This is a genomic window from Erythrobacter dokdonensis DSW-74, assembly GCF_001677335.1.
GTDB lineage: Bacteria > Pseudomonadota > Alphaproteobacteria > Sphingomonadales > Sphingomonadaceae > Erythrobacter > Erythrobacter dokdonensis.
In genome coordinates this window covers 287,724-336,930 of the sequence record NZ_LZYB01000006.1, presented here as the reverse complement: position 1 = coordinate 336,930, position 49,207 = coordinate 287,724, and the positions used below count along the sequence as shown (strand labels likewise).

Here is a 49,207-nt window from a genome sequence, read left to right as displayed (position 1 = left end):
GCCGCCGCCGCCGCCGCCACCGCCGCCGCCGCCGCCGCCACCGCCACCGCCGCCGCCTTCCTCGGGCGGCAAGGCGCTGGCATCAATATCGGCGAAGATCTCCATGCCGGTGGCCGAAGCCTCAGCCTCGCGGCTGCTCAGCGCATCGGCATTGACGGTAAAGGTCCCGCTATTGACCACCGTCAGCGCCAACGGCTCGGCAGCCACATCATAGCCCACAGCCTCTGCTTTCGCCTCGGCTCCATCGGTTCCGGTCGCAATCGAGGATGCCACGACGGTGAAGCGGCCGCTGTTGGCAAATCCGGCGTTCGCACCACCGATCGCGATCATGGCCTGCCGCACGCCTTCGGCGGCGCTGGTCGCATTGGCTGACAGACCGCTTGCCTGGGCACTGGCGCCGCTGACGAAGGTGCCGGCATTGGCAAAGTCGAGCGTTGCCTCCCCGGAAATCTCGCCTTGCTGGTAGACCGATGCGCCGAGAATGGCAGAAGCCGTGCTCTCGCCTTCCGAGTTTGCGATGGCCGAAGCGCCGATCGCGATCAGCCCGCCGCTGGCGTTGGTGAGGCTGGCAATGCCGGTACGCCCGACAAAGTCAGACGGCCCGCCCGCTTCGATGATCATGTCGATCGCACCATTGCCGCCTGCCGTCGCCGTTGCGCCAAGGTCGAGCGCCTCGCCCTCTTCCGGCTGGCTCCCGGTCGAAAGGGCGTTGGCGAAGTAATCGAAGCGGATGTCCCCGCTATTGATGAGGGTGGATGTGATATCTCCGTCATCGGCACCGCTGGCCTGCGCCTTGAGCACAAGCCCGCCACCCTTGAGCGTTTCCTCGGGCGAGAAGGCGTCCCCGCCCGAAGCGGTTGCAGAAGCCAGACCGAATGCCGTCGCCTCTGCGTTGGCGATGATGCGGATATCGGCTCCCGCGGCATTCGTCATCGTGACATCGGCGGTATCGATACCTCGGCCATTGGCGCGGGCACGAACATGCACCAGGCCGTGCTCACCGCCGCCCGCTTCGGCAAAGGCGGTGGCATCACCGTCGGTCGAAACCCCGGTTGCTTCAGCGCTGAAATCGAACAGGCCATTATTGGTCAGGACGGCACTGGTCGCGGCATCACTCGCACCGTTCCCGGATGCGCGCATGTAGATCGATTCGACATTGGTCGCGATCGTTTCGACATCGGCCTCGGCTGTGGCCGCTGCACTGGAAGACACGGTCAGGGTCCCGTTATTGGTGCTGGTCACCGTGGCCGTGCCATCGGTGTTCTCTTCCAGACCCGCTTCCTGATGGAAACCGCCGAGCAGGTTGGAAACCGCCCGTGCGCCGAAGGTGTCACCTTCGCCAGGTGCCGTGGTGCCGGTGGCTACCGCCGACGAGATGACGGAAAGCGAGCCATTATTGATCGCCGTTGCCGAAACCTCGGGCAACGGAGCCGCGATATATTGCCCGACCGCGTTTTCGATATTGGCAAGAGCAACAGCCTGACCGGCATCATTGGTGGCCGTGGCGCTCGCCGTGATCGTGACATCACCCGAATTGACCAGCAGAACCTGTCCCGGCGCGATGACTTCGGCTTCCATGCTCTGGACGCCGAGATTGATGACCACTTCGTCTTCGTGCTCTTCGCCGGGTTCGCCCTGGAGAATGGCTCCGCTCGCGGGGTCGATCACACTGGCGACCGCCGATCCGGTGCCGCTCGTCACCACTCCGGACTCGAAGGTTTCGCCTTCGGGAAAGGTGAATTCATCGGGAAGCACGGCTCCCGGTACTGTCGTGCTTTCAACAGCTTGGGCCATGGCAGGCATAGTAACCGCCATGGCAACAGCAGACGCGCCAAGGACAAGCGCAGTGCGCTTTGCGTAAAAAATCATGATTTCTCTCCCATCCACGCCATTCGTAAACGAAAAGCGCTTCCCAACGATCCCTAATCTAGACCTACCCTTCGATTGGTTTCTTTTCAAGACCCAGCTTTACAGGTTTTTTCCGAGTTTTTGGCAAATTTGATGCAAATCAAATTTTCTTTGCAAGTAATCTGATAAGTTTTTGTTTTACCCAGTTTGGTAAAAAACCGCAGAAAACCTGATAACGATCACAAGAAGTTCCGCGGGACGGCGATCGAATCCGGATCGCGCGCAGCAGCAATGTCAGGACCCGTCACGCAGGCGCGACTCGGCCCTGTCGGGAGATTGCTGGCGGTCGGGTGTCAGCCGGGCATGAGCCCGAAAGCGCGGATCACTCGGCTTGCGGGAAGAAGAAGGTGCGCAGGTGTTCGCCAATGCGCGCGGGGCGCAGGGTTTCGGCATCGATGCAGCACCAGGATGACTGCACTTCGGCCAGCACATCCTCGCCGCGCTTGATCAGCGTCGAATAGAACGCGCGCGCGCCGTTGAAGCGTTCGAGCACGGTCTGCGCGATCACCTCGTCCTCAAGAAAGGCGGGCTTTCGGTAAGTGATCTCGTGCTTGAGCGCGACCCACGCCTTGGAGGCGATGTCTTCAGCCGGGGCAAGGTTGTTCCAGTGCGCCAGCACCGCGTCCTGCACCCAGTTCAGGTAGCGCGCATTGTTGACGTGCCCCATGAAGTCGATGTCGGCCGGTTCGACCCGGATCGGGTGGACAAAAGGTGCGGCAGGGGATTCGGTTGCTGACATATTTGTCAGTTATAGCCCATGAAGCTTGCAAATCCATGACGAATTTGACGCCGGTCAAGCACGCATCTTGCGCGATGGCGCGCGCCGCGTCTAATCGCCCCTCTCACCAAGGAGCCGAGACATCATGGCAAGCCGCCCGCGCACACTTTACGAGAAGATCTGGGACGCGCACGTGGTCGAGACGCGCGACGACGGCACGGCGCTGGTCTATATCGACCGGCACCTCGTCCACGAGGTTACCAGCCCGCAGGCGTTCGAGGCGCTGAAGGTCGCAGGGCGTCCGGTGCGGCGGCCCGAGCTGACCCTCGCCGTTCCCGACCACAACCTGCCGACCACGCCGCGGCTGGATGCGGCCGGTAAGCCCGTCCCCATCGCCGACCCCGAAAGCGCAGCCCAGCTCGCGGCGCTCGAAGTCAACGCCCCCGCCTTCGGCATCCGCTATATCCCTGCGACCGCCAAGGAACAGGGGATCGTCCATGTGGTCGGCCCCGAACAGGGCTTCTCGCTGCCCGGCACCACCATCGTCTGCGGGGATTCGCACACCGCATGTCACGGCGGCCTGGGCGCGCTCGCCTTCGGGATCGGCACCAGCGAAGTCGAGCATGTGCTGGCGACGCAAACCCTGCTGCTCCAGCAGTCGAAGCCGATGGAAGTGCAGGTCGAGGGCGATCTTGGCCCCGGCGTGAGCGCGAAGGATCTGATCCTGCACATCATCGGCACGATCGGCGCGGCTGGCGGCAGCGGCTATGTGATCGAATACCGGGGCAAGGTGTTCGAGGCGATGACCATCGAGGAACGCCTCACCGTCTGCAACATGAGCATCGAGGCGGGCGCACGCGCCGGCCTGATCGCTCCCGATGATGTGACCTTCGCCTATCTGAAGGGCCGCCCCATGGCTCCCAAGGGTGCGGAATGGGACGCGGCGGTGGCGTACTGGCGCACGCTTCGCACGGATGAAGGCGCGGTCTTCGCCAAGAGCGTGGTGATCGACGCGGCGCAAGTCGAACCCAGCGTCACCTGGGGCACCAGCCCGGAGGACGTGGTGCCGATCGGCGGGCGCGTACCCTCGCCCGAGGATTTTGCCGACGAGAGCAAGCGTGTCGCGGCGCAAAAATCGCTCGACTACATGGGCCTCACGCCGGGCACGCCGATGACCGAGGTTCCTATCGAAAACGTCTTCATCGGCAGCTGCACCAACAGCCGCATCGAGGATCTGCGCGCCGCCGCAGCGGTGCTGAAAGGGCGTCGCAAGGCCGATAATGTGCGCTGGGCGATTGTGGTGCCCGGATCGGGTCTCGTGAAGGCGCAGGCAGAAGAAGAAGGGCTCGACCGCATCTTCACCGAAGCGGGTTTCGAATGGCGCGAGCCGGGCTGTTCGGCCTGCCTCGGCATGAACCCCGACAAGGTCCCTGCGGGCGAACGCTGCGCCTCGACCAGCAACCGCAACTTTGTCGGCCGGCAGGGGCCGGGCGCGCGCACGCACCTTGTCTCCCCGGCGATGGCGGCGGCTGCCGCAGTTACCGGGCGGCTCGCCGATGTGCGCGAGCTGGTGTGAAGGTGGGGCGCAAAGGTCTGCTTGGCGGCGGCCTCGGCGGGCTATTGGGCCGGCTGTTTCGTTCCGGCAAGGCGCTGGACAGCGAACCGCCCAAGCCCGGCATGATCACCCTCGACGATCCGCGCTACGAACGCTTTTTCAATGCGCGTTTGCAGGTGTGGTCGGGCGCCGGGGCAGTGGACGACGATGTGATCGCCTATCTCGTCAGCCCGGAATTCCTGGGCTCGCCTGCATGGCCCACTAGCCGGCAGGCCTTCCGCGTGGTGCGTCCCGAGCGCAGCCTCATCATCGCCTCGGACGGCCTGAGCGACCTGTTCGTCGACAGCGACAGCCAGGAACCGGGATTCGGCTGCGAGGTCTTCATTGAGTGCCCGGATCTGGCAGGCGCAGCTTTCGAGGATATCCGTGGAAGCTGGCAATTCGACCTGATTGAGACACTTGCCCGAAACGTGGCCAATTTCGGCGGGATTCAGGCCCCGACCCGCCAGTACGGGATTTTCTCGATGGAGCTGCCTGCTCCCGCCTCCATGCCTGCGCATTGGCTGACGCAGCGCGGCACTGTCGGCGCGCTCATCAACGTCACGGTGCCGGGCCGGCCGTCATACTGCCAGTTCGACCAGGATGTGGAAATTCGCCTCGTCGCGCTCACCATCCTACTTCCGGACGAAACCGAATATGTCGTGGCGGGCGGGGCCGAGACGCGCGCCGAAATCGCGCAAAGACTCGTTTCAGCGGGAACCGGTCTGGCGTCGCCTGCAAATCGCCGCTCGGTGCTTGCGTAACGAAGCAGTTGGGACCATCTGACAAGCCATGACCGACAAGCCCAAGAACAACACCGCCCGCAACGCCGCGCTGGCCGCGGCTGGCGCCATTGGTTCCGCTGCGATTGCTGCCGCGCTGCTCTATACCAGCAAACGCAAGAAGAAGCAGAGCGAGGAGGCCCAGTCCGGCCCCATCCCCTCGGGCGAGCCGCCCGAAACCGACTGAGGAACGCCATGGAACCGCTCACCCGCGTCGAAGGCCGCGCCATCCCGCTCGGCCTCAAGAATGTCGATACCGACATCATCATCCCGGCCAAGTGGCTGAAGACCATCAGCCGCGAGGGCCTTGGCGCGGGCGCGTTCGAGGCGCTGCGGGCGGAACCGGGCAACGTCATCGACGATCCCGCCTATGCCGGGGCCACCCTGCTGATCGCGGGCGACAATTTCGGCTGCGGATCGAGCCGCGAACACGCCGCCTGGGCGCTGGGCGACATGGGCATCCGCGTGGTGATCGCGCCGAGTTTCTCCGACATTTTCTCGGGGAATGCCGTCAAGAACGGGATCCTGCCGGTCGTCCTGCCGCAGGAGGCGGTTGACCGGCTGCTGGCGGTCGCCCGCGAAGGGCAGCCGATCACGGTCGATCTCGAAAGCCAGACCGTCACCACCCCCTATCAGCACCGCTTCACCTTCAATCTCGACCCGTTCCGGCGGCACTGCCTGCTGAACGGGCTCGACGAGGTCGGGCTGACCATGGCGCGGGGCGAGGCCATCGGCGCTTTCGAAGCCACCCGCACCGCCGCCCAGCCGTGGCTGATGCGCGGCACCCAAGCCGCATAGATTTACCAATCCGGGAGAGGACATCATGAAAGCCATTCGCACCCACCAGACCGGCGGGCCGGAAACCCTGACGCTCGACGAGGTCGATACACCCACCCCCGGCAAGGGCGAGGTGCTGGTCGCGGTCAAGGCCTGCGCGATCAACTATCCCGACGGTCTCATCATCCGCGACATGTACCAGTTCAAGCCCGAGCGCCCCTTTTCGCCCGGCGGGGAAATCAGCGGAGTGATCGAAGCGGTCGGCGAAGGGGTCGAAGGCTACAAGGTCGGCGACAAGGTCATGGCCGGGATCGGCAATGGCGGGCTGGCTGAAAAGGTCGTGGTGCCTGCGGGACGCATGTTCCCGGTGCCGGACGGCGTGCCGTTCGAGAAAGCCGCTTCGCTGCTGATGACCTACGGCACCACCATCCACGGCCTCAAGGATCGCGGGCATATCAAGGCAGGCGATACGGTGCTGGTGTTGGGCGCAGCCGGGGGCGTCGGGCTTTCGGCGGTGGAACTCGCCAAGGCCTTCGGCGCGCGCGTGGTTGCCGCCGTCTCGTCCGAGGCGAAGGGCGAGGTGGCCCGCAAGGCGGGGGCCGACGAGGTTGTGATCTACCCGCGCGAAGCGATGGACAAGGATGCTTCCAAGGCGCTCGCCAACGCCTTCAAGGCCGCCTGCGGGCCGGACGGCGCGAACATCGTCTATGACATTGTCGGCGGGCAATATTCCGAACCCGCCCTGCGCGCCATCGCGTGGGAGGGCCGCTTCCTCGTGGTCGGCTTCCCGGCCGGGATCGCCAAGATGCCGCTCAATCTCACCCTGCTGAAGTCCTGCGACATCTGCGGCGTGTTCTGGGGCGCCTTCACTGCCCGCGAGCCGGCCGCGTTCCGGGCGCAGGTCGAGGAGCTGTTCGACCTGATGAAGGCCGGCAAGATCGATCCGCTGGTGAGCGAAACCTTCCCGCTCGAACGCGCGGGCGATGCCATCGCCAAGCTCGAAGCACGCGAGGCGGTCGGCAAGCTCGTCGTCACAATGGAATAAAGTCTCATCGGATCGCGGCTTCACGCTTGAAGCCACGCGCCGAGACCACTATCCCAATCCCCGGATCGTATCCGAAAGGACACATATTATATGACCGATTTCAAGGATCGCGAACGCGCCGAAGAGGCCCACTTCGCGCTCGAAGAGGAAACCGCCTTCCGCATCGCCGCGCGCCGCAACCGCCTGCTGGGCGAATGGGCTGCGGGCGCGATGAAGCTGACCCCGGAAGAAACCGACGCCTACAAGAAAGCGGTCGTGCAGGCGGATTTCGAGGAAGCCGGTGACGAGGACGTGATCCGCAAGCTGCTGGGCGATCTCACCGCTGCCGGAACCGACATCACCGAGGCCGACATTCGCGCCAAGCTCGAAGAGATGACGATCGAGGCGCGCCGCCAACTGCTCGGCGGAGTGTAGTCCATGCCGATGAGCGCCGCCGCCATCGAGGAAGCGATCCTTGCCGCCCTGCCCGGCGCGACGGTCGAACTGACCGATCTGGCCGGAGATGATGATCACTGGGCCGCCACCGTCACCGCACCGCAATTCGTCGGCAAAACCCGCGTGGCGCAGCACAAGATGGTCTATGCGGCCTTCGGCGGACGGATGGGCGGCGAACTGCACGCCTTGCAAGTCACGACCAAGGTTCCCACCTGAAACGCAACACTCCTTCAACCGCATCAGGGGCAAACCCGAACATGTCTGATACCAACGCCCGCATTTCCGATCTCGTCACCACCAATGACGTCGTGCTGTTTATGAAGGGCACGCCGCTGTTTCCGCAATGCGGCTTCTCCAGCCGGGCCGTCGCGATCCTGGATCATTGCGGGGTCGCCTATGAAAGCGTCGACGTGCTGCAGGACATGGAAATCCGCCAGGGCATCAAGAGCTTCTCCGACTGGCCGACCATCCCCCAGCTCTACGTGAAGGGCGAATTCGTCGGCGGCAGCGACATCATGATGGAGATGTTCGAGGCGGGCGAATTGCAGCAGCTGTTGAACGAAAGCGGCGTCAAGACCGTTTGAGTTTCGCACCCGCCTCGCGCTCGTCAATGCGACCGTTGGCATGACATTCGATTGATGCACTGTCCCGGCCCAAAGGGCCGCAAGGCCGCCGGCCGCCCGCAGGCGCCCGTAGCGAAGCGAAGGAACAGCGCCGAGGACGCACCCGCGGAGGTGGGTGCGAAAAACAAAAAAGCGCTCCGCAGGACCAGTGCGGAGCGCTTTTTCGTTTAAGGGGAGGCGCCGCCCGAAAACCAGGAAGGGCGCGCCTCGATAGGAAGACCATTGAGACCGCCTCACTTTATGCATGGTGCGTGCCAAATGAGGGAAAGCACGCAATTCTGGCATTTTTCCGCGATCCGCCGCCAATCGCGAGGCGGGAAGTGTAAACTCTCCCGACACCCCTGACGAAAGCGGCAGGATCGCGCCAAAGCGCTTGGCAAGCGCTTGCCGCCGCGCCATCCTGTTCGCCGATGACCAATGATTCCGCGCCCCACGGCATCCCTGCCGCCACCATCATCATCTTCCGCAATGCCCCCGCCGGTGGCCCGCCCGAGGTGCTGATGACCGTGCGTTCAAAGGGCATGACCTTTGCAGGCGGCATGGCGGTATTTCCCGGCGGAAGGGTCGATCCGGAAGACTTCGCGCTGGGCGAGGCGGTAGCCACGGGGCACGCAATGACCGCCGACGAGGCCGCGCACCAGATCGCGGCAGTGCGCGAAACGCTGGAGGAAACCGGCCTTGCGCTCGGTCTGGCGGGCGACATCGACGCCGCCCGCGCGGCTGAAGCCCGCGCAATGCTGGCCGAGACGGGCGCGCTTGCCCCGGTGCTGGAGGCCTTCGGATGGCGGCTCGACCTTGGCCAGATCACGCCCTTTGCACGCTGGTTTCCCAAGAACGAGCAGATCCCGCGGGTCTATGACACGCGCTTCTACCTCGCCAATCTCGGCACCGGCGCGGTCGAGGTGTCAATCGACCAGTCGGAGAATACGCACCTGTTCTGGACGAGCGCGCAAGGCGCACTCGATGCAGCGGAGCGCGGCGAGATCAAGCTGATCTTTCCCACCCGCCGCAATCTTGAACGCCTCGCGCTTTTCGCCAGCTACGAAGAGGCCCGCGCCCAGGCCGAGGCGATTCCGGTGCGCACGATCATGCCGCAGGTCGTCGAGCACAACGGCAAGCCGTGGCTGACGATTCTTGCCGATGCAGGCTATCCGGTAACAGCGGAACTGCTGGAAACGGTCGCGCGGGGGTGAATTTGCGGGAGCTGAAACAAAAACGGCGGCGCGGGTCTTCCCGTCGCCGCCGTGTCTGGCCTACCCGAGGGGCTCAGAACTTGTAGCCCAGCTCCACCCCGAAGCGTTGCAAGCCGCCGGGCGAGATGAACGAACCACCGAATTCCGCCGCGGTGATGACCTCGTTGAGATAGCGCTCGTCGAACAGGTTTTCGGCATAGGCGAAGATCGACCAGCGATCGCTTTCGAGACCGATGCGCATATCGACCACGCCGAAGGTATCGCGCTGGGTGACCGAGTAATCGGCATCACCGACGAAGGCCGGAAGCGCAAGCGCCGAACCGGGCAGCAGGCCGCTGAACAGGGTCGGATTGGTATCGTTCTGCAGCGTGTGGAACCATGTGGGCCCGGTGATGCGGTAGTCGGCACGGGTAACGAAATCCACCGTGCTGGAAACCGGAAGATCCAGCTGGGTGCCGATGTTGATGGTGTAATCCGCGGTATAGGGCGACTTGTTGCCGACCGTTTCGGGCCGCGAGGCATTGGCCTTGATCTCGCTGTCGGTGACGTTGGCCGACCCGAACACCGTCCAGCCGTCAAGGATTTCCGCCGTCAGGTTGAGCTCGGCACCGAAGATCTGCACCTCGTCGATGTTGGAGACCACGCGCAGCAGGCCGAAGCCGCCGACGAAGAACTCGAAGAACTGCATGTCCTCGATATTGGTGTGGTAGCCGGCGAGATCGAAGGTCACGCGGCCATCGAGCACGCTGCCCTTGACCCCGACCTCGAACGCGTTGGACACTTCCTTGCGATACTGGTCGTTGATCAGGATGTTGGTGCCGATGAACTGGTTGAAGGCTTGATCGACGATGGCGGCCGAGCCCTGGTTGTTGAACCCGCCCGATTTGAAGCCGACACCCCAGTTGGCATAGAGGTTGATATCGTCGGTTGCCTCGTACCGCAGCGAGACCTTGGGCTGGAACTGCTTGAAGGTCTGCGACTGGTCGGGGACTGACTGGACAACGCCCGCAACGACCTGCTGGCCGGGGTTGATCGGACCGCCGGTGAAGGGGTCGAACACGGTCGGGACAAGGCTGCTGACGCTGCGATCCTCGATATCGTACCGGCCCGCAAGACTGATGTTGAAGCGATCGGTCACGTCATAGTCGGCCGAAGCGAACACCGCATAGACATCGGTATCGAAGGAATCGTTGTAGAGCTGGGTTGTCGGGTTGGCCGTGTCCGGACCATTGTAGAGCTGGCGGATCACGCCCTGACCGAGATCCGCGCCGAGGCTGACGCCCACCTCGCGATCGATATGCAGGTAGTAGGCACCAAGCTGCCAGTTGAGCGGGCCGTCGCCATTCGAGGCAAGTCGGATTTCAGCGCTGAAATCGCTTTGCTCGCGGATCTGGAACTGGGTCCCGTCACAGGTGGTCGGGCTGTAGGGGCCGAAGGTCGAGCCGGTGACGGGATCGAAAATGAACGGGACCGGGGTCTGCCCGATGAAGGTCGGCGCATTGAGCGGGAAGCCGGTCAGCTGGGCGGTGCTGGCGAAGCAGGCATTGGAGGCAGCCACGGATGCCGGAGTCGCGCCGGGGAAGGTAAAGCGCGCGAAGTCGGCTGACGTGCCATCGGCGGTCAGCGATTGGTCGACGTCGCTGTATAGCGCCCATGCGGTCAGCGTCACGGCATCGAAATCATGCTCGATCTTGGCCGAAACTTCGAAAGTCTGCTGGTCGTTGGTGGGACGGATGTTCGAATAGAAGCCGAAGGGATGAGTGTTGACGTCCTCGAAGAACGCCGGGTCCACGCCGGCGAAATTGGGCAGGTGGAAGCTGGCGTTGAAATTGATCGAGGCACCGGTGAGGTCGGCATAACGGGCCTTGACGTCCAGCTCGGTCCGCGGACCAAGCTCGGCGACAAAGCGCCCGTCGACCGACCAGATCTCCTGGTCATCGATGGTCTTGGAATTGCCGAGGAACCGATTGCGGAAAAAGCCGTCGGTCGTCGAATAATTGCCCGACAGCACAAAGCCTGCCGTCTCGCCTACCGGGACAGAGACATAGCCGGTGGCGAGATAGGTGTTATCCTCGGCAGCGCGCACCGTGACCCCGCCCTCGAGACGGTCGCCGGGCTTGAGCGTCTGGATCACGATCGCGCCAGCCGCGGCATTGCGTCCATAGAGCGCGCCTTGCGGACCCTTGAGGATCTCGACCTGGCGCAGCGTTCCCTGGTTCTGGTTCAATTGCGCGGTGTTGGTCTTGAGGATCCCGTCAACCACCAACGCGACCGAGCTTTCGGCATCGCGCGCGCCGTTGATCCCGCGGATGTTGATCTGTGTGTCGCCCGCTTCTGCCGTGCCGGTGACGATGGTCACGCCCGGGGTCAGCTGGATGAAGTCGTCGGCGCGCTGCACACCGGTCTTGGCGAGAGTGTCGGCGCCGAACACGGTGATCGCCGCAGGCACGTCCGCCACCGATTCGGACTGACGCCGCGCGGTGACGATGATTGCGTTGTCCTCCTCCTCCTGCGCGGTGTCGGTGGCGGGGTCGGCCTGCTGGGCCAGAGCGGGCGAGGCCAGAGCAATGGCGCCAAAAGCCGCGCCAGAGGCAAGAACCAAACGGACATTCATGGGACGGCTCTCCTGAAAGGAATCGAAACGACGAAAAAAGATCAGACGAGGACGTTGGCCCCGCTCATGTAGACGTAGACTTCCTGGAACCTGGGACCGTCATCGCCGGGCCGCAGACGCCAGAAGTTGGTGTTCTCCAGCAAGGTCACCTGCCCGGACTCATCGTGCAGTTCGGCAGTAAAACACGCGGTGATGCGCCCGTTTGCCTCGTCCACGGTGCAGGTGAAATCGCGGTGAATAATGGTTTCGTAGGCGCCGAAGAAATCCTCGAACATCCGCCGGATCTCGGCCTTTCCGCTGTGACGCGTGAAGGCGGTCTGGACACAGAAAAGCGCGGTATCGTGGAAGCAATCGAGCACCGCCTCCATGTCCTTGGCATCGACCCGGGCGAAATACTTGTTGAGGGCAAAGTCGATCAGCGCTTCGCGCGACAAGGTGGGTTCGTACTGCATCAGGCGTCTCCTTCCTTCAGCAGGTTGTCGCCGGACATGTAGACATACACGCGATGGAACAGCCGGTCCTTGAGGTAGAAGCGGTTGCAGTTCTCGTAGCGCAGCTCCTCGCCTCCGTTGGGAGTGATGAGAACGGTGAACTGGCTGCAGATCGCGTTGGTTTGCGGATCGGCCGTGTGCACGAAATTGCCGTGCCAGATATTCTCGAAATCGGCGAACAGCTTGACGAACATGGCACGGATCGCTTCGCGTCCGTCATGCACCGTGTTGCTCGTCACCTCGGTCAGCACCGCGTCGGGGGTGAAGCAGTTCAGCACCTTGTCGAGGTTCTTGTTGTCGACCCCGTCGAAATACCGCTTGGTGACGATATCGACATAGAAGGGATAGGGCAGCGGCGCCTGGCCGGGACCGCCTTCAGTCCATTCGCTCATCAGTACCAGCCCTTTCGGATATTGGCGTGCATGGGGACTTCGGGTGAGGGGAAAGCCTTCTTCGAGTGGCTGAGACCGAGTTCGATCAGCGTTTCCAGCTGCTTGTAGGCAACCTGGCCGGGGTTCAGCACGGGCACCGGCAATTCGCCCTGAAGGTAGGCCGCCGACTGGTGCATCGTGGTCGATCCGAGCACGATCACGTCGGCCCCGTCTTCCTCGATTGCCCTCAACGCCTCTGCCTTCAGCTTGGCGAAGACCACTTCCTCCTTGCCCTCAAGCAGTTCGGTAACGTCGGGCCGCGTGTCGATCGAGCGGACGCTCGCGCAACGATGCTCCCAGCCGTGCTGGTTGAGCACCTTCTCGTAGAGCGGGAACCATTGCGGCCACATGGTAAGGACGGAGAACTTCTTGCCGAGCGTCATGGCGGCGGCGAAACTCGCCTCGCCCGGCCCGACCACGGGAATCGAGAGCACCGAACGCAGCGGCCACAGGCCGGAATCACTGACGGTGTCGATCAGGACTCCGGCATAGCCTTCCTCCTCGGCAACGACACCAGCCTGAAACACGGTCCAGTCCATCAACAGGGTGTCGTGATAGGAATCGCCAAGGGCCGCGCCCCAGCGCACCGCCTCGAAGGTCGGCGCGAAGTCGGGACGCACGAAATCGGACGGAAGCTGCTGGGCGCGGTTGGCAACCCCTGCCTCGTCCATGGCGATCGGCACGATAACCTTGATACGGTTCACGGCAAACTCCCCTGTTGCCTGTGCTGGCGTGATTATTGTATACAAATATCACCCGTCAAGTGCTTTCCCGAAAAGTGTCAGGATGGGCTCGCAAGGTGTGTTTTTACTGCCGCAGGGCTTTGAGATGGCAAACTGCTGGCATAGATTGGGAGAGCAATGATGCCCCCCTGCTCTCCCCTTGTTCCGGAAGAATGCTTGCCATGAGCCGCGCTTCGGAACAGGCCTACCAGCAGATCCGCACCCACATCCTGAGCGGTGCGGTGGGGCCTGGCGAACAGTTGACCGAGGACCGGTTGGCGCAGATCGCAGGCGTGAGCCGCACACCCGTGCGTGAAGCGGTCCGGCGGCTGGAGGACGAATTGCTGCTGGTGCGCAGCGAATCGAAACGCCTGTTCGTGGCAGACTGGAGTCGCGACGACATCGAGGAAATGTTCGCGCTGCGACAGATGCTCGAATGTCACGCGGCCGAACGCGCAGCGAACCGCCTCACCAAGGGGAAGCTGGCCAGTCTCGAGGCAGTCAACCGGACCTTGCGCGACGCGATCGAACAGCCCTCGCCCGACGTCAGGCGTTTCCTTGAGGCAAACCGGGCGTTCCACGAAGCGATCATAGATGCTGCGGAATCCCCGCGACTCGGGCAAATGCTGGCCAAGCTGGTGGAGGCGCCGGTAGTGCTGCGGACAGCACGCAATTACACCGCCGAAGATTTGCGCCAGTCAGCCCGCGACCATGACGAACTGATCGCCGCCTTTGCCGCGCGAGACCCGGAATGGGCGCGCGCGGTGATGGGCAGCCACCTGCGTCGAGCATTCCACAGCTTTACCAACGCGGCAGGCCCGGGAGGGGAATAAAGCGCGCACGGCGCCGCGTAACAACGCATCGGCAGCAAGACGGTTCCAGTCCACCTCACATACCGCAGCGCGATTGCAATTGTATACAAATTGGGTAAGCACCTTGCAGGCCCCTTTATCATTTCAGGCGATTCACCATGGTGTTCGAACAAATCGAACTGGTCGAAGTCGGCCCGCGGGACGGGTTGCAGAACGAGCCGGACATCATTGCCACAGACACCAAGCTGGCGCTGATCGGGCGGATGATCGATTACGGCGCACGGCGGCTGGAGGTAGCGAGCTTCGTCCACCCGCAGCGGGTGCCGCAGATGGCGGATGCCGAAGCCGTGATCGCCGGCCTGCCCGATCGCACAGACTGCACCTATATCGGCCTCGTGCTCAACAAGCGCGGTGTCCTGCGTGCGCTCGCCACCCGTGAAGGCGGTGCGCGCGGGATCGATCAGGTCGGCTGCGTGGTGGTCGCCAGCGATACTTTCGGCCAGAAGAACCAGGGCCAGACCATCGAGCAGGGCATCGCCGAAACCCGCGCCATGCTGCGCTTTGCCCGCGAGGAAGGAATGCGCGCGCAAGTCACCATCAGCGCCGCGTTCGGCTGTCCCTTCGAGGGCGAGGTGAAGCACGACACCGTCCTCGCCATCGCGGAAGATCTCGCCGCCGAAGCCCCTGAGGAAATCGCGCTGGCCGACACCATAGGCGTCGGCACGCCATGGGAAGCGGGGGAATTGTTCGGCAAACTGGGCGCATTACTCGGTGGCAAAATCCCGATGCGCGCACACTTCCACAACACCCGCGGCACCGGCATCGCCAATGCGTGGGAGGCCTACAAGGCGGGGGTGCGGGTGTTCGACGCCTCATTGGGCGGTCTCGGCGGATGCCCCTTCGCCCCGCGCGCAACCGGCAACATCGCCACCGAGGACCTTGTCTACATGATGGAACGTTCAGGCGTGGCAACGGGTATCGATCTCGAGGCCGCAATCGCGGCGAACAAGTGGTTTGCGGGGCAGCTGGGGCGCGAATTGCCCTCGGCAGTCGCCCGCGCGGCATAAGGAAAAGGACTGGGCATGACCTACAGGCTGGGTGTGGATGTGGGCGGGACGTTTACCGACCTGCTGCTGTTCGACGAGGCAAGCGGCGCCTTCTGGCGGCACAAGACGCCTTCGACCCCGCATGATTCTTCCGAAGGCATCTTGACCGGGGTCAAGGCGATCACCGAGAAGGCCGGGATCACGGCCGCCGACATTACTTACTTCCTGCACGGCACCACGGTGGCAACCAATGCGGTGCTGGAGGGCAAGGGTGCGAAGGTCGGCCTCGTGACCACCCAGGGGTATCGCGACATCATGCAGATCGCGCGCTCCTTTGTCCCCGGCGGCCTCGCGGCGTGGATCGTGTGGCCCAAGCCGCAGCCGCTCGCGCGGCTCGAGCACACGGTCGAAGTGCCGGGGCGGATGGACGCCCAGGGCCGCGAGGTTGCCCCGCTCGACGAAGATGCGGTGCGCATCGCCTTGCGCAAACTCAAGGGCGACGGGATCGAGGCACTGACCGTCAGCCTGATGAACGCCTATCTCAACGGCGCGCACGAGGCGCGGATCGGTGAAATTGCGGCAGAGGAACTGCCGGGCATTCCCGTCTCGCTCAGCCACGAAGTCCTGCCCGAGATGCAGGAATACGAGCGCACGCTTTCCACCGTTGCCAACGCCGCGGTGCGCCCTGTCGTGTCGAAATATGTCTCCAACCTGCGGACCAAGCTGGAGGCCGAAGGCCTCAAGGGCCGCCTCTCGCTTCTGCGTTCCGACGGCGGGCTGATGAGCAGCCAGAAGGCCGAGGAGCATCCCGTCAACATCCTCATGTCCGGCCCGGCAGGCGGGGTCACCGGCGCTTTGTGGGTGGCGAAGAATGCGGGCTTCGAGAATATCCTGACATTGGACGTCGGCGGCACCTCCACCGACGTGGCCCTGATCCAGGGCCTCGAACCGCGCCGCCAGCGCACCACAGAGGTCGGCCACCTTTCGGTGCGCGCCTCGGCGCTTGACGTGAAGACCGTGGGCGCGGGCGGCGGCTCCATCGCCCACGTCCCCGAACTCACCAAGGCGCTGCGCGTCGGCCCAGAAAGCGCGGGCGCGGTGCCGGGGCCGGTCGCCTACAACAAGGGCGGCACGCTCCCCACCGTGACCGACGCCAACGTGGTGCTGGGCTACCTCCCCGAAGACCTTCTCGGCGGCAGCTTCAAGCTCGATCGCGAAGGCGCGAAGGCGGCGGTGCAGACCATCGCCGATGCGCTGGGCGTGACGCTGATGGAAGCCGCGCGCGGGATCATCGATATCGTCAACGAAAACATGTTCGGCGCCTTGCGGATGATCTCGGTCCAGCAGGGCTACGACCCGCGCGAATTCGCCCTGATGGGCTTTGGCGGCGCAGGCCCGCTCCACGTCAACGCGGTTGCGCGGTTGATGGGAAGCTGGCCCGCAATCTCGCCCGTCTCGCCCGGCGTGCTGTGCGCACTCGGCGATGCAACCACCCGGATGCGTACCGAAACCGCGCGCAGCTTCTCGCGGCTCGCGCGCGACACCACCATCGCGGATCTGGTGGCGGTGCTCGACGAAATGGCGGCGCAGACCCGCAGCGAACTCCTCGCCGACGGCATCCCCGAAGACCAGATCACCTCGGAATTCGAAATCGACGTGCGCTATGCGGGGCAAGCCTTCGAGGTACCGCTGACGATCACGCAGGACGTGCTCGAAAAGGACGGTATCGAAGGCATCCTCGCCCGCTTTGACGAGGAACACCTCCGGCTGTTCACCTTCAACATGGATACCCCTCACGAAATCGTGAACCTGCGCGCGGTGGCGCTGGGTCAGGCTCCTGCCCTCCCCGCGGCGGAACTACCCAAGGGTGACGGCAACCCCGCCGCCGCCAAGATCCGCGACCACGTGTTGTGGATGGACGGGGAGGAACGCGCGGCGGTGATCTACGACCGCGCCAAGCTTAAACAGGGCGACGTGATCGAAGGCCCTGCCATCATCACCGAGATGGATTCGACCACGCTGGTCGAGCACGATTGCCGCGCGACTGTCGATGCTGTCGGCAACATCCTCATCACTCTCAAGGCGGAGGGCTAAGACCATGCCGGCACGCATCATCGAACCCAACACCACCCCGTTCCAGAAGGTCGCAATCGACCCGGTGACGCTCGACATCATCGAGAACGCGCTGAGGAACGCCCGCATCGAAATGGATGCGACCCTCGTGCGCACCGCCATGTCGCCGGGCATCCGCGAACAAGGCGACGCCTTCCCGCTGATCTCCGATCCCGCCGGCAAGATGATCGTCGGCCAGTTCGGCAGCTTCATCGACGGCTTCCTAAAGAGCTTTGACGGGACGATCGAGGACGGGGACATGATCTTCCTCAGCGATCCCTATTCCTGTGCGGGTGCGATCAGCCATTCGAACGACTGGCTGGTGCTGCTGCCGGTGTTCAAGGACGGGCGCCTGATTGCCTACACCGCGATGTTCGGCCACCAGAGCGATATCGGCGGCTCGGTCCCCGGATCCATGCCGATCGGCGCGTCATCGATCTTCGAGGAAGGCGTGCGCATCCCGCCGGTGAAGATCTGGAAGCGCGGGGAATACAACGAAGACCTGATGAAGCTGGTGATGCACCAGACCCGCAAGCCCGACTGGTGCCAGGCCGACCTCAACGCCCTCATCGCCTCGTGCCGGGTCGCCGCCCGCCGCGTGATCGAGATGGCCGAACGCTTCGGCGACGACGTCTATGTCTCTGCCACGCAAGAGCTGCTGGCGCGCAACCACCGCGCGATGAAGGCGCTGATCGGCATGGCTGTGGCCGAGGAGCCGGTGAGCTTCGAGGACTACATCTGCGACGACGGCAAGGGCTACGGCCCTTACAAGATCCGCTGCACCATGTGGCGCGAGGGCGACAAGGTGATCCTCGATTTCGACGGCACCGATCCGCAGTCGGCCGCCTCGATCAACTTCTATCTCAATGAAAACATGTTCAAGATGTTCTTCGGCATCTACATGATCATGGTGTTCGATCCGCAGATCCTGTTCAATGACGGGTTCTACGATCTGATCGAGGTGCGCATCCCCGAAGGCTCGCTCCTGAAGCCCCGCTTCCCTGCCGCGCTGTCGGGCCGCACCCATGCGCTGGGCCGCATCTTCGACATTCTCGGCGGGCTGCTCGGACAGAAGACGCCGGAATTCCTCAACGCCGCCGGCTTCTCCTCCTCGCCGCACCTGTTCTACTCCGGATGGGACAGCCGCGAGGACGGCAGCCGCGACTGGTTCCAGCTGTTCCAGATCGGCTTCGGCGGCATTCCGGGCCGTCCGCTCGGCGACGGGCCGGACGGACACTCGCTGTGGCCGGGCTTCACCAATGTCCCCAACGAGTTCCTCGAACGCTATTTCCCGCTGCGGATCGAGCGCTATTCGACGGCGCCCGACAGCGGCGGGGCAGGCCTGCATCGCGGGGGCAATGGCATCCACATGACCTACCGCTTTCTCGCCGATGGCGAGATCGCGATCCATGACGACCGCTGGTTCGTGCCCCCGTGGGGCGTGAATGGCGGACATCCGGGCGCGCGGGCAAGGAAGGTCCTCGAACGCGCAGACGGCTCGACCGAAATCGTCGGTAACAAGGTTGAAAGCGTCGCGGTCAAGGCAGGCGATCTCCTCCACTTCATCACCTGGGGCGGCGGCGGCTGGGGCGATCCGCTGGCGCGCGATCCGGAAGCTGTCGGCCTCGAAATACGGCAGGGCCTTGTCACCCCCGAAGGCGCGCGCGCCTATGGCGTTGTCGTGGACGCTGAGGGCGTGGTGGACGCTGCCGCCACCGAAGCCCTGCGCGCGGAAATCTCGGCCAGCAGGGGCGAACTGCCGCTGTTCGATTACGGCCCCGGCATCGACGCGCTGAGAGCCAATTGCGAAGCCGAGACTGGCCTTCCCGCGCCGATCCAGCCGGTCTGGAACAATCTCCACGATCTCAGGGAGGCCGCCGAATGAGCGCGCTTCAGGGACTCAAGGTTGTCGAGATGGGACAATTGCTGGCAGGCCCGTTCTGCGGGCAATTGCTCGGCGACATGGGTGCGGATGTCGTCAAGATCGAGCCGCCGGGCGCCGGCGATCCGATGCGCAACTGGGGCCAGGGCCAAGAAAAGGTGCAGTGGGAGGTCATCGCCCGCAACAAGCGCTCGGTGACCTGCAACCTGCGCGTGCCCGAGGGGCAGGCGCTGGCCAAGCGGCTGATCGCCGAGGCGGACGTGCTGATCGAGAACTTCAAGCCCGGCACGCTCGAACGCTGGGGCATGAGCCCCGCTGAACTTCACGCCATCAACCCCGGTCTCATCATCGCGCGCATGTCGGGTTACGGACAGGACGGTCCCTATTCCGATCGCGCCGGCTTCGGCGGGATCGGCGAGGCGATGGGCGGCTGGCGCTATATTGTCGGCGAACCGGACCGCCCGCCGAGCCGCATGGGCATTTCCATCGGCGACACGCTGTGCGCGACCTATGGCTGCATGGGGGTGCTCGCGGCGCTCCACCACCGCGAGAAGACCGGCGAGGGCCAGGTGGTTGATTCCGCGCTTTACGAGGCCGTGTTGCAGGTGATGGAGGGGCTGGTCCCCGAATACGACCGCAACGGGGTGATCCGTGAACGCTCTGGCTCGGTACTCAAGGGCATCGCGCCTTCCAACGTCTATACCTGCAAGGACGGCAGCTACATGATCGGCGCCAATGGCGACGCGATATTCGCTCGGCTGTGCCAGGCAATGGGTCGTCCGGAGCTCGCCAGCGACGAACGCTATTCCACCCACATCGCGCGCGGACTCCATCAGGACGAACTTGACGCGCTGGTCAATGAATGGACCGGGACGCTGACGGTCGACGAGGTTGATGCGCTGATGACCGAATATTCGATCCCTGCAGGCCGGGTCTATCGCGCGCCCGAAATGCTTGCCGATCCGCACTTCAAGGCGCGCGAGGCGATCATCGAGGTCGAGACGCGCAATCGCGGCAAGATCAAGATGCAGAACGCCTTCCCCAAGCTCTCGAGAACCCCCTCGACCATCCGCCGCCCAGCGCCCGCGACGCCGGGGCAGGACAATGCCGAGGTCTTCGCCGAGCGTCTGGGGATGGACGATGCCGAACTCGCGCGTCTGGCAGAGGCCGGGGTGATCTGATGGCAGGCTCCTCGGCTGCCGACAATTACGCCGGGGTGTTCGCCGGAAGGCTCCAGCCGGGCACGCACCCCGCGCTGCTGATCGTCGATGTGGTGACAGCCTATCTGATGGAAGGCTCGCCGCTCTACATGGACACGGCCGCCGCCGCCCGCGACAGCAATGCAAGGCTCGCCGCGGCGGCACGCGCGGCGGGCGTGCCGGTGATATTCACCAATGTCAGCTACCAACCCGGCGGGGCGGATGGCGGGGTATTCTACCGCAAGGCCCCGGTGCTCAAGGTATTCGACGAGGGATCGCCGCTCGGCGCCTTTCCCGAAACCCTGCAACCGCAGCCGGGCGACCGCGTGTTTACCAAGCAATATCCCAGCGCCTTTTTCGGCACGGGTTTGGCCGAGGCCTTGCACGCCGAAGGGATCGATACCCTGCTGATCACCGGCTACTCGACGTCGGGCTGCGTCCGGGCGAGCGCCTTGGACGCCATGCAATACGGCTTTGTGCCCCTTGTGGTGCGCGATGCCTGCGCCGACCGCCACGAGGCCCCGCACGAGGCGAACCTGTTCGATCTTCAAGCCAAATATGCCGAGGTCATCTTCGAGGCCGAGGCGCTGGGGGTGATCGCCAGGGCCCGCGCCTGAGGCAGCGGAACATCTGGCGCGCCGGTCCGGCGAACCAAAGCGTCCATCATAAGCAGAGCGCCTACCAATCTTCGTGCCCTCGCATTTCGTGCAGGAGCACCAGAACGCGCATGGGGGGCCGATCGTGCGCAGCCGACTATGTGGTTGTCACGGCAAGCCGTCGTTTTTCCCGTTCGAGGTGGAGGCCTACGGGGACGCATATTGCAATCATCCCCGCCATGATTGCGCCGCTGATCGGCTCGGCAATCACGAAACCGATCAAAAGAGCAAGGTTGATTGTCAGAGCAAGGGCCGGAAGGATCGGGTGCCCCTTGGCGCGATAGGGCCTTGCGAGGTCGGGGCGGTGCTTTCTGAGTGCGAAATAGGACAGCACGAACAGGCACGATGCGAATAGGACCATCGCGCCCACCAGCCGGAACACGAAGACATAGCCGCCCGAAAAGATCAGCGGGATCGCGAGGACAAAGCCCATGGCAAGAGCAAAGGTCGGTGTCCCGCCGCGATTGACCTTCAAGGCGGATTTCACGAACAGGCCGTCCTGCGCCATCCCGTAAAGCGTGCGCGGGTTCGTCATGACGGCCGCATTGAGTGTTCCCAGCGCCATCAGCACCGCGACAAGACCCACGGCAATCTTGCCCCAACGCCCTGTGACCACTTCGATCACCTGCGCCATCGGCAGGGTCGATGCGCGCAAGGTCTCGAAATCGAGCGCCCTGATCAACGACCAGTTGATTGCAAGGTAGATGGCGGTGACCAACAGGGCCGACTGAAACAAAGATCGGGGAATGTTGCGGCCCGGATCCCTGTCCTCGCCGGCAAAGTAGATCGAGGCATACCAGCCGTCGTAGACTGTAACGATGAACTGCAGACCGGCCAGAATGGTCAGGATGGAAAGCGGTTCGGCGCTTGCAGGATCGGCGGCGGCTTCGCCTCCTGCCCTGCCTGCAGGCATAACCAGCGCCACGCAGACAACCGCGAGCAGCAAGGCGAGTTTCAGACCGGTGCTGACGATTTGCGCCCAGCACCCCTCTTCCACTCCGGCCCAGTTGAGCGCGGTCACGGAAAACAGGACAAGCAGCGCGACGATCTCAACCCGACCGGCCACGAATGGAACGACGAGGGCAAGGAAATCCGCTGCAGCGAGCGCGAGAAAGGCTGTCGCGGCGACCCCGGCAATCCACATCGTCCACCCGACGAGCAGCCCCATCGCATCCCCCAGCGCTTCGTGCACCGGGATGTAATGCCCGCCTGATCGCGGGATCGCGCAAGAGACTTCGGCCGCGACATTGGCCATCAGCATCACGTAGAGGCCGCCAGCCAGCCACAGCAGCATGACGACCGTGGGATCGGGCACCATGTTGGCGATCTCGCCCGGCGTGCGCATGATACCGGTCCCGATAACCAGCCCGACACACACGGCGATCGCGAAAGGCAGGCCAAGGCGCTTCTGGAGCTGGCCGGGCTGCGAGTTCCCGCTCATTCGGCAGGCTCGGCGTCGACGATTTCCAGCTTTGCCTGTCGTCCGCCCGGATAGCCGCCGCGCCGGGCGCGGATCGTGACTACACGCGAGAGCGCCAGATGGACGGCGAACGCCGCCGCAATCGCGGGCAGGCTCGCCGAAAGATAGCGGAACGCCGGGTTCGGCGTCTGGCTGACCGGTTCGAGCAGCGTGATGTAAGCCGCAAAGCCCACCGCAAGCGCGATCAGCGCGGCCGGGTTGACGCCCAGCCAGAAGGCGTAGGGCCCGCCTGCGGTATCGTGCAGCCCTGCCAGATCGACCTTCGAGCGACGCAGCACCAGCCGGTCAGCCAGCAAGACCCCGATACAAGCGGCAAAGATCGCGCCGAAAGACGCGGTGATCGAATAGAACCTGGCATAAAGGGCGTCGGTCGCGAACCAGATGATCAGACAGGCAATCACGCACAGGATGCCCGTCATCCCCGCAAACCCGAGCTGGCGGATAGGCGCGCCGAAATTCTGGATGATCGTCGTGACATTCCCCTGAAGCAGCCCCACCGCGCTGCTGACATTGGCAAGGATCAGGATCAGCAGCATCGCCAGCCCCAGCACCGGCCCTACCAGCGGGGTCATCCATTGCACCGGATCAGGCGAACCCAGCGCGAGCGAGGAGGCAAGACCCGCGGTGGCTGGCAGCAAGGACACCGGCACCAGCCCGATCCATGTGCCCCATGTCGCCCCGCGCGCGCTCTGGCCATAGCGCATCAGGTTGCCCACAAGGCCGAACCACGAAATCGCCGCCACGATGTTGAGCTCCACCGCCAGCATCAGCCGGGTCGGGCGGTCCCAGCGCGTCTCGGGCGGTGCGGCAGCAAGGATTGTGTCCCAGCCCGCCTCGATGAACACCGCCGCCAGCAAGCCGCCCGACAGCAGGACCAGCAGCGGCACGGTGGCAAGGTTGAACAGGCGCAGAGTGTCGCTCCCGCGCGCCGCGAGAAGGAAGCTGACGCCCAGGACCGCGAACGACATGATAGCCGCCAGCGGCAGTCCGCTATCCGCGGGAAACAGGGACAGTCCGATCAGCACTTCCTCGGTTGCTGCGCCCGCCATGGTCGAAAGGATGGCGGCGGAGAACGGCACCATGCCGAGCACGAGCGGGACAGCCAGCAGACTTGCGCCAATCGGGCCGAAGGCGCTGCGCAGGAAGACAAAGCTCTCGCACCCGTTGCGATACACCGGCAGCAACAGCGCGAAGAACAGGATGCCAAGGCCTACGGCGGTGCCGAAGAACAGCGCAATAAAGCCATCGACAAAGCCCACCAGTTGCCCCGTCGCCCCGCCGAACAGGAACCCCCAGGTGGCAATCGAAAGCCCGCTCTTGACCGCCAGCATGTCGCGGAACGACCAGCTGCGTTCCTCGGGCAATAACGGCAGCGTTTCGGCCAGCGCGGCCTCGATCCGGTTGGCGCCCTTCGTCACCGGCTAGAGCGCCTGCGCAATCAGCACGATGGCAAAGCATCCGGCGGTGATCGCCGCCAGCGCGATTGTATCCGTGCGTGGCAGACGCCTGTCGGGTTCCTCACACCGTGCAAGGATCGCCAGACGCCGTTCAAGCTCCTCGTCAAACGAGGTGGGGCGCGGACGGCTCAATGCCCGGCCCCCTCAAGGACATGCAATCGCATATGTGCTGCATCCTCAAAGCCCATGCTGCGATAGAGCGGTCGGCCCATTGCGGTCGCGTGCAGCCATAGGGGCAAGGGCCCCGACGCGGCGTCTTGGGCGGCCTTGATCGCCCGCCGCATCGCTGCCTCGCCCAGACCTTGCCCGTGGCGATCGGGCAGGGTTGCAACCCAGCCGATATAGATCTGATCATCCTGAATATAGGCCAGCGCGCCGGTTACCGCTTCACCATCGGCATAGCCGACAACGCCGAAGTGCTCGCCCGACCACTGGTGGACAGTATCGGTGATCGCAAAGGTTTCAACCGGCATGGAATAGGCCGCCGCATTCACAAGGCCGATATCAATGGCGCTCTGACGGTCCCGGATGAGACGGTAATCGAGTTCCGGTTCGGGCCACCTCGCCAGAGCAAGCGTTGTTGCAGCCATGCCCCACAGATCCTGCGCATGCGCCAGCCCCGCCGAGGCAAACAGGGCGTCTGCGCCATCGGGATACCATTCCGGCACGCTCGCCAGCATGGCGGGATAGGGGCATCGCTCCATGATCCCGGCGGCTTGGGCGAGCGCATCGGCAAAGCCGCGCGGGCCGCCGGTTGGCTGTTCGATCACGACCATGTTCAAAAACGCATTGTCGACATTGGCGACAAGCGCGCGCACCGGCCCGGCGCTGGATATGGCGTGATCGGGATATTGACCGACCAGATAGGTCCAGCCGCTGGTCAGGCTCTGGACGCTGCCATGGGCATCAAGACCCAGGCGATGCGTATCCGCGGCAATCACTGGGCTGCTCCGGGCAGGGTCTGTTCATCGCCCAGCCTTCCATGCTCCAGCCAGCGTGCAAGATCGGCAGGAAGGCGCGCCTCCAGCGCCGCGCGGTAATCAGCCAGGTCCTGGTCGGTCAGAACCGCGCGCCAGCGTTCGTTCGTGCCCTTGTGGAGGAAGGAATCGGCCCCGCCCTTGAAGGCCACTTCGGCAAGGCCCAGAAGCTGCGCGCCATGGCGCTTCATGCTGGAAAAGCCCGCCGCTTCGACCATCTCGGCAAACAGCGGCTCGGGCGTCTCTATTCCGCAGAATTGGGCGATCCGGCGCATCTCGCCTTCGCGGTCGGCCTTGAGATCATTGTAGTGGACCAGCAGAACGTTGGGGCGCTCGCGCGCTTCCCAGAAGCTGTTCTCGATCTCGCAGAATTCGGCGATCGTGAAGTCGTCGAACGGCGCGTATGCGGGATCGCGCAGCCAGCGCCGGAAGAACGCCCGCGGGTCTTCGAGCGCGCGCGGGAACGGAGCGGCGATCAGGGGATCCTCGAGGCCGGTCTGATCCATGCCCGCCAGAAATTCGTCGGTGAAGTTCAGGTTGTGATTGTGGAACGACATCACCGCATCGCGCGGGTCGCGCGCGACATTGATGTAGAGCACATCATCGTGCAGCGGCAGGGCGCTGAGCGGGGAATGGCTCTTGAGCCCGCGCCGTCCTTCGAAGGCAGACAGTGCAGCGACCACCTCATTCGTCGGGATGAAGCGCGCATCGAGCCAGGGCTGCTCTTCCATGATCTGGCGCGGCTCGGCCGATTGCGCGAGCAGCATCCCGACGATCCGCTGCGTCCAGGTCGTGCCGGTCTTGGGCGGCGTGCAGACAATGATATCGCCTGCGCGCAGTTCGAAGTTGTCCCAGACGCGGCTGTCGGTGTGCCAGGTGCGGATGGTCTTTTCGGGCTTGCGGATCAGCATGGGGAGACCTCTTTCAAAGCGTGAGGTGAAAGCCGCCATCGGCGGTCAGCGTGGTGCCGGTGATGAAGCTGGCTTCGTCCGAGGCGAGGAAGGCGATGGCGCGGGCGATTTCGGCAGGATCTCCGATCCGGCGCTGATGGGTCTGCGCCTTCATGCCCTCGAAGGCTTCGGGCCCGAGATTGGCCTTGATCTCGTGGTGCATCGGGGTGTCGGTCACGCCGGGGCACACGAGATTGACCCTGATGCCCTGCGCGGCCAGTTCGGCAGATGCGCTGGTCGTCAGCGCCAGTGGTCCCGCCTTGGACGCGCAATATGCAGCCGCGCCCGGACAGCCGAGGAAAGTGTTGACCGAGCCGACATTGATGATCGCCCCGCCATGACCAGCCGCCAGCATCGCGCGCGCCTGATGCTTGAGGCACAGGAAATTGCCCTTGAGATTGGTGGCTTGCACACGGTCCCAGTAATCGTCGGGCAGATCGAGGATCGAATGAACCTGCGTGCCGATCCCGGCATTATTGACCGCAATATCGAGCCGCCCGTAAGTTTCGACGGCGCAGGCAACCATCGCTGCGACCTCGCCTGCATCGCTGACGTCGGTGCGGATGTGGCTGGCCCTGCCCCCGGCCCTCGCGATCTCCTCGGCAAGCGCCGCAATCGCCTCCTCGCGCCGGGCGGCGAGCACCACCGCGGCCCCGCGCTCCGCCAACAGGCGCGCGGTCGCCGCGCCGATCCCGCTGCTCGCCCCGGTGACGATGGCGACCTTGCCGGCGAAAGCCGTCACGCCGGTGCACCCAGCGCCTTGGCGAGAGCGAAGGTGTCGGCGTGCTGCTGGAAGGTCGCGATTTTGCCGTTCTTCACGGTCCACCAATGGACGATCTGCGGCGCGATCTCGGCACCGCTCGCCTTCACCTTGGCACGGTAGCGACCCTGCATCACGACCGTGTCGCCATCCTCGACAACCTGCCCGACCTCGACCGCAAAGCTGTCATATTCGTCGGGAACCCGGCCGAACACGCCTGCGGCAACGGCCTGCGGGCCGACATAGGGATTGCCGTCAGCCCACTTGTTGTTTTCCGCCTCGTGCCAGACGATGTCGTCGGCCATCAGCGCCAGCACCGCGTCCATGTCGCCGCTGTCGAAAGCCGCATAGAGCGCCATGATGATGTCGCGATTGGTCATTGATCGCAGTCCCTTCTCAGAAAACCGAATATCCGCCGTCGACCGGCAGAGTGATGCCGGTCACGAAATCCGCCGCCGCGCTGGCAAGAAAGACTGCCGCGCCTCCGCATTCCTCCGCCTCGCCCCAGCGCCCTGCCGGGGTGCGGGCCATCAGCATGGCGTTGAAATCGCGCCAGTCGGGATCCTCGCGGGCGACCTCGGTCATCTCGGTCGCGATCCAGCCCGGCGCGATCGCGTTGACCTGAATGCCGTGGGGCGCAAGTTCAATGGCCATCGATTTCGTCAGCTGGACGATGCCGCCCTTCGCCGCTGCATAGGAAGGGAGGGCCGCCGCGCCGAAAATCGAATACATGCTGGCCAGGTTGATGATCTTGCCGCGACCGCGCGCCTGCATCGACTGGGCTGCCGATTTCGAAAGCAGCATGGTGGCGGTCAGGTGGGTCGCCAGCGCGTTGTCCCAGCCTTCATCCGACTGGTTCAGCACACCGCCGCTGATATCGGTATTGCCCGCATTGTTGACGAGAATATCGACCGGGCCGAGCGCCCTTTCGACCCGCCCCACCGCCTGGGCGATGGCCGCGCGGTCGGTCACGTCGAGAATGTCGGCATGGGTGGGCTGCCCGATCCGCTCCAGCTCGGCTTCGACCTCGGCGTTGCGTTCAGCGTTGCGCGCGAGGATCGCGACTGCCGCGCCCGCCTGCGCAAGCCCCAGCGCGATGGCGCGCCCGATCCCGCGATTGCCTCCGGTCACGATGGCGACCTTGCCGGTGAGGTCAAAGGCGGCAAGCCCGCTCAATTCGACACATCCGCGGCGATCATCCAGCGGCCTCCCACCTTGCGCCACAGCAGCGAGGCGTAGCCGCCGAACAGCCGCTCGCCGCCCGCGTCGAAAACGTCGTATTTCTGGATTTCGACAAAGGCATCGGGTCCGAGGCGTTCGATCCGCAGCACTTCGAGCGTGGCATCATGCGCGGGGCTGGCCGCGACATTGACCCAGAATTCGCGGATCGCGCCAGGGTCTGAAAGCAGCGTCACGTTGTCGGCGGCATAGAGCGAGGCCGGGCCGTAAAGCGCCATGATCTGCGACACATCGCCCGAACGGATACCCGCGATGATCACGCGGGTGCGGTTGTCGAGGATCGGTGCCAGGTCGGTATCGGTTTCCGCTGCGCCGTCCAGCTTCACCAGCGCATCACCAAGCCCCGACACGTAGACCGTGCCATCAGGCGCAAGGATCAGTCCGGTCAGCAGCCCCGGCATCGGGCCCCAGATGTCCGGCCCCAGCAGCGAAAGCAGCCCTTCGCCCGCCTCCAGCCGGCGGTAGGTCTCGCTCACCATCCGCGCGCTTGCCTCGGGAGTGGGGGCGAAGATCGTCTGGCGGTCGCCGGTATCGGCATCGACCTTGTAGACCGCATTGGCAAAGGGGCTGGTGACCCACAGATCGCCGTTTGCGTCGAGCTCGATATTGTCGGGCGTCGGCAGTGAGACGAGCACGCGGCGGTCCGACAGCGCGCCGGTCTGCGGATCGACCGCAAAGCTGAGGATGCGGCTGGCGACGATCTCGTTGACATAGACCCGCCCGCGCGGGGCATCGAAGACGATACCATTGGCGAAATCGAGTCCCTCGACGACCTTGACGGCTTGCGGATCGTTCTTGCCCACCTCGGCGGCCGCGATGCGCCATACCGAGCCATCGCCGAGCGGCTTGTCGGCAGCGGCGAACATGCGCGCCTCGGAGCCTTCTCCGGCGGCATTCTCGGTCGATTGGGTGAACCAGATCGCCCCTGAAGGATCGCGAACGGCAGCATTCACGCCGAAGGGGTGATCGTAAATGCGCGCAACCGCTTGGGTCCGCGTGTCGACCCGGTAGATATGCCCGCCGGTAATGTCGGCGACGAGGACATGGCGCCCATCCGGCTCCCACGAAATGCCGTTGGGGCTGTTCCACAAGGGATCGGGCCGGGTCCGGAAGCCCGCTGCCGCAAAGTTACCGAAGGGGCGCTTGGTCCCGTCCGGGTCCAGCGTGACCAGGCCATGGTCCCAATCGCCGACAAGCAAGCGGCCATCGGGCAGGACCACGCCGTCTTCGGCATGGGTGAGACTGCGGTCGGCGGGAAAGAGCGTGTAACCGGCCTGGGCCTTGCCCGAAGCGCCGGCCTCAAGCTGCCGCGCGTAATCCGCCGCATCGAAAGACCCGCCGGAATCCGCGATCAGGCCATCGGGGCCCATCGCCCACGCTTCGACGCCGCTGATGCGGACGCTCGCACCCGTGCCGCCAGGGCCGGTATTGGTGCCGGTCAGGGTCCAGTGAAAGATCCTGCGGCCATCGCGCTCGCCCAACTTATCGAAGGCGACGACCAGATCGGGAAAGGCCTCCATAAATCCGCGCGCAACATCGGCGATGGCCGCGCGTCCCACCGCAGGCTCGCCATCATTGACCACGAGCCGCCCGTCCTCGGCAAAAAACGCAGCAACCGCCTCGGGCTTCTGGCTCGACCATGCGGCGGCATAGCGCCGGGCGAAGTCTGTCGATGCATCGGGCTGCGCAGCGCGCATCGTCGTGATCGGATCGGCATGGCGGTGAACAAGCCGCCACTCGGAGCCGAAGCGCCGGTAGAGGCTGGGGTCGCCGTTGAGGATTGCATCGAGCGCGACTTGGCTCTGCGCGATGGCCGCTTCCAGCGCGGGCGGGCCGCTGGCGGGCGCCCGCTCCTCGGCAAGGAGGGGTTGCGCTATCAAGAGCGAAAGGACCGCCAGAAGGAAAGCCTTCCCGCTCGCGAAACTCCAAGGCCGCGCGGCCATTCCGCCGCCCGACCGCATCTCAAGCCTCCTCGTGGGTCGACCAGCTGTCGATCATCAGCAGCCATTCGCCCGAGGGCGCGCGGCGATAGATGCAGGTGCCCTTGCCGATCTCGCCCAACTCCGATCCGTCCTCGCGCGAGCGATAGCGGGCGGTGTAGGTGTAGCGGCTGACCGCAAGATCGCCCGATTGCTCAAGCGCGTGCTCGGTCTTGTCCCATGCGGCCTCGAATGCCGCGAAGAAGCCGTTTGCCCAGGCCGCAATCGCTTCCTTGCCGACCAGTTCGGGTTCGCCGGGAACCTGAAACACCACATCCTCGCTCATCAGCGCAATAATGCGGTCGGTGTCGTTCGAATTGATCGCCGCGACGTAATTGTGGTGAAGGTCGGTTGCGGGAATGGTTGTGATGGTCATGGCCTTGCGATCTCTGGTTGTTTCGGAAGCGGAATGGGTGCGTCGGGTGCGTGTCAAACCTGCGGCTGGATCACCGCACCCGACAGATCGGGCTCGCCAATCGCCTTGGACAGGATCAGCGTGTCGACATGCTGCTGGAACGCCGCAATCTTGCCGTTTCTGACGGTCCAGAAACTGGCGATCCTCGGATGGATCTCGACCTCGCTGCCGCGCGCCTTCGCATGGTAGCGCCCTTGGGTGACAACGAGGTCGCCTTCATCAAGGATCATGTCAATTTCGACCGAGAATTCGGCGAAGTCTTGCGCGAGCCGCTCGAACACGCCTTCGAGTACCGCCTGCGGGCCGACATAGGGACTGCGGTCGGCGAGCTTGTTGCCTTCGGCCTCGTTCCACACCACGTCATCGGCCAGCAGCGCCAGAACGCCCGGAATGTCACCTGCGGCAAAGGCGGCATACATTGCTTCGACAATTTCCCTGTTTGTCACGCTCGTCCCCTCCCCCCAAGAAAGAGCTCCGGCGGGCGACCGGGTCGCATCACCGCCCGCCGGAGTCCGCGAAGCCCGCGCTCCCCCCGAACGCGGGTGACCAACGGCACGACGTGTCCGCCGCATCCGAAACGGCTCTTCGGATGCGCCAGTCAGGCCATGATTTTTCGTTTGTTCGCGGCGTAGAGGATGCTGCTGAATGGCCCGTACGGTCAACCGGGCGGACCGTCAAAAAAGCGTCAAATCGTGCGCGCTCAGGCGCGGCGCGGGTCGGTCGGGATCAGATCGGGCCAGCCGAAGCGCTCCCACGCCTCGACCATGCCGATGCGTTCGGCGAAATCCATGAAGCCGGGGTGGCGGATCGTGCGGTTGATCGGGTCGATATCGATCCACAGGCTCATGAGGCCGAACATGTTGGCCGGATGGATGCATTCGGAATAGGTCTTCATGACGAGATCGCTATGGCCCATCCAGATCGCCGGAAAGGCGATCGAGCTGTCATAGGGGTCAGGCATCATGGTGTGCAGGCCGTCGAGCGTCTGGCAGTAAGCGGCGCGATCCTCTTCCTTGCCGCTACAAACCCCTTTCGCAGCAAAGGCGATATAGGAATCGAGCGCCTGGTCATCCATCGGCGGCATGCCCGGCGGACGCATGATGATTGTGCCGACATAAGCGCGGATGGCGAAATAGGACTGAACCGCTTCCTCGTGCCTGCCCTGCGCGATCAGGGCAAGCGAGTGCCAGAACGCTGGAGAGCCGAGGTCTCCCATGCGCTGCCCTGCCGCCTCGGCCTTGCCGAATTCGCCGAGGCTCAGCCAGGCCGAGGCCAGCATCGCATAATTGCGCGCATAAACCGGATCGCGGTCCACCGCGGCCTCGATATAGGGCAACGCCTCGCGCGCCTTGCCGAGATAGAGCAGACACGATCCCAGCCGCGAACACACGTCGGCATCATTGGGATCGCGGGCATAGGCCTCGAACGCCATTTCGAGCGCGCGGGCCGGATTGAACCGGGTCCATTCATGGATGCCGAGGATGGAGAAGGCATGCCCCTGCCCCGGATCGAGCACGATGGCACGCTCGGCGCAGCGGGCGGCTTCGGCAGATTGGGCAACCCGTTCGAGACTGGGGGTGAGCGCCGCCGTCATGATGTAGGCATTGGCGAGCGCGGTCCAGCATTCGGCGAAGTCCGGATCGATCGCCAGTGCCTGTTCGAGAAACGCGATACCGTTGGCAAAGGCACCCTCCACGCCGATCTTCTGGATCATCGCCCGGCCCTGGAGATAAAGCGCATAGGCCTCGCGGTCGTGGGTCATCTTGCGCGACGGCGCCGGCGAAGCGGTCAGACCAAGCGCGCGGCAGATCGCGGCGATGACATTGGCGCCGATCACCTTGCGCCCGTCGAAGAAATCCTCGATCGAACCGCTGAGCCAATCGGACCAGACCTCGGTGCCGGACTGGCCGCTGATCAACGCAATGCGGACGCTGATGCCCTGCTCGTCGCGCCTGACCTCGCCCTCGATCACGTAACCGACGCCAAGATCGGACGCGATTTCGGTCAGCGTTCGTCCCTTGTCGATGACCGCTGCAACCGATGTCCGCCCCGCCAGCGCGATCCCGTTGATCCCGGCAAGCCGCGTCGAAAGTTCGTCCACGATCCCGTCAGCGAGGAAGAAATTGCCGCCAACGCTGTCGACCTGGCCGAATGGCAGAACAGCAATGCGCGCCTGATGGGCCGCGCGGTTGAAAGTGCGATAGGTCGGAAATCGCGCCCGTGCCGCCTCCAGCAGCCGCTCGCCCGTTGCCTTGGAAGCGTTTCGGATCGCCGCCGATATCGTAGCCCGCAGCTGCGCGTCGACATGATCGCGCCTCGTGGTGAGCCACTCCTCGAACTCGGGATTCAGAGGGGGCCCCTGAACAAGCGGCCGGTTTCCGATCGCGAGCAAGGCGGCAATGGCCGCTTCGGGATCCTCCGATGACAGCCCGGCTTCAAGATCGAACAGGTCGCACACCATGCTTCCCGGGGACAGCGCCACCTCCCCGCGGGACACGATCAGACAGTCGATCCCATGTTCCTCGAGCTTGCGCCTGAGGTCGAGCAGACATTGGCGCAGGCTCGCCTTCGCTTGAGCAAGGAAACGGTCCGGCCACAACAGCCGGGCCAGTGCTTCGCGATCGATCGAATGACCGGGCTCCAGACACAGGACAGCAAGCAGGAGCGCAGCCCGGCGATTGCTGAGGACCACAAGGTCCCCGCGCGGCGTCTCGATCCGGAAATCTCCGAACAATGTCGCCTTCATCAAGCCGCGCCCGGCAACGCGGATCTCCGCCTGCTCCAACCGTTCTCTCCCCCTGAGCAGCCGAACATTACAGCCGAACCGAGACTTTGCAATCAAGCGGGAGGATGCGCTTGCAACTGCCCCTGTCTGGAACCACTGGCTGGTGATCAATACGCGGTCAGCGACCCGCAAGCGGGCACAATTTTCTGTTTCGTCCAGGGGGGATGGCCGGGAAATTCCTTGTTTCCCGGATTTCGAGGTGATTGGCGCGCCCGGCAGGACTCGAACCTGCTGCCTCAAGATTAGAAGTCTCGCGCTCTATCCAGATGAGCTACGGGCGCGCGCCGCCAAGCCCAATAGCGCGCTTTGACGGACAGGCAAATCGCGCTAACCCAACCGGCGATGGAAAACACCTCTCCCGCCAGTGCCGGCGCCGTCGATCCGGCAGCCGCCTTCGACCGCGACCCGGATGACGGCATCCAGGCGACCAGTCATGCGCCAGCCCATTTCCGCTATTACGATCTCGTGATGGCCGGGTTCGTGGCTATCCTGCTGCTGTCAAACCTGATCGGCGCGGCCAAGTTGTCGACCGTGGCTGGGTTTACCTTCGGGGCAGGAATCCTGTTCTTCCCGCTCGGCTATGTCATCGGCGACGTGCTGACCGAGGTTTATGGCTATGCCCGCGCGCGCCGCGTGATCTGGACGGGGTTTGGCGCGCTCACCTTCATGGCCTTCATGAGCTATGTCGTGGTCGCCATGCCCCCGGCCGACAGCTGGCAAGGCCAGGCCGCCTACGAGGAAGTGTTCGGCAGCACCTGGCGCATCGTCGTTGCCTCGATTACTGCCTTCTGGGCGGGCGAGTTCGTCAATTCCTTCGTCATGGCCAAGATGAAGGTGCTCACCAAGGGCCGCATGCTCTGGACCCGCACGATCGGGTCGACCTTCGTCGGACAGGGCGTGGACAGCCTGATCTTCTATCCGATCGCCTTCCTCGGGATCTGGACGACGCAGGACGTGCTGACCGTGATCGTCACCAACTGGGCGCTGAAGGTGGGTTGGGAAGCGGCACTGACGCCGGTGACCTATGTGGTGGTGAACAAGCTGAAAAAAGCAGAGGGGGTCGACCTGTTCGACCTCGATACCGATTTCTCGCCCTTCGCCAGCACCAAGGAAGCTTAGTCCGCTCGCGACAACAAAGCGCTATCCGGAACAATCTCGACCCGCCATTCTACCCCGAGGCGGCCCGCCAGCAGCTTCATGTCCTTTTCGGTCGGGACGCCGAACAGTGCCTCGTGGCTTTCCGCCAGCCGCAGCACCAATGCGCCGTCTTCGAGCACCAGCCGGCTGACTTCGAGCGAGCGGCGCGAGCGAGCGCCGAGTCTGCGCGCAAGGCGCAGGGCCAGACCCCAGCGCACCGCTTCCTCCAGCGCCTCCTCACTCGCGAGCGCGCGCACGCGCTCGGGCAGGTCGAGCACATTGCCATTGGCCGCGATTGCCGCCGCCATCATCGCCCGGCCCTTGCCGTCGACCCCGATCCAGCGCTTGTGCAGCGCCCAGTCGACCGCCTGCGGCAGGCGGAGGTTGGGCTCGACCTGCATAGAGGCGAGCGCGAGCATGGTCGCTGCCAGCCGCAGCCGCTCGCTTCCGTGTTCACGCGCCGGGGCAGCATCGAGCGTCCAGGCGGCCATCCGCGTCGCCAGCGTCACCGGCGCGCCGCGCTGGCTGGCGAATACGGCAATTCCCGCCAGCAGCGGGTCTTGCGCCCGGCTGTGATCGGGCAGGCGATCATAGAGCACGCCCTCGCGCAGGCCCCATGACGAGAACACGATCCGCGCCGGGTTGAGCCGGGCAAGCAGAGCCGACAGCAGCACCGCGGCATCAGGCAGCTTTTCGGCGCGCATGGATGAAATCCGTTCACGGCCCTTCAACGCCTCGCTTTCGCTGCCGGACAATGCGGCGGCGAGTTCTTGTGCAGCTGCCGGATCAAGCTCGAAGCCGTGCGGGTCGCTGAGCGGATGATTGCGCAGCGCCATGGCGAAGACCGCCATCGCCCGCCATGTCCCGCCGACGAGATAGAGCGCGCCGTTATCTGCAGGCGCGGTGCCGGAAAGGTCCCATCCCGCCTTGCGCAGCGCCTTGTCGAGCGCCTTCTTCATCTCGCCCCGCCCGCGTCCGCGATAATCGGGCAGGCGCAGCGTGCCCAGCGGCAGCGTGCTTGCGCCTTCGGCCATGCCCCGCGAAACCCGCACCAGTTCAAGGCTCCCGCCGCCAAGGTCGGCAACGATCCCGCGCGCATCGGGGAAGGCTCCGATCACCCCGTGGGCGCTCAACAGCGCCTCTTCCTCACCCGAGATGACGCGCGGCTCCAGCCCGATCGCTCGGAGTTGTTCGACGAATTCAGGTCCGTTCGTCGCATCGCGAACCGCCGCAGTGGCGACCGTCTCGACATCGCGAATGCCGAGATCCTCGAGCAGCAGCGCGAACCGCTTGAGCCCGCGCAGCGCCAGCGCGGTGGCCTCGTCCGCGAGCCTACCCGTCGCGGTAATCTCTCGCCCCAGCTTGGCAGTGACCTTTTCGTTGAGCAGCACCATGGGCGCGCGCATCGAGCCACCGTATACGACCAGACGGACTGTGTTCGAACCGATGTCGATGATGGCGCGTTCGGGCGTGCTGCCGGCAAAGGCTCCGTCGCGGTCGTCCAGCCGCTTGCGGTAGCTCATGCCGCCGCGCCTCGCCGCAGGCTCAGCTTGGGCACCGCTCCCGCCTCCAGCGCACCCCCGCGCCCGGACAGCGAAGGGTTGGTCATGAAATAGCGGTGGCAATTGAACGGCTTGCCGTCGGTCGTCACGCGCGAATAGGAACCGTCCGGGTTGAGCCACCAGCTCTGCTCGGTATCAAGCATATTGGCGAGCAGGACCTGCTGGAGCACCTGGTCGTGAACCGTGCGGTTGAGGATGGGGATCAGCGCCTCGACCCGGCGATCAAGGTTGCGGCTCATCAGGTCGGCAGACGAGATATAGACCGCCGCCTGCGCGCTCGGCATGGCAGCGCCATTGGCGAAGGCATAGATCCGGCTGTGTTCGAGGAACCGGCCTATGATCGATTTTACGCGGATATTCTCCGACAGTCCGGCGATTCCCGGCCTGAGGCAGCAGATACCGCGCACCACCAGTTCGATCCGCACGCCGGCATTGCTGGCGGCATAGAGCCGGTCGATTATGCCGTCATCGGTGATCTGGTTGCACTTCATCCAGATCGCAGCGGGCTTTTCTGCTCTCGCATTCGCGATCTCGCCATCGATGCGGGCGTAGATTTCGTCGCGCAGGTCAATCGGTGCAATGTGGATGCGTTCCAAAGCGTGCGGCTCGACATAGCCGGTGACGAAGTTGAACATCTTGGCCGCATCGCGCCCCAGCTTGGGGTCGGCGGTGAAGAAGCTCAAATCGGTGTAGATCTTCGCGGTGACCGGGTGGTAGTTGCCGGTGCCGAAATGGCAGTAGGTGCGGAAGGACGAACCCTCGCGCCGTACCACCATCGCCACCTTGGCGTGGGTCTTCCAGTCGGTGAAGCCGTAGATCACCTGCACCCCTGCGCGTTCGAGCTTGCTCGCCCATTTGAGGTTCTGTTCCTCGTCGAAACGGGCTTTCAATTCGACCACTGCGGTCACCGACTTGCCCGCCTCGGCCGCGTCGATCAGGGCGTTGATCACAGCCGACTGCGAGCCCGCGCGGTAAAGCGTCTGCTTGATCGCCACCACGTCAGGGTCAGCGGCGGCCTGGTTGATGAAATCGACCACCACCTCGAAACTCTCATATGGGTGGTGGATGATGATGTCCTTTTCGCGGATCGCGGAAAAGGCATCGCCGTCATGTTCGCGGATGCGCTCGGGAAAACGCGGGGAATAGGCATCGAACTTGAGATCGGGCCGGTCCTCGCCGACGATTTCGGCAAGCCCGTCGATCCCGATCATCCCGTCGGTCTTGATTACCGCAGCCTCGTTGACGCCGAGCTGCTCGAGCAAGATTTCCTCGGCCGCAGGGTCGAAATCCTCCTCCAGTTCGAGCTGTATCACCTGGCCTCGCCGGCGGCGCTGGATGGCGCTGCGGAAGGTGCGCACGAGGTCTTCGGCCTCTTCCTCGATCTCGATATCGCTGTCGCGCAGCACCCGGAACAGCCCGTCACCCTGGATGGTGAAGCCGGGAAACAGCGCCGCAGCATAACGCTGGATCAGGCTGGCGATCGAGATGTAGAGCGCCCCGCCCTCCCCCGTCACCTCGTCCGGCACCCGCACGAAGCGAGGCATGGCGCTGGGGATCAGCACCATCTCGATAAGCTGCTCCTTGTCAGCATCCCGCGTGAGCGTGAACAACAGGCCAAGCCCGCCGTTCTGCACGAAGGGAAAGGGATGCGCCGGATCGATCGCCTGCGGGGTGATGATCGGGAGGATTTCCTCCAGGAAATAGCTCTTGAGCCACTTGTGCGCGGCGGGCTTGAGCCGCCCTTCATCCGCGACATGGATATCGGCCCCGGCCAGCGCTTCGTGCAGTGTGCGCCATATCGCCTGCTGACGGGTGCTGAGCTCGGCCAGCATCTCGCGGATCGCGGCGAGTTGCTGGGTGGGCGATAGCCCGTCGATCGAAGGCCGCCCGATCCCGCGTTGCGCCTGCCCGACAAGGCCGGCGACGCGGATCATCATGAATTCATCGAGATTGCTGCCCGAAATCGACAGGAAGCGCAGGCGTTCGAGCAGCGGGTAGGCCTCGTTACAGGCCTCGGCCAGCACCCGCTGGTTGAACTGGAGCCAGGAGAGCTCGCGGTTGAAATAGGGCGATTCATCGGGGCCAAGTACGGCAAAAGCGGGCATACCCGCAGCCTCGGGGCTATCCTCGGTCTCGATCGGTGACGTGCTCATCGCTTTCCCGTTACGTCAGTCCCGCGCATTGCAAACGGCGCAGGCCACGCGCATGTGTTCGCTTGGCCGCAAGGTGTAAATCACCATGCGGTCGCTGTCGCATGAATGTCAATTTTACTGCGATGCAGCCGTCGCGCGGTTTACAGCAGCGACGTGCTGTCAGCGATCTGGGTAATGCCGCGCTTGCCGTTGGCATCGCGGCCCAGTTGCACGATCACGTCGATCACGCTCGCAGCATAGGCGATGGTATCGCTGCGACTGAGTCCGATCCCGGTCTGCATCACCATCAGCGCCAATTGCTCCAGCGCGCCGCGCAGGGAATTGGCGTGGATGGTCGAAAAGCTGCCCGGGTGGCCGGTATTGATCGCGCGCAGGAAGCTGACGCTCTCTGCCCCGCGCAATTCGCCCAGCACGATGCGATCGGGGCGCAGGCGCAAGGCTGCCTGCAGCAATTCGTTGGCAGTGACCTTCGCCTCGCCCAGCTCGCCCTTGACAGCAACGAGGCCGACCGCATTGGCGCCGGGAAATTTGAGTTCGGGCGTATCCTCGACCAGCACCACGCGTTCATCGGGCGGGATCTCGCCCAGCATGGCATTGAGGAAGGTGGTCTTGCCGGTGCTGGTGCCGCCCGAGATCAGGATCGTACGCCGCGCCCGGATTGCGGCGCGCAAATAGGCGATCGGCTGGGCTTGCGGATCGGGCATGGCGACATGCCCCTCGCCCACCAGCGGGCCGGTGTCATAGGCGTCCAATGGCAGGTCGAGCCGGCGGTGGCGACGGATTGCCATCACCCAGTGCTTGCGCGCAGCGGGCGGTCCGCAGAACTGCACGCGCGCGCCATCCGGCAGGGTCGCGCCCAGCAGCGGGTGTTCGCGGTTGATCCCCTGGTGGCTGACGCGCGCGACCTGTTCGGCAAGGCGCTGCACGAGCCTGTCGTCAATCTCGGGCGTTTCAATCCGCTGCATCCCCGGATTGGCGGCATCCTCGATCCACACCTCGCCCGGGCGGTTGACCATGATCTCGGTCACGGTGTCGCGGTCGAGCCAGCGGCGGAAAGGCGCGAGATAGGCTTCGAGATAGACCGAGCGTTCAGGCGAAAGCGGGGCCGCCGCCCCCTCTTCGCTCGCGCTCAGCCGGTGGATATCCGCGCTCATGCCGGGGTTCAGTTCACGGTGCTGAAATCGAGATCGCGCGCGGTGAAGACGCGGATCGGCTCCCCCATGCGCACGCGGATGGTGGGGCTGATATTGCCCGTCTGCTGGACCGCCGAATTGGCCGCACCCTGCGCACCGCCGGCCACGATCACACCGCCGACCCCGCCGGTCGCCAACGCGCCGAGGCCGCCCACAACCGACAGCAGCAGGCCTGAACCGAAGCGCTTGAAGAAGTGGCTGTTGACGTCGCCCTCCAGCCCTGTGGTGCCGTCGAAACCGACTGCGGGCGAGCCGAGGTTGACCGAAACCCCGTCGGGACGGATCAGCCGGGTCCAGATCACATAGGCGCGCTTCTGCCCCTGCTCGACTCCGGCCTGATACTGGCCGATCAGGCGCGAGGAACGCGGGATCAGCACGCGCTTGCCATCGAAGCTTCGCACGTCCTGGCTCACCACCGCGCGCACATAGCCCGGCACGTCGGTGTTGATCGCGGTCTCGAGGATCGCGGGGATCAGCGTGCCTTCGGTGACGGTGGTCGAGGGATTGGTCATAGCGCGCGCCTGAGCAGGCGCGCCGCCCACGCCGCCCACGCGGCTGGCAAAGGCCGCTGCGCTCGAATTGCCCATGTCAGCGCCGGTCGCACCGGTCGGCGCAGGAGCACCGACAGGGGCTTCGGCAAGGCGCGGGCTGTTGGCCGAACGGCTCGCGTCGAACACCATGGTCGGGCTGGCATAGGGATTGGTGACCGGCATCGCCACCTGCGCGGGCTGGTTGGCGAGCACCGGCGCGGGTGCGGGATCTGGCTGCGGCGTGACCGTGGCAGGCGCGGCGGCGGGCACGGCGACCGCTGCAGGCGCCGCGACGGCGGCCTGCGGCGGGGCAAGGTCTGGATTGCCCACGCTCTCGGGGTCAGGCAGGCGCGCCGATTCCATCGCCCAGAAGGTCACCGCCCCGATCAAAGCGATCATCGCCACCCCGGCGGCAAGGCCCAGCCCGTCACCCCTGGCCTTGCGGTCGGTGACGGCAGGAAAGGCCGCGCGGCTGGCGAGATCGATGATCTCGGCGGATTCCTGCTCGCGCGGGTCGATCGTCTCGTCGGAACCGGCAGAGCCCTTCTTCGGCGGCAGACGCATGGCAAGGCGCATCAGTTGGCTCCCTTCTTGCGCGGCGCCGTCAGTCCGGCGCTGCGGGCGCTCGGAGCAGCGGGGCCGAGATTGGTAAGCGTGGCGGTATCGCGGCCCGAACGCAGGATGATCTGCGGCGGCACGCCGTCAACCACCACCGTTTCGCCGCGTACCGTGAAATTGACCGGGCCTTCCTCGCCGTCTTCGTTGGTGACGAGGATCGCCGGAATCGCGGTCCCGGCGGGCCAGGTCAGGAACACCGCATCACCGTCGTCGTAGGCGCGTGCGGGCAACAATTCGCGCGTTCCCGCGCTTGCCCACTCGAAATTGAGACTGGCCGGATCGGCGACAGCATAAGGATCCTTTGCCGCCGCCAACTCCGCCGGGCTCGCAGCCAGCCGCTCGGCTTCGGCAGCGGCGGCAAGGCGCGCTTCTTCCTCGGCCTTTTCCAGTTCGGGATAGCGGAATTGCAGCACATAGAGCGGCGCATTGCGAGGCGAGGCGACGAGATCGAACAGGTAGGTGCGCTTGTCGGTCACCACGGTCATGTTGGTGCGTGCCGAGGGTTCGAGCGGCTTCACGAACAGGATGTCCTGCGCCTTGTTGGGCTGCACCTGCCACGCGGTCGAATCCCCGATGGCGACATTCTCGATCACCTCGTCGGGGGCGAACTTGATGGTGGTCTGCACCAGCACCTTGCCGTCGATGCGCACCACGCTCGCCTCGTCAAAGACGAGCGTTTTCAGGCGCGGATCGTCGGCCAGCGCAGGGGCGGTGCAGGCGAGCACAAGCGGGGCGAGGGTCAGCCGGATCAGGCCGGGGCGGATCATTGGTAGGTCTCCGAGGGGGTGGGCGCGGCGGGCTTGGGCGCGGCGCTGCCCGAAACCGCTGACGCGGAACGGAAGCGGTTGCCGATGCCGCGGGTGCGCGAGGTCGCGGGATTAAGCGGGCTCACCTGCCCGCCCCCGCCGCTGGTCGCATAGACGCGTGTTTCACGTGAAACAGCGCCGCCAGACCCCGTGTCATTGGCCGCAAGCGCGGGTTGAAGCGGGGCGACGTCGAGCCTGCGGGGGGTCAAGCCGGCGCTGGCGGGGGTCAAACTGGCACCGCGCGGCGTGCCCTGCATGGCTTGCGCAGGCGGCATCATGCGCGGGCCATCCGACCCGCGATCCCGCTCTCGCGCGGGCACCAGACCGAAAACCTGCCAGCCCGCCACCATGGTCGAGGCGACCTTGAGCGCGAGGAACATCAGCGCCATGTGCACCGCGCCGACAAGGAAAAAGGCCATCGCCGCCTGCTGGTCGATCACGCCCGGCACCGCCACCAGCGCGGCGAGGATCGGCACCGAGAGTTCGAGCATGATCGTCCCGCCCAGCACCGCAAAGAGCGGGGCGAGCGCCATCATCGTCAGCCCCTTGAGCCAGCCGGTGAACAGCCCGCGCGTGCCTTCGAACAGCGCCAGCACCACGAAAATCGGTCCCACGGCAAGCAGCAACGCCAGCGCGATCCGCGCCGTGACCAGCAGGCCGACTGTCCCCAGCAGCAGCAGCATCGCCCCGAACCACATCATGCCGGGCGGCGAGAAAGCGTTGATATCCCTTGTGTCTCCGCTCGCCTGCTGGATCGCGAGGAACACAACGTCAAGCTTCTGCGCGAACACGCTGGTCGCGCTTTCGCCCCCCGAGCCTCTGGGCGTGCCGGTGAGGATGCCCGCGATCTGGTCGGGCCCGCCGATGAAGATGTTGTAGAACACGGTCGAAAAGGCGACGAAACTGGTCGCAAAGCCGATCACCAGCCCCAGCGTGATGACCTTTGGCAGCAGCGCCCGCACGCCGAGGTTCGACCGGCCGAGCATCAGCGAGATTGCGAAGAACCCCACATACAGCACCAGCATCAGCGTCAGCGCGAAGGTGAGCTGGCCGTCAGTACCGAACAGGCGGTTGAAGGCCTGTTCGGAAACCCCGCTGGCAATGCAGTCCACCGCCGACAGCGCGGCGGCGACGCCGGTGCCCATCGATTGGGCGGCAAGATCGCAGGCGGTGCTCATTCCGCTGCCTGCCAGACCGGGCCACCGTCACTATCCAGCGCCGCACCATCGGGCCCCATGAATTCTGGCCAAGCCCGGCCGGTGAGCGCCGGAAACCATGCAGCCGGTTCATCGCCCACCGCCTCGCGCAGGAGATCGAGCCGCCTGACCGCGCTTTCGCGGCCCGACAGGATGGTGAGCACTTCAGGCGCGCCGGACAGATCGAGCCGCACCACGACGCTGGCATCGGGCTGGCGCACGAGGAAGCAGCGCGAATGGGCAGGCAGGCTTCGGATCAGCGCAAATTCGTGATCCGTCAGGCCAAAGCCGTCGCAGTAATCCTCGGGCCGCGCGCGGCTGTTGGGCATGAACACCATGGTCGCGGTCTGTTCGACCAGCGCGGTCGAGATGCGGCTGTCGAGCGCATCGCGCGCAGATTGCGTCGCAAAGCCGACCAGGGCGTTGCGCTTCCGAAGGGTCTTGAGCCAGTCGCGGATACGCGCGGCGAAGACTTCGTCATCAAGCGCCTTCCATCCCTCGTCGATCAGGATCATGGTCGGCTGCCCGTCCAGCCGTTCATCGATGCGGTGGAACAGGTACATCATCGTCGGCGTGCGCAGGCGCGGGTTTTCGAGCAGCGCGGTCATGTCGAAGCCCATGACGCGGGTTTCGAGGTCGAGCCGGTCGCGCGCATTGTCGAACAGCCAGGCGTGCTCGCCCTCCCCGATCCACGCCGCCAGCCGGTCGGCCAGATCGCCGGGTTCCGGGCGACGCGTGCCTGCCAGCAGTTCCTTGAAATGCCTCAGGCGCCGCAGCGCGGGGTCGTTGGCATAGGTCGCATCGACCGCCGCCGAAATGGTCGAAAACTCCTCCGGCCCTTCGGCCTTGAGCAGCACCGCCAGCCAGTCGCGCAGGAAAGCGCGGTTGGCGGGGGTGTCGGGCAGGCTCAGCGGGTTGAAGCCGGTGGGCTGGCCCGGCGCGATCCGGTCATAGCGCCCGCCGATGCCGCGAATGAACAGCTCCGCGCCGCGATCCTTGTCGAACAGGATGGTGCGCGGTTTGAACTTTTGTGCCTGTGCGGCGAGGAAGTTCATCACCACGGTCTTGCCCGAACCCGACGGGCCGATGACCGAGAAATTGCCCAGGTCGCCGTGGTGGAAATTGAAGAAGAACGGCGTGGCGCTGGTGGTTTCCAGCAGGGTCACCGCATCGCCCCAGTGGTTGCCGCTCGCCTGCCCTAGCGCAAAGCCGTGGAAAGACCCGAAGCCTGCCATATTGGCCGAGGAAATCAGCGCGCGGCGCACGATATATTCCTCGTTGCCCGGGAACTGCGCCCAGAAGGCCGGTTCGAGGTTCGTGTCCTCGCGCACCGCGATCGCGCCGGTATCGGCCAGCGCGGCAGCGCAGGCGGCCATCGCATCGTCGAGGCGCGGCAAGGTGCTTTCGCGGACCAGCACGGTGAGGTGATGATCGCCGAAGCCCACAGCGCCGTTGCCGAGCGCATCGCGCGCGGCCAGCATCTCGCCCCGCTCTGCGGCTGCTTCCTCGTCGACCGACCGCGAGCGGCGCAGCGCGAGGTCGATGCGTTCCTTCGCCGTGGTGCGCTCGTTCGGGGCATAGCTTTCGCTCACCACCATTTCGAACGGCAGGCGCAGCAGGTTGTCGAGCAGGCCGGGCGAGGTCGCTTCGGGGTAGTCTTTCAGCCCGAGAATCGCGGCGAAATCGGGCGCCGCGCTGCCCCTCAGTTCCATCGCATCGAGGCCGAATGAGGCACGGCGATAGGGGAGCATCTGGCCGATATCGGTGTCTTCCGACGGTCGGCGCACCGGGCGCATCTCGCCATTATATAGCGCCGAGAGCAGCTCCAGCATCTCCGAATTGGTGCCGCTGCTGCCGGGGGCCTGGTAGTCGCCAAGCACCGCCGCGCCATAATTCTGCAGGCTGGCGACGAGGCCGGTGATCGCGGCCTTGAGGCTGCGGATATCCTTGGGATCGGCCTCAAGCTCGTCTGCGCCTGCGCGGCTGAACAGCTTGGAAAGGCGCTCCGGCAGGCCCGTCTTGCCGCGCGCGGGGCGGCGGATCAGGGTCACGAACTGATCATTGATGAACAGCGATCCCCCGGCCAGCCGCTGCTTCCAGCGCGCGTCGATATGGCGCGAGAGGGGATCGGGGAATTCCGCATCGAGCTCCACCTCCACGCGGCGGCGGATGACGTGGTGATACATCACGAAACGCGCATCCAGCGTCGAACGCAGCATCACCTCGCGCGTGGCGGCGTGGGCATTCAGCGCGTCGGAATCCTCGGTCTCGAACAGCAGACCCGGCACCTGGATCGCGCTCATGACCGAGCCGTCGCGCAGCAGCACGGTGTTTTCGTCGATCAGGCGGGCATAGGGCAGGCGGTCGCCGACCTTGGCCTCCTTCGCGCTCCACGCGGCAGGGCCGATCCACTTACGGGGCATAGGAATTGCACCCCCAGCGCTTGAAATTGGGCACGCGCGGGCATTTCGAAACCTTGGTGATCCACAGGTCGAAAATGCGCGGTTCGCGCAGCGAGGCGAAATAACCGATGACGTGCATCACGATCGGCACGGGGATGATCCAGAAGCTCTTGAGGATCAGGAAGGCGATGGTCGTCACCATCAGGTTGATGATGAAGAAGTTCATCGTCACGCCCGCGAACATCTGCGGGCGGGTGAGCGCGCGGTGGACCGGATGGCGGACAAGCTCGCTCATCGCCTTCGCCCTTACCCGGCCGCCGACTGGATGCCGGCCACGATGGTGGTGGCGCCGAACAGGATGAAGACGCCGATGATCACGGTCGCGCCGAAGCGCCAGTTCATCCGGCCGGTCAGCATCATGAAGCCGATCGCGGCGACCGCCATCACGGCAACCGTGGTCGCCACCGTGCCGAGCAGCGTGCCCTGCAACCACAACAGCGCATTGTTGATCGGGCCCGAGCCCGCCGGATCGGCTCCTTGCGCGAACGCCGCGCTGGGCGCGAGCGCGAGTGCCAGCAGCGCGGCGATGCGGGCGGGAAGGCGGAATAGCGAAGTCATGCAGTCTCTCATCGTCCTGATAATGGCGCAGCAGGCCTATTGGCCAGCGGGGCGCGAATGGCTGGCGAGGCGGCCCATGATGGCCGCCACATAGTGTTTCGTCTCGCGAATGTTCGGGATGCCTCCCGCGCGCTCGACCCTTCCGGGGCCGGCGTTGTAGGCGGCCAGAGCCTTTTCGAGATCTCCGTCGAACCGGTCGAGCTGTTCGCGCAGGTAACGCGCCCCGCCCTCGAGATTCTGGAAGGGATCTTCGGGGTTGACCCCGAGATAGCGCGCCGTGCCCGGCATCAGCTGGGCGAGGCCCCGCGCGCCGACCGGCGAGACGGCATTCTCGCGCCAGCGGCTTTCCTGCCACACCACCGCCTCGAGCAATGCGGGCGACAGGTCGAACCGTGCCGCGAGTTCGTTGATCTTGGCGGTATAGCGAGGCGGCACCGCGGCGGCGTTGCGCGCAGGATCGGCGATGGCAGCATCCGGCAGCGCCAGCCCTTCGACCGCCACCGGCGCGCTGCTTTGGTCCGCCGCGGCGGTTCCCGCGAGCGGCCCTGCAACCCAGCGTGCTCCCTCCACGCCCAGTTCGAGCACGTCGGCATGCGCCGCGGTAGCGACGGTCAGCAAGGTAGCAGCAATGGCGGCGCGGCATGCCGCGGCGAGAATCATTCCAGGGCCCTCCAGAATGTCTCCCTATTGTCTATCCTAAATGACAGGCAGGTGACAGTCCCCGCCGTGCTTTCCGCCGTCGCACCCTCGCCCGGCAGCAAAACGGACGGCCCGCCTTGCCGGCAAGCCGCCCGTCTCGTGCCCCGGTGCGCCCCGAAAGGCCGCGCGGGAAGGCATGTCAGTCGCGATAGGTCAGCTGTTCGCCGCGGGCCGGGCCGCTGCGAAACTCTCCGCGCTCCAGCATGCGGATCGCCTTGCGGGCAAGACGCCGCGAATCGGTGGCGGTGCCGTCGGCGGTGTCGAGCTCGACAACCTCGTGGCAGGTCAGCGCGGCCTCGAACGCGGTGCGGGCCTTCGCATCCTCGCCCTTGTGGGCATAGGCGATACCGAGATTGATCAGCACGGCCGGGTCATGCGGATTGGCGGCAACAGCGCGCTGCAGCACCGCCAGCGCCTCGTCCTCGCGTCCGGCGGCAAGGGTCTGGGCGGCCAGATCGCCCTCGGGCGCGGCCTGCAGTTGCGCGACGGGCGCATCGGCCAGCGGGGTAGCGGCGACAAGTGCAATTGCGAAAGCGGTTACGGACATGGGGCTTGGCTCCTCTTCCAGTTCGACGAGCATAGTGACTCAGCGCGCTCCTCAATGCAACAAAACCGTAACACTGTAATTTTTCTGCAATTTTTGAACCTAGACAATTGCTTTTACAGTGTTTTTCTCTGTAACATTTGAGGAGAAGCGACACCCCGCTTTTGTCATATTTGACTTTCTTCAGTCATATTTCAGCAAATGCCACGCGGCTGTCATGCTGCAAGAATTCTGTCACGCAGCCCCCCTAGCGAAGCGGCGCGCACTTGAATCTCTGACCCGCGCTTTCATCGATTCTCGGTTTTTGAGGGGACCGCACGCTGTGAAAAACATTCAACGCACTCTCGTTCTGGGTTGCAGCCTCGTTGCTCTGGCTGGCTGCGGCGCCGACGAAATCGTCTCGCCCGGCACCAGCGGCGACATCAACGTGAACATCACCAACCCGGCGCCCACGCCGACGCCGACCCCGACCCCGACCCAGTCGCTGGTCACTCCGGCGGCCGGCTGCCCGACCATCAACTCGACCGGCGGCCTGACCGATGCCGGCACCATCACCGGCCCGACCGGCACCTGGCGCGTCTGCACCCTGCCTGCCACCGTCGACGCCAGCGACACGCTGCCCTATGTGGCGGGCCTGCTCTACCAGCTTGGCGGCCAGACCTTCGTCGGCACCGACCAGGGCTTTGCCAGCACCGGCAACAACGTCACGCTGACGGTCGAGCCGGGCGTGATCGTGTTCGCGCAGGGCTCCTCGGCGCTGATCGTCAACCGCGGCAACCGCCTCAACGCCAACGGCACCGCCGATCGCCCGATCGTGTGGACCAGCCGCGACAACGTGATCGGCGTCGCCAACGACAACAGCCAGCAGCAGTGGGGCGGCGTCGTGCTGCTCGGCCGCGCGCGGGTGTCGGACTGCTCGACCGGCGTGTTCAACACCGATGACACCTTCTCGCAGAACACCACCTGCCAGCAGAACCTCGAAGGTGCGGCCACGACCATTCCCTATGGCGGCGCGAATGATGCCGACAATTCGGGCTCGATGCGGTTCAACCAGATCCGCTTCTCCGGCTTCGAACTGGCGCCGGGCAACGAACTCCAGTCGCTGACCACCGGCGGCACGGGTTCGGGCACGGTGATCGAGAACCTGCAATCGTTCAACAGCTCGGACGACGGCGTCGAATTCTTCGGCGGCACCGTGCGCGTTCGCAACCTCGCCGTCATCGGCGCGTCCGACGACTCGATCGACGCGGACACCGGCGCGCTCGCCGATCTCGACACGGTCGTGGTCGTGCAGCGCACCACCACCGGCGACTCGATCATCGAACTCGATTCGAACAACGGCGCCAACACCCCGATCGCGGCCCGTCCGCGCACCCGCCTGCAGGTGAACAACTTCACCTTCGTGGAAAATTCGGCCGGTTCCAACGGTGCGATGGTGCGTGCCCGTGGCGGTGCGGCGCTCAGCCTCACCAACGGCGTGATGAACAAGCTCGACGGTGACGGCACCTTCTGCTTCCGCATCGACGAGCCGGAAACGGTTGCGGCGCTGATCGGCATCGATTCGGTCGTCTGCGACGGCGGCACGACGCGCCAGGCGCGCGGCAGCAGCGGCGTCTCCAACGATCAGGCGCTCACGGCCGTGACGTCCGGCACCAACGTCAACCTTGCCTTCACCATCACGCTGACCGGCGTGGTGATCAATGGCACGGGCGAGAGCGGCGTTACCCCGTTCGCCGCAAGCGGGCGGTCGAGCTTCTTTGCGCCGGACCGCACCTTCATCGGTGCGATCGAGAACCAGGCCGGCCTCGAAGCGGCCTTCCGCAACTGGACCTGCAACTCGGCGACGCTCAATTTCGGTAGCGCCACCGGTGCCTGCACCACGCTGCCGGTCTACAACTGATCGCGCCTTTCGAAATCCGGGAGGCGCCGCATACAGCGCGCGCCTCCCGCTTTCGTTCTATCCGGCCCTGCGCGGCCGGCACCTATCACAGGCCTATTCATGAGGGGGTCTAGCATTATGTCGACCGGCAAGCGCCTGGCAGGGCTGCTGCTTCTCACCACGTCGCTCACGCTTCCCGCCATCGCCCACGCCCAGTCGGCAGAGGCACAAAGCGATGACGCGCTGACCGCAGAAGTGGAGGACACCCCTCCCGAGGAAGAGCTCGAACAGCCCGATGTCTCGATCCCCGGCGGCGGCATCATCGTCACCGGACGGCGCAACCGCAATCCGGAACGCGCCTCGACCCAGGTTCTCAACGTCCTGTCCGAGGCCGATATCGCCCGCAGCGGCGAAGGCGACATCGCCGGCGCGCTGGGCCGGGTGAGCGGCCTTTCGCTGGTGGGCGACGGGCGCGTGTTCGTGCGCGGCCTGGGCGACCGCTATTCGCTCGCGCTGCTCAACGGCCTGCCGCTGCCCAGCCCCGAACCGCTGAGCCGCGTCGTCCCGCTCGACATTTTCCCGACCAGCGTCATCTCCTCGGGCCTCGTGCAGAAGACCTATTCGGCCAACTTCCCGGGCGAATTCGGCGGCGGGGTGATCAACCTCACCACCAAGGCGGTGCCGACCGAGGACTTCCTCACCATCAGCATCAGCGGCGGCGGCGATACCGAGACCACCTTCGAGAACGGCCTGACCTATTTCGGCAGCCGCTGGGACACCTTCGGCTT

The 49,207-nt window shown here is 64.9% G+C and carries 47 protein-coding genes and 1 tRNA gene (1 of these 48 running past the window's edge); 18 read left to right on the top strand and 30 right to left on the bottom strand.

Annotation, left to right across the window (positions count from 1 at the left end; translation table 11 throughout):
* Both I603_RS12225 and I603_RS12220 read right to left on the bottom strand, forming a co-directional pair.
* Positions 1-1,794, bottom strand: a 1,794-nt coding sequence (locus I603_RS12225; RefSeq protein WP_157090873.1) for a hypothetical protein, incomplete at its 3' end; no start/stop codon positions are given.
* Between the two features lie 436 nt (positions 1,795-2,230).
* Positions 2,231-2,647 carry an acyl-CoA thioesterase gene (locus I603_RS12220; protein ID WP_068865438.1) on the bottom strand — a complete coding sequence of 139 codons (417 nt, stop codon included), beginning with the start codon at positions 2,645-2,647 and terminating at the stop codon, positions 2,231-2,233.
* A 124-nt stretch (positions 2,648-2,771) separates the two neighbouring features.
* Here I603_RS12220 and leuC point away from each other — a divergent pair, with 124 nt between their 5' ends.
* From leuC to I603_RS12175, 9 genes are all read left to right on the top strand, one after another.
* Entirely contained in the window at positions 2,772-4,202 is a 1,431-nt protein-coding gene (leuC, locus tag I603_RS12215; protein WP_068865436.1) for a 3-isopropylmalate dehydratase large subunit, read from the top strand.
* A gap of 2 nt (positions 4,203-4,204) precedes the next feature.
* Positions 4,205-4,984 carry an RNA-binding protein gene (locus I603_RS12210; RefSeq protein ID WP_143736718.1) on the top strand — a complete coding sequence of 260 codons (780 nt, stop codon included), beginning with the start codon at positions 4,205-4,207 and terminating at the stop codon, positions 4,982-4,984.
* A 28-nt stretch (positions 4,985-5,012) separates the two neighbouring features.
* Positions 5,013-5,189, top strand: a complete 177-nt coding sequence (locus tag I603_RS12205; RefSeq protein ID WP_068865432.1) for an LPXTG cell wall anchor domain-containing protein — start codon at positions 5,013-5,015, stop codon at positions 5,187-5,189.
* 8 nt (positions 5,190-5,197) lie between these two features.
* Positions 5,198-5,800, top strand: coding sequence for a 3-isopropylmalate dehydratase small subunit (gene leuD, locus I603_RS12200; RefSeq protein WP_068865430.1), 603 nt, complete (start codon positions 5,198-5,200; stop codon positions 5,798-5,800).
* A 25-nt stretch (positions 5,801-5,825) separates the two neighbouring features.
* Positions 5,826-6,824, top strand: a complete 999-nt coding sequence (locus I603_RS12195; protein ID WP_068865428.1) for an NADPH:quinone oxidoreductase family protein — start codon at positions 5,826-5,828, stop codon at positions 6,822-6,824.
* A 90-nt stretch (positions 6,825-6,914) separates the two neighbouring features.
* A complete protein-coding gene (locus tag I603_RS12190) occupies positions 6,915-7,238 on the top strand; it encodes a DUF1476 domain-containing protein (protein ID WP_068865426.1) in 324 nt (107 codons plus the stop codon).
* A 3-nt stretch (positions 7,239-7,241) separates the two neighbouring features.
* A complete protein-coding gene (locus I603_RS12185) occupies positions 7,242-7,475 on the top strand; it encodes a BolA family protein (RefSeq protein WP_068865424.1) in 234 nt (77 codons plus the stop codon).
* A gap of 41 nt (positions 7,476-7,516) precedes the next feature.
* Positions 7,517-7,843, top strand: coding sequence for a Grx4 family monothiol glutaredoxin (gene grxD, locus I603_RS12180; protein ID WP_068865422.1), 327 nt, complete (start codon positions 7,517-7,519; stop codon positions 7,841-7,843).
* A gap of 449 nt (positions 7,844-8,292) precedes the next feature.
* Positions 8,293-9,075: an NUDIX hydrolase gene (locus I603_RS12175; protein WP_068865420.1), complete on the top strand. Its 783-nt coding sequence runs from the start codon at positions 8,293-8,295 to the stop codon at positions 9,073-9,075.
* A 73-nt stretch (positions 9,076-9,148) separates the two neighbouring features.
* On the opposite strand, the gene I603_RS12170 is transcribed toward I603_RS12175, so the two are convergent.
* The 4 genes from I603_RS12170 to I603_RS12155 are packed head-to-tail and all read right to left on the bottom strand — an operon-like array spanning position 9,149 to position 13,315.
* Complete coding sequence (locus tag I603_RS12170; RefSeq protein ID WP_068865418.1) at positions 9,149-11,689, bottom strand: TonB-dependent receptor; 2,541 nt, start codon at positions 11,687-11,689, stop codon at positions 9,149-9,151.
* 41 nt (positions 11,690-11,730) lie between these two features.
* Positions 11,731-12,141: a nuclear transport factor 2 family protein gene (locus I603_RS12165; RefSeq protein ID WP_068865416.1), complete on the bottom strand. Its 411-nt coding sequence runs from the start codon at positions 12,139-12,141 to the stop codon at positions 11,731-11,733.
* Positions 12,141-12,572: a nuclear transport factor 2 family protein gene (locus I603_RS12160; RefSeq protein WP_068865414.1), complete on the bottom strand. Its 432-nt coding sequence runs from the start codon at positions 12,570-12,572 to the stop codon at positions 12,141-12,143. The genes I603_RS12165 and I603_RS12160 overlap by 1 nt, the downstream gene beginning before the upstream one ends.
* A complete protein-coding gene (locus tag I603_RS12155; protein ID WP_084440087.1) occupies positions 12,572-13,315 on the bottom strand; it encodes an aspartate/glutamate racemase family protein in 744 nt (247 codons plus the stop codon). The genes I603_RS12160 and I603_RS12155 overlap by 1 nt, the downstream gene beginning before the upstream one ends.
* A 200-nt stretch (positions 13,316-13,515) precedes the next feature.
* On the opposite strand from I603_RS12155, the gene I603_RS12150 reads away from it, so the two are divergent.
* The 6 genes from I603_RS12150 (at position 13,516) to I603_RS12125 (ending at position 21,001) form a co-directional block, all read left to right on the top strand.
* Entirely contained in the window at positions 13,516-14,166 is a 651-nt protein-coding gene (locus I603_RS12150) for a GntR family transcriptional regulator (protein WP_068865521.1), read from the top strand.
* 137 nt (positions 14,167-14,303) lie between these two features.
* Positions 14,304-15,212 (top strand): hydroxymethylglutaryl-CoA lyase, encoded by a 909-nt coding sequence (locus tag I603_RS12145; protein WP_068865412.1) that lies wholly within the window; start codon positions 14,304-14,306, stop codon positions 15,210-15,212.
* 15 nt (positions 15,213-15,227) lie between these two features.
* The gene (locus I603_RS12140; protein WP_068865410.1) at positions 15,228-17,285 is read left to right on the top strand and encodes a hydantoinase/oxoprolinase family protein; all 2,058 of its coding nucleotides are present in this window, start codon (positions 15,228-15,230) and stop codon (positions 17,283-17,285) included.
* A 4-nt stretch (positions 17,286-17,289) separates the two neighbouring features.
* Positions 17,290-19,188 (top strand): hydantoinase B/oxoprolinase family protein, encoded by a 1,899-nt coding sequence (locus I603_RS12135; RefSeq protein WP_068865407.1) that lies wholly within the window; start codon positions 17,290-17,292, stop codon positions 19,186-19,188.
* Entirely contained in the window at positions 19,185-20,366 is a 1,182-nt protein-coding gene (locus I603_RS12130; protein ID WP_068865405.1) for a CaiB/BaiF CoA transferase family protein, read from the top strand. The genes I603_RS12135 and I603_RS12130 overlap by 4 nt, the downstream gene beginning before the upstream one ends.
* Positions 20,366-21,001 (top strand): isochorismatase family protein, encoded by a 636-nt coding sequence (locus tag I603_RS12125; protein WP_068865403.1) that lies wholly within the window; start codon positions 20,366-20,368, stop codon positions 20,999-21,001. Before I603_RS12130 ends, I603_RS12125 begins: the two co-directional genes overlap by 1 nt.
* Positions 21,002-21,137: 136 nt before the next feature.
* Here the strand turns inward: I603_RS12125 and I603_RS12120 are convergent, their stop codons facing one another.
* From I603_RS12120 to I603_RS12065, 13 genes are all read right to left on the bottom strand, one after another.
* The gene (locus I603_RS12120) at positions 21,138-22,481 is read right to left on the bottom strand and encodes an APC family permease (RefSeq protein WP_068865401.1); all 1,344 of its coding nucleotides are present in this window, start codon (positions 22,479-22,481) and stop codon (positions 21,138-21,140) included.
* Complete coding sequence (locus tag I603_RS12115; protein ID WP_068865399.1) at positions 22,478-23,938, bottom strand: purine-cytosine permease family protein; 1,461 nt, start codon at positions 23,936-23,938, stop codon at positions 22,478-22,480. Before I603_RS12115 ends, I603_RS12120 begins: the two co-directional genes overlap by 4 nt.
* A 3-nt stretch (positions 23,939-23,941) precedes the next feature.
* Positions 23,942-24,109 (bottom strand): hypothetical protein, encoded by a 168-nt coding sequence (locus tag I603_RS14595; protein WP_157090872.1) that lies wholly within the window; start codon positions 24,107-24,109, stop codon positions 23,942-23,944.
* Positions 24,106-24,918 carry a GNAT family N-acetyltransferase gene (locus tag I603_RS12110; RefSeq protein ID WP_068865397.1) on the bottom strand — a complete coding sequence of 271 codons (813 nt, stop codon included), beginning with the start codon at positions 24,916-24,918 and terminating at the stop codon, positions 24,106-24,108. The genes I603_RS14595 and I603_RS12110 overlap by 4 nt, the downstream gene beginning before the upstream one ends.
* Positions 24,915-25,865: a sulfotransferase domain-containing protein gene (locus I603_RS12105; RefSeq protein ID WP_068865396.1), complete on the bottom strand. Its 951-nt coding sequence runs from the start codon at positions 25,863-25,865 to the stop codon at positions 24,915-24,917. The genes I603_RS12110 and I603_RS12105 overlap by 4 nt, the downstream gene beginning before the upstream one ends.
* Positions 25,866-25,878: 13 nt before the next feature.
* Positions 25,879-26,646 (bottom strand): SDR family NAD(P)-dependent oxidoreductase, encoded by a 768-nt coding sequence (locus I603_RS12100; protein ID WP_068865394.1) that lies wholly within the window; start codon positions 26,644-26,646, stop codon positions 25,879-25,881.
* Positions 26,643-27,044 carry a nuclear transport factor 2 family protein gene (locus I603_RS12095; RefSeq protein ID WP_068865392.1) on the bottom strand — a complete coding sequence of 134 codons (402 nt, stop codon included), beginning with the start codon at positions 27,042-27,044 and terminating at the stop codon, positions 26,643-26,645. The genes I603_RS12100 and I603_RS12095 overlap by 4 nt, the downstream gene beginning before the upstream one ends.
* A 16-nt stretch (positions 27,045-27,060) precedes the next feature.
* Complete coding sequence (locus I603_RS12090; RefSeq protein WP_068865390.1) at positions 27,061-27,840, bottom strand: SDR family NAD(P)-dependent oxidoreductase; 780 nt, start codon at positions 27,838-27,840, stop codon at positions 27,061-27,063.
* Entirely contained in the window at positions 27,837-29,783 is a 1,947-nt protein-coding gene (locus I603_RS14735; RefSeq protein ID WP_158093651.1) for an SMP-30/gluconolactonase/LRE family protein, read from the bottom strand. The genes I603_RS12090 and I603_RS14735 overlap by 4 nt, the downstream gene beginning before the upstream one ends.
* Positions 29,784-29,865: 82 nt before the next feature.
* The gene (locus I603_RS12080; protein WP_068865387.1) at positions 29,866-30,258 is read right to left on the bottom strand and encodes a YybH family protein; all 393 of its coding nucleotides are present in this window, start codon (positions 30,256-30,258) and stop codon (positions 29,866-29,868) included.
* A 53-nt stretch (positions 30,259-30,311) separates the two neighbouring features.
* Positions 30,312-30,743, bottom strand: a complete 432-nt coding sequence (locus I603_RS12075; RefSeq protein ID WP_158093650.1) for a nuclear transport factor 2 family protein — start codon at positions 30,741-30,743, stop codon at positions 30,312-30,314.
* Positions 30,744-30,997: 254 nt separating this feature from the next.
* Entirely contained in the window at positions 30,998-33,043 is a 2,046-nt protein-coding gene (locus I603_RS12070; protein ID WP_143736717.1) for a winged helix-turn-helix domain-containing protein, read from the bottom strand.
* A 243-nt stretch (positions 33,044-33,286) separates the two neighbouring features.
* Positions 33,287-33,363, bottom strand: a tRNA-Arg gene (locus tag I603_RS12065).
* A gap of 61 nt (positions 33,364-33,424) precedes the next feature.
* Here I603_RS12065 and I603_RS12060 point away from each other — a divergent pair.
* Complete coding sequence (locus tag I603_RS12060) at positions 33,425-34,201, top strand: queuosine precursor transporter (RefSeq protein ID WP_084440084.1); 777 nt, start codon at positions 33,425-33,427, stop codon at positions 34,199-34,201.
* Here I603_RS12060 and I603_RS12055 read toward each other — a convergent pair.
* The 11 genes from I603_RS12055 to I603_RS12005 form a co-directional block, all read right to left on the bottom strand.
* Positions 34,198-35,742 carry a Ppx/GppA phosphatase family protein gene (locus I603_RS12055; protein WP_068865381.1) on the bottom strand — a complete coding sequence of 515 codons (1,545 nt, stop codon included), beginning with the start codon at positions 35,740-35,742 and terminating at the stop codon, positions 34,198-34,200. The two genes, I603_RS12060 and I603_RS12055, sit on opposite strands and share 4 nt — an antisense overlap.
* Entirely contained in the window at positions 35,739-37,934 is a 2,196-nt protein-coding gene (locus tag I603_RS12050) for an RNA degradosome polyphosphate kinase (RefSeq protein WP_084440083.1), read from the bottom strand. The genes I603_RS12055 and I603_RS12050 overlap by 4 nt, the downstream gene beginning before the upstream one ends.
* A gap of 140 nt (positions 37,935-38,074) precedes the next feature.
* Complete coding sequence (gene virB11, locus I603_RS12045) at positions 38,075-39,088, bottom strand: P-type DNA transfer ATPase VirB11 (RefSeq protein WP_068865379.1); 1,014 nt, start codon at positions 39,086-39,088, stop codon at positions 38,075-38,077.
* Between the two features lie 8 nt (positions 39,089-39,096).
* Positions 39,097-40,233 (bottom strand): TrbI/VirB10 family protein, encoded by a 1,137-nt coding sequence (locus tag I603_RS12040; protein ID WP_232305373.1) that lies wholly within the window; start codon positions 40,231-40,233, stop codon positions 39,097-39,099.
* Complete coding sequence (locus tag I603_RS12035; protein ID WP_068865375.1) at positions 40,233-41,042, bottom strand: TrbG/VirB9 family P-type conjugative transfer protein; 810 nt, start codon at positions 41,040-41,042, stop codon at positions 40,233-40,235. Before I603_RS12035 ends, I603_RS12040 begins: the two co-directional genes overlap by 1 nt.
* On the bottom strand, positions 41,039-42,259 hold the full coding sequence (locus tag I603_RS12030; protein WP_068865372.1) for a TrbL/VirB6 family protein: 1,221 nt from the start codon (positions 42,257-42,259) through the stop codon (positions 41,039-41,041). Before I603_RS12030 ends, I603_RS12035 begins: the two co-directional genes overlap by 4 nt.
* Positions 42,256-44,700 (bottom strand): VirB4 family type IV secretion/conjugal transfer ATPase, encoded by a 2,445-nt coding sequence (locus tag I603_RS12025; protein WP_068865370.1) that lies wholly within the window; start codon positions 44,698-44,700, stop codon positions 42,256-42,258. Before I603_RS12025 ends, I603_RS12030 begins: the two co-directional genes overlap by 4 nt.
* Entirely contained in the window at positions 44,690-44,974 is a 285-nt protein-coding gene (locus I603_RS12020) for a VirB3 family type IV secretion system protein (RefSeq protein ID WP_068865368.1), read from the bottom strand. The genes I603_RS12025 and I603_RS12020 overlap by 11 nt, the downstream gene beginning before the upstream one ends.
* An 11-nt stretch (positions 44,975-44,985) precedes the next feature.
* Positions 44,986-45,297, bottom strand: a complete 312-nt coding sequence (locus I603_RS12015) for a TrbC/VirB2 family type IV secretion system protein (protein WP_068865366.1) — start codon at positions 45,295-45,297, stop codon at positions 44,986-44,988.
* A gap of 36 nt (positions 45,298-45,333) precedes the next feature.
* A complete protein-coding gene (locus tag I603_RS12010) occupies positions 45,334-45,957 on the bottom strand; it encodes a lytic transglycosylase domain-containing protein (RefSeq protein ID WP_068865364.1) in 624 nt (207 codons plus the stop codon).
* 178 nt (positions 45,958-46,135) lie between these two features.
* On the bottom strand, positions 46,136-46,543 hold the full coding sequence (locus I603_RS12005) for a tetratricopeptide repeat protein (protein WP_068865518.1): 408 nt from the start codon (positions 46,541-46,543) through the stop codon (positions 46,136-46,138).
* 319 nt (positions 46,544-46,862) lie between these two features.
* On the opposite strand from I603_RS12005, the gene I603_RS12000 reads away from it, so the two are divergent.
* Positions 46,863-48,440, top strand: a complete 1,578-nt coding sequence (locus tag I603_RS12000; RefSeq protein ID WP_068865362.1) for a hypothetical protein — start codon at positions 46,863-46,865, stop codon at positions 48,438-48,440.
* Positions 48,441-48,557: 117 nt separating this feature from the next.
* On the top strand, positions 48,558-49,207 hold the 5' end (the start) of the coding sequence (locus I603_RS11995) for a TonB-dependent receptor domain-containing protein (RefSeq protein ID WP_068865360.1). 2,068 nt of this gene lie beyond the right edge of the window; the window shows 650 of its 2,718 coding nt (coding positions 1-650); it begins with the start codon at positions 48,558-48,560; its stop codon lies off the right edge, out of view.

Bases quoted from the DNA above. Each gene is read 5' to 3' on its own strand.
- I603_RS12190 (WP_068865426.1), top strand. From the start codon at position 6,915: ATGACCGATTTCAAGGATCGCGAACGCGCCGAAGAGGCCCACTTCGCG.
- I603_RS12120 (WP_068865401.1), bottom strand. From the start codon at position 22,481: ATGAGCGGGAACTCGCAGCCCGGCCAGCTCCAGAAGCGCCTTGGCCTG.
- I603_RS12160 (WP_068865414.1), bottom strand. From the start codon at position 12,572: ATGAGCGAATGGACTGAAGGCGGTCCCGGCCAGGCGCCGCTGCCCTAT.
- I603_RS12150 (WP_068865521.1), top strand. From the start codon at position 13,516: ATGAGCCGCGCTTCGGAACAGGCCTACCAGCAGATCCGCACCCACATC.
- I603_RS12095 (WP_068865392.1), bottom strand. From the start codon at position 27,044: ATGACCAATCGCGACATCATCATGGCGCTCTATGCGGCTTTCGACAGC.
- I603_RS12145 (WP_068865412.1), top strand. From the start codon at position 14,304: ATGGTGTTCGAACAAATCGAACTGGTCGAAGTCGGCCCGCGGGACGGG.
- I603_RS12080 (WP_068865387.1), bottom strand. From the start codon at position 30,258: ATGACCATCACAACCATTCCCGCAACCGACCTTCACCACAATTACGTC.
- I603_RS12175 (WP_068865420.1), top strand. From the start codon at position 8,293: ATGACCAATGATTCCGCGCCCCACGGCATCCCTGCCGCCACCATCATC.
- I603_RS12020 (WP_068865368.1), bottom strand. From the start codon at position 44,974: ATGAGCGAGCTTGTCCGCCATCCGGTCCACCGCGCGCTCACCCGCCCG.
- I603_RS12140 (WP_068865410.1), top strand. From the start codon at position 15,228: ATGACCTACAGGCTGGGTGTGGATGTGGGCGGGACGTTTACCGACCTG.
- grxD (WP_068865422.1), top strand. From the start codon at position 7,517: ATGTCTGATACCAACGCCCGCATTTCCGATCTCGTCACCACCAATGAC.
- I603_RS12040 (WP_232305373.1), bottom strand. From the start codon at position 40,233: ATGCGCCTTGCCATGCGTCTGCCGCCGAAGAAGGGCTCTGCCGGTTCC.
- I603_RS12030 (WP_068865372.1), bottom strand. From the start codon at position 42,259: ATGAGCACCGCCTGCGATCTTGCCGCCCAATCGATGGGCACCGGCGTC.
- I603_RS12060 (WP_084440084.1), top strand. From the start codon at position 33,425: ATGGAAAACACCTCTCCCGCCAGTGCCGGCGCCGTCGATCCGGCAGCC.
- I603_RS12130 (WP_068865405.1), top strand. From the start codon at position 19,185: ATGAGCGCGCTTCAGGGACTCAAGGTTGTCGAGATGGGACAATTGCTG.
- I603_RS12195 (WP_068865428.1), top strand. From the start codon at position 5,826: ATGAAAGCCATTCGCACCCACCAGACCGGCGGGCCGGAAACCCTGACG.
- I603_RS12035 (WP_068865375.1), bottom strand. From the start codon at position 41,042: ATGATCCGCCCCGGCCTGATCCGGCTGACCCTCGCCCCGCTTGTGCTC.
- I603_RS12165 (WP_068865416.1), bottom strand. From the start codon at position 12,141: ATGCAGTACGAACCCACCTTGTCGCGCGAAGCGCTGATCGACTTTGCC.
- I603_RS12025 (WP_068865370.1), bottom strand. From the start codon at position 44,700: ATGCCCCGTAAGTGGATCGGCCCTGCCGCGTGGAGCGCGAAGGAGGCC.
- leuC (WP_068865436.1), top strand. From the start codon at position 2,772: ATGGCAAGCCGCCCGCGCACACTTTACGAGAAGATCTGGGACGCGCAC.
- virB11 (WP_068865379.1), bottom strand. From the start codon at position 39,088: ATGAGCGCGGATATCCACCGGCTGAGCGCGAGCGAAGAGGGGGCGGCG.
- I603_RS12205 (WP_068865432.1), top strand. From the start codon at position 5,013: ATGACCGACAAGCCCAAGAACAACACCGCCCGCAACGCCGCGCTGGCC.
- I603_RS12220 (WP_068865438.1), bottom strand. From the start codon at position 2,647: ATGTCAGCAACCGAATCCCCTGCCGCACCTTTTGTCCACCCGATCCGG.
- I603_RS12105 (WP_068865396.1), bottom strand. From the start codon at position 25,865: ATGCTGATCCGCAAGCCCGAAAAGACCATCCGCACCTGGCACACCGAC.
- I603_RS12010 (WP_068865364.1), bottom strand. From the start codon at position 45,957: ATGATTCTCGCCGCGGCATGCCGCGCCGCCATTGCTGCTACCTTGCTG.
- leuD (WP_068865430.1), top strand. From the start codon at position 5,198: ATGGAACCGCTCACCCGCGTCGAAGGCCGCGCCATCCCGCTCGGCCTC.
- I603_RS12135 (WP_068865407.1), top strand. From the start codon at position 17,290: ATGCCGGCACGCATCATCGAACCCAACACCACCCCGTTCCAGAAGGTC.
- I603_RS12170 (WP_068865418.1), bottom strand. From the start codon at position 11,689: ATGAATGTCCGTTTGGTTCTTGCCTCTGGCGCGGCTTTTGGCGCCATT.
- I603_RS12125 (WP_068865403.1), top strand. From the start codon at position 20,366: ATGGCAGGCTCCTCGGCTGCCGACAATTACGCCGGGGTGTTCGCCGGA.
- I603_RS12005 (WP_068865518.1), bottom strand. From the start codon at position 46,543: ATGTCCGTAACCGCTTTCGCAATTGCACTTGTCGCCGCTACCCCGCTG.
- I603_RS12015 (WP_068865366.1), bottom strand. From the start codon at position 45,297: ATGACTTCGCTATTCCGCCTTCCCGCCCGCATCGCCGCGCTGCTGGCA.
- I603_RS12070 (WP_143736717.1), bottom strand. From the start codon at position 33,043: ATGAAGGCGACATTGTTCGGAGATTTCCGGATCGAGACGCCGCGCGGG.
- I603_RS12185 (WP_068865424.1), top strand. From the start codon at position 7,242: ATGCCGATGAGCGCCGCCGCCATCGAGGAAGCGATCCTTGCCGCCCTG.
- I603_RS12050 (WP_084440083.1), bottom strand. From the start codon at position 37,934: ATGAGCACGTCACCGATCGAGACCGAGGATAGCCCCGAGGCTGCGGGT.
- I603_RS12055 (WP_068865381.1), bottom strand. From the start codon at position 35,742: ATGAGCTACCGCAAGCGGCTGGACGACCGCGACGGAGCCTTTGCCGGC.